General features: G+C 44.4%; 41 protein-coding genes and 1 tRNA gene (2 of these 42 only partly in view). 18 read left to right on the forward strand and 24 right to left on the reverse strand.

The annotated features are described in order from the left end of the window. Positions 1 to 53, reverse strand: the 5' portion of a protein-coding gene (locus L6475_RS05400; RefSeq protein WP_237823311.1) for a diacylglycerol kinase family protein. The gene continues 988 nt to the left of window position 1, outside the view; the window shows 53 of its 1,041 coding nt (coding positions 1–53); its start codon is at positions 51 to 53; its stop codon lies off the left edge, out of view. Positions 54 to 200: 147 nt separating this feature from the next. Here L6475_RS05400 and L6475_RS05405 point away from each other — a divergent pair, with 147 nt between their 5' ends. The 3 genes from L6475_RS05405 to L6475_RS05415 all read left to right on the forward strand — a co-directional run bounded on the left by L6475_RS05405 (position 201) and on the right by L6475_RS05415 (position 4,101). Continuing rightward, positions 201 to 1,388, forward strand: coding sequence for a pyridoxal phosphate-dependent aminotransferase family protein (locus L6475_RS05405; RefSeq protein WP_237823313.1), 1,188 nt, complete (start codon positions 201 to 203; stop codon positions 1,386 to 1,388). Between the two features lie 55 nt (positions 1,389 to 1,443). Further along, a tRNA-Pro gene (locus L6475_RS05410) sits at positions 1,444 to 1,516 on the forward strand. 131 nt (positions 1,517 to 1,647) lie between these two features. Then, positions 1,648 to 4,101, forward strand: a complete 2,454-nt coding sequence (locus L6475_RS05415; protein WP_237823315.1) for a two-component regulator propeller domain-containing protein — start codon at positions 1,648 to 1,650, stop codon at positions 4,099 to 4,101. 1 nt (position 4,102) lies between these two features. Here L6475_RS05415 and L6475_RS05420 read toward each other — a convergent pair whose 3' ends face one another. The 4 genes from L6475_RS05420 to L6475_RS05435 are packed head-to-tail and all read right to left on the reverse strand — an operon-like array spanning position 4,103 to position 8,614. Continuing rightward, complete coding sequence (locus L6475_RS05420; protein ID WP_237823321.1) at positions 4,103 to 5,347, reverse strand: DUF5103 domain-containing protein; 1,245 nt, start codon at positions 5,345 to 5,347, stop codon at positions 4,103 to 4,105. Positions 5,348 to 5,395: 48 nt separating this feature from the next. Continuing rightward, a complete protein-coding gene (tilS, locus tag L6475_RS05425; RefSeq protein ID WP_237823324.1) occupies positions 5,396 to 6,781 on the reverse strand; it encodes a tRNA lysidine(34) synthetase TilS in 1,386 nt (461 codons plus the stop codon). After that, positions 6,771 to 7,952, reverse strand: a complete 1,182-nt coding sequence (locus L6475_RS05430; RefSeq protein WP_237823328.1) for a class I SAM-dependent rRNA methyltransferase — start codon at positions 7,950 to 7,952, stop codon at positions 6,771 to 6,773. Before L6475_RS05430 ends, tilS begins: the two co-directional genes overlap by 11 nt. Positions 7,953 to 7,957: 5 nt before the next feature. After that, positions 7,958 to 8,614: a 3'-5' exonuclease gene (locus tag L6475_RS05435; protein ID WP_237824033.1), complete on the reverse strand. Its 657-nt coding sequence runs from the start codon at positions 8,612 to 8,614 to the stop codon at positions 7,958 to 7,960. 146 nt (positions 8,615 to 8,760) lie between these two features. Here L6475_RS05435 and L6475_RS05440 point away from each other — a divergent pair, with 146 nt between their 5' ends. From L6475_RS05440 to L6475_RS05450, 3 genes are all read left to right on the forward strand, one after another. Beyond that, positions 8,761 to 11,235, forward strand: coding sequence for a DNA translocase FtsK (locus L6475_RS05440; RefSeq protein ID WP_237823331.1), 2,475 nt, complete (start codon positions 8,761 to 8,763; stop codon positions 11,233 to 11,235). Between the two features lie 80 nt (positions 11,236 to 11,315). After that, positions 11,316 to 11,918, forward strand: coding sequence for a LolA-like putative outer membrane lipoprotein chaperone (locus L6475_RS05445; RefSeq protein WP_237823334.1), 603 nt, complete (start codon positions 11,316 to 11,318; stop codon positions 11,916 to 11,918). Positions 11,919 to 11,993: 75 nt separating this feature from the next. Beyond that, positions 11,994 to 13,430 carry a DUF5687 family protein gene (locus L6475_RS05450; protein WP_237823337.1) on the forward strand — a complete coding sequence of 479 codons (1,437 nt, stop codon included), beginning with the start codon at positions 11,994 to 11,996 and terminating at the stop codon, positions 13,428 to 13,430. Between the two features lie 102 nt (positions 13,431 to 13,532). Here the strand turns inward: L6475_RS05450 and L6475_RS05455 are convergent, their stop codons facing one another. The 5 genes from L6475_RS05455 to L6475_RS05475 are packed head-to-tail and all read right to left on the reverse strand — an operon-like array spanning position 13,533 to position 19,539. After that, positions 13,533 to 15,020, reverse strand: coding sequence for a glycoside hydrolase family 10 protein (locus L6475_RS05455; protein ID WP_237823340.1), 1,488 nt, complete (start codon positions 15,018 to 15,020; stop codon positions 13,533 to 13,535). Positions 15,021 to 15,075: 55 nt separating this feature from the next. Then, positions 15,076 to 15,729 (reverse strand): HAD family phosphatase, encoded by a 654-nt coding sequence (locus L6475_RS05460; protein WP_237823343.1) that lies wholly within the window; start codon positions 15,727 to 15,729, stop codon positions 15,076 to 15,078. Beyond that, entirely contained in the window at positions 15,708 to 18,500 is a 2,793-nt protein-coding gene (gene metH / locus L6475_RS05465) for a methionine synthase (protein ID WP_237824036.1), read from the reverse strand. The genes L6475_RS05460 and metH overlap by 22 nt, the downstream gene beginning before the upstream one ends. A gap of 29 nt (positions 18,501 to 18,529) precedes the next feature. Beyond that, positions 18,530 to 19,012 (reverse strand): SsrA-binding protein SmpB, encoded by a 483-nt coding sequence (smpB, locus tag L6475_RS05470; protein ID WP_237823346.1) that lies wholly within the window; start codon positions 19,010 to 19,012, stop codon positions 18,530 to 18,532. 20 nt (positions 19,013 to 19,032) lie between these two features. Further along, a complete protein-coding gene (locus L6475_RS05475) occupies positions 19,033 to 19,539 on the reverse strand; it encodes a DMP19 family protein (RefSeq protein ID WP_237823349.1) in 507 nt (168 codons plus the stop codon). Positions 19,540 to 20,040: 501 nt separating this feature from the next. Between L6475_RS05475 and ilvC the strand changes: the two genes are divergently transcribed. Further along, a complete protein-coding gene (gene ilvC, locus L6475_RS05480; protein ID WP_237823352.1) occupies positions 20,041 to 21,090 on the forward strand; it encodes a ketol-acid reductoisomerase in 1,050 nt (349 codons plus the stop codon). Positions 21,091 to 22,120: 1,030 nt separating this feature from the next. Here ilvC and radA read toward each other — a convergent pair. Next, positions 22,121 to 23,530 (reverse strand): DNA repair protein RadA, encoded by a 1,410-nt coding sequence (gene radA, locus L6475_RS05485; RefSeq protein ID WP_237823355.1) that lies wholly within the window; start codon positions 23,528 to 23,530, stop codon positions 22,121 to 22,123. A gap of 81 nt (positions 23,531 to 23,611) precedes the next feature. Between radA and L6475_RS05490 the strand changes: the two genes are divergently transcribed. From L6475_RS05490 to L6475_RS05510, 5 genes are read left to right on the forward strand one after another with little or no spacing between them, the layout of a single operon-like run. Then, entirely contained in the window at positions 23,612 to 24,511 is a 900-nt protein-coding gene (locus L6475_RS05490; protein ID WP_237823357.1) for an ABC transporter substrate-binding protein, read from the forward strand. Between the two features lie 19 nt (positions 24,512 to 24,530). Further along, positions 24,531 to 26,747, forward strand: coding sequence for a tetratricopeptide repeat protein (locus tag L6475_RS05495; protein ID WP_237823359.1), 2,217 nt, complete (start codon positions 24,531 to 24,533; stop codon positions 26,745 to 26,747). Between the two features lie 50 nt (positions 26,748 to 26,797). Then, positions 26,798 to 28,045: a DUF1015 domain-containing protein gene (locus L6475_RS05500; RefSeq protein WP_237823361.1), complete on the forward strand. Its 1,248-nt coding sequence runs from the start codon at positions 26,798 to 26,800 to the stop codon at positions 28,043 to 28,045. Next, positions 28,045 to 28,635 (forward strand): YigZ family protein, encoded by a 591-nt coding sequence (locus L6475_RS05505; protein ID WP_237823363.1) that lies wholly within the window; start codon positions 28,045 to 28,047, stop codon positions 28,633 to 28,635. The genes L6475_RS05500 and L6475_RS05505 overlap by 1 nt, the downstream gene beginning before the upstream one ends. Positions 28,636 to 28,678: 43 nt before the next feature. Then, entirely contained in the window at positions 28,679 to 29,440 is a 762-nt protein-coding gene (locus tag L6475_RS05510) for an acyl-[acyl-carrier-protein] thioesterase (protein WP_237824039.1), read from the forward strand. 46 nt (positions 29,441 to 29,486) lie between these two features. On the opposite strand, the gene ccsA is transcribed toward L6475_RS05510, so the two are convergent. The 4 genes from ccsA to L6475_RS05530 form a co-directional block, all read right to left on the reverse strand. Continuing rightward, positions 29,487 to 31,757, reverse strand: coding sequence for a cytochrome c biogenesis protein CcsA (ccsA, locus tag L6475_RS05515; protein ID WP_237823366.1), 2,271 nt, complete (start codon positions 31,755 to 31,757; stop codon positions 29,487 to 29,489). A 74-nt stretch (positions 31,758 to 31,831) separates the two neighbouring features. Continuing rightward, positions 31,832 to 33,610, reverse strand: coding sequence for a di-heme oxidoredictase family protein (locus L6475_RS05520; protein WP_237823369.1), 1,779 nt, complete (start codon positions 33,608 to 33,610; stop codon positions 31,832 to 31,834). A gap of 22 nt (positions 33,611 to 33,632) precedes the next feature. After that, positions 33,633 to 34,913: an imelysin family protein gene (locus L6475_RS05525; protein WP_237823372.1), complete on the reverse strand. Its 1,281-nt coding sequence runs from the start codon at positions 34,911 to 34,913 to the stop codon at positions 33,633 to 33,635. Positions 34,914 to 35,001: 88 nt separating this feature from the next. Further along, entirely contained in the window at positions 35,002 to 36,312 is a 1,311-nt protein-coding gene (locus L6475_RS05530) for a hypothetical protein (RefSeq protein WP_237823375.1), read from the reverse strand. A 210-nt stretch (positions 36,313 to 36,522) separates the two neighbouring features. On the opposite strand from L6475_RS05530, the gene L6475_RS05535 reads away from it, so the two are divergent. From L6475_RS05535 to L6475_RS05550, 4 genes are all read left to right on the forward strand, one after another. After that, on the forward strand, positions 36,523 to 39,672 hold the full coding sequence (locus L6475_RS05535; RefSeq protein ID WP_237823378.1) for a glycoside hydrolase family 2 TIM barrel-domain containing protein: 3,150 nt from the start codon (positions 36,523 to 36,525) through the stop codon (positions 39,670 to 39,672). Between the two features lie 111 nt (positions 39,673 to 39,783). Then, on the forward strand, positions 39,784 to 41,649 hold the full coding sequence (gene mutA / locus L6475_RS05540; RefSeq protein ID WP_237824041.1) for a methylmalonyl-CoA mutase small subunit: 1,866 nt from the start codon (positions 39,784 to 39,786) through the stop codon (positions 41,647 to 41,649). 19 nt (positions 41,650 to 41,668) lie between these two features. Then, positions 41,669 to 43,834 (forward strand): methylmalonyl-CoA mutase, encoded by a 2,166-nt coding sequence (gene scpA / locus L6475_RS05545; protein ID WP_237823381.1) that lies wholly within the window; start codon positions 41,669 to 41,671, stop codon positions 43,832 to 43,834. 313 nt (positions 43,835 to 44,147) lie between these two features. Then, on the forward strand, positions 44,148 to 44,840 hold the full coding sequence (locus L6475_RS05550) for an SIMPL domain-containing protein (RefSeq protein ID WP_237823383.1): 693 nt from the start codon (positions 44,148 to 44,150) through the stop codon (positions 44,838 to 44,840). A gap of 121 nt (positions 44,841 to 44,961) precedes the next feature. On the opposite strand, the gene L6475_RS05555 is transcribed toward L6475_RS05550, so the two are convergent. After that, positions 44,962 to 46,596, reverse strand: coding sequence for a nitrate/nitrite transporter (locus L6475_RS05555; protein ID WP_237823386.1), 1,635 nt, complete (start codon positions 46,594 to 46,596; stop codon positions 44,962 to 44,964). Positions 46,597 to 46,734: 138 nt separating this feature from the next. Between L6475_RS05555 and L6475_RS05560 the strand changes: the two genes are divergently transcribed. Next, positions 46,735 to 47,634, forward strand: a complete 900-nt coding sequence (locus L6475_RS05560) for an RluA family pseudouridine synthase (RefSeq protein ID WP_237823389.1) — start codon at positions 46,735 to 46,737, stop codon at positions 47,632 to 47,634. A 217-nt stretch (positions 47,635 to 47,851) separates the two neighbouring features. Here the strand turns inward: L6475_RS05560 and L6475_RS05565 are convergent, their stop codons facing one another. Then, positions 47,852 to 48,319 (reverse strand): nucleoside deaminase, encoded by a 468-nt coding sequence (locus L6475_RS05565; RefSeq protein ID WP_237823392.1) that lies wholly within the window; start codon positions 48,317 to 48,319, stop codon positions 47,852 to 47,854. Beyond that, positions 48,316 to 48,951, reverse strand: a complete 636-nt coding sequence (locus tag L6475_RS05570) for an HD domain-containing protein (protein WP_237823395.1) — start codon at positions 48,949 to 48,951, stop codon at positions 48,316 to 48,318. Before L6475_RS05570 ends, L6475_RS05565 begins: the two co-directional genes overlap by 4 nt. A gap of 79 nt (positions 48,952 to 49,030) precedes the next feature. On the opposite strand from L6475_RS05570, the gene menA reads away from it, so the two are divergent. After that, on the forward strand, positions 49,031 to 49,942 hold the full coding sequence (gene menA, locus L6475_RS05575; RefSeq protein WP_237823397.1) for a 1,4-dihydroxy-2-naphthoate octaprenyltransferase: 912 nt from the start codon (positions 49,031 to 49,033) through the stop codon (positions 49,940 to 49,942). Between the two features lie 17 nt (positions 49,943 to 49,959). On the opposite strand, the gene L6475_RS05580 is transcribed toward menA, so the two are convergent. The 6 genes in view from L6475_RS05580 to L6475_RS05605 are tightly spaced (at most 51 nt apart) and all read right to left on the reverse strand, a layout consistent with a single transcriptional unit that may run on beyond the window. Further along, entirely contained in the window at positions 49,960 to 50,472 is a 513-nt protein-coding gene (locus tag L6475_RS05580; RefSeq protein ID WP_237823399.1) for a hypothetical protein, read from the reverse strand. A gap of 51 nt (positions 50,473 to 50,523) precedes the next feature. After that, positions 50,524 to 51,822, reverse strand: a complete 1,299-nt coding sequence (locus L6475_RS05585; protein ID WP_237823401.1) for an ATP-binding cassette domain-containing protein — start codon at positions 51,820 to 51,822, stop codon at positions 50,524 to 50,526. Further along, positions 51,801 to 52,385 carry a crossover junction endodeoxyribonuclease RuvC gene (gene ruvC, locus L6475_RS05590; RefSeq protein WP_237823403.1) on the reverse strand — a complete coding sequence of 195 codons (585 nt, stop codon included), beginning with the start codon at positions 52,383 to 52,385 and terminating at the stop codon, positions 51,801 to 51,803. The genes L6475_RS05585 and ruvC overlap by 22 nt, the downstream gene beginning before the upstream one ends. A gap of 21 nt (positions 52,386 to 52,406) precedes the next feature. Next, positions 52,407 to 53,669 carry a phosphatidylserine/phosphatidylglycerophosphate/cardiolipin synthase family protein gene (locus L6475_RS05595; RefSeq protein ID WP_237824044.1) on the reverse strand — a complete coding sequence of 421 codons (1,263 nt, stop codon included), beginning with the start codon at positions 53,667 to 53,669 and terminating at the stop codon, positions 52,407 to 52,409. A 26-nt stretch (positions 53,670 to 53,695) separates the two neighbouring features. Beyond that, a complete protein-coding gene (locus L6475_RS05600) occupies positions 53,696 to 57,421 on the reverse strand; it encodes a two-component regulator propeller domain-containing protein (RefSeq protein ID WP_237823405.1) in 3,726 nt (1,241 codons plus the stop codon). A gap of 9 nt (positions 57,422 to 57,430) precedes the next feature. After that, positions 57,431 to 57,671 carry the 3' portion of an SIS domain-containing protein gene (locus L6475_RS05605; protein WP_237823407.1) on the reverse strand. It continues 704 nt past the right edge of the window, so only the last 241 of its 945 coding nucleotides appear in the window; its start codon lies off the right edge, out of view — the gene reads right to left on this strand; it ends in the stop codon at positions 57,431 to 57,433.

Here is a 57,671-nt window from a genome sequence, read left to right on the forward strand (position 1 = left end):
GTCCCTGATATAGGATTCACAATAAATGTGATGCGTTTTTTTCTTTCTTCCATAGATGCAAATATACAAAAATGTAATGAGAAAGTAATGAAAAGCAATAGATTTTTTACTTAAACTGACAAATATTGAGAAAAAAATGCACTGTTTGAATATTTTTGTGTAACTTTGCACCCTGTTTAAAAGATTTACCAAAGAAAATAATGGGACAGTTACAAGAAAGATACAAGTCGTACCGAATTCCTCAGGAATTTATGGCCAAGGGCGTTTACCCTTATTTCCGTGCTATTACTGGTAAGCAGGGTACTGAAGTTGAAATGGGAGGCCACAAGGTGTTGATGTTCGGTTCGAATGCTTATACCGGTTTGACTGGCGATCAGCGCATTATTGATAAGGCTAAGGAAGCCCTCGATAAGTACGGAACTGGTTGTGCTGGAAGCCGTTTCTTGAATGGAACGCTCGACCTGCATGTTCAGTTGGAAAAAGAAATTTCAAAGTTCATCGGCAAGGATGACTGTCTTTGTCTCTCTACAGGCTTTAGCGTTAACCAAGGCGTGATACCTGCATTGTTGAGCAAGGATGATTATGTGATTTGCGATGATCGTGACCATGCATCAATCGTTGACGGTCGCCGATTGGCTTTTGCTAAGCAATTGCACTACAAACACAACGACATGGAGGATTTGGAGCGAGTGTTACAGCGCCTGCCTCATGATGCTATCAAATTGATAGTTGTTGATGGCGTTTTCTCTATGGAAGGCGATTTAGCCAAGCTTCCCGAAATTATTGAATTAAAGCATAAGTATAATTGTTCAGTAATGGTTGATGAGGCTCATGGTATTGGCGTATTCGGAAAACAAGGCCGTGGAGTATGTGACCATTTCGGACTGACAGACGAAGTTGACCTTATCATGGGCACTTTCTCTAAGTCATTGGCAAGTATCGGTGGATTTATTGCTGCTGATTTTGATACAATCAATTTCCTTCGCCATAGTTGTCGTACTTATATTTTCTCAGCTTCAAACACACCAGCAGCTACTGCAGCAGCACTTGAGGCTCTGCATATCATTCAGCAGGAACCTGAGCGCATAGAGAAGTTGTGGAATGTTACACGTTATGCTTTAAAACGTTTCCGTGAAGAAGGTTTTGAGATTGGTGATACGGAAAGTCCAATTATTCCTCTTTATGTTCGCGATACTGAAAAAACGTTCTTGATTACTGCACTGGCTTTCAATGCCGGAGTATTTATTAATCCAGTAATTCCTCCTGCATGTGCTCCTCAGGATACATTGGTACGCTATGCTTTAATGGCAACGCATACCGAGGAACAGGTGGAACGTTCAGTAATAGCATTGAAAAAAATCTTTGTTGAACAAGGAATTATTAAATAATTAGCAAAAAATTTGTGTGGATGCAAAAAAAGTAGTACCTTTGCATCCGCAAAAACGAGGTGTAGCGCAGTTGGTAGCGTTCCTGGTTTGGGACCAGGCTGTCGCAGGTTCGAGTCCTGTCACCTCGACTCAATCGAAAGAGTGATTGATTATGACAATGAGAGTATGCTTTTCTAGCATACTCTCATTTTTATTACTTAAATATTTGGAAATTATAGTTTTTTTAACTATCTTTGCACCAACTATTTAGAAATTAACTATGAACAGACTTATACATCTATTATTTTTCCTTTTGGTTATAATGAGTAGCTTTAAGGTACAGGCTCGTTCCAGTATGGAGCAGGAACGTGTGTTTATGAATCTTAATGCTTCAAATGGACTAGCTGATAATAGTGTTCAAATTATAAAATGCACTCGAACAGGTCGCATGATTATTTCAACTCTTGGAAATTTAAATTTCTATGACGGGGTTACTTTTGCGCATATTGACATTAAGCAAGATTACCAATTACCACTTAAAGCTTATACAGGAAACTATCGTCTTTATTTTGATAATAACCACCATATATGGTTGAAAAACACTCATTCTGTGAGTTGTGTTGACCTTTTTATGGAACATTTTATTCCCAATCCAGAAAAGGTGGTAAAAGAATTAGGATGTAATGACCCTATCAATGATCTCTTTGTCGATTCAAATGGAGATGTGTGGATGCTGACAGATTTGGGACTTTTCGATGCTAAGTTTCATAAAACCTTACATGTTCTTCAGAATCGTATTCTTCATGATCTTGATGTCCGGGATGACAATGTCTTGTTATTTTACGATAATGGTGATGTGGTATGCCTTGATCGTGAGTCAGGAAAAATTCTTTACCAAAAATCACCTTATGATGAAGATAAAGCAGAGAAGTATTCGAAGTCTTGCTTTGTCATGGGAGACGATAGTGTCTTTTATGTTATAAGAAACGGTGAGAAAGAAGCTGTTCTTCTTAGCTTTAATTCCAAGACTCAAGAGTGGGCCACAATTGTTGAAATTCCATATCACATTAATAATATGGATATTTTGAATGATGAACTATATCTTGCTACAGAATATGGTTATTGTAGTTATAACCTTGAAACATCACAATTAACAAAGTATGAACAGTTAACGATGTTGGATGGTCGCATCCTTCAGACAGATTGTAATGCGATTTGTTTTGATAAACAAGGTGGAATGTGGATAGGTACCGAGGATCGTGGTATTCTATATGCTCGCCCTAGGCTTTCTCCCTTTCATACTTATAAAAATGATCATCCCCAAGCTCGCAAGTATCTGGCCATGATGAGTCACTTGAAACAGAATATCACAGAGTTTCAGGGACGTATGGCAAATTGTCGCTTTACGGATAGTAGAAATTGGACTTGGTATGGTACAACGACAGGTGTCTATGTCTATAGAACTCCCGATGATCCCCACCCAATGTTTTTTGATAAGTCGAAGGGATTGTTGAACAATGTGGTACATTCTGTTGTTGAGGATAAGGATCATAATATATGGCTAAGTACATCTTTTGGTATTAGTTGTATTATGATTAATGATAGTGAACCGGTTTTTGTAAATAGTTTCCTTGATTACGACAATGTGCCAAGTGAGTCGTTCCGTAATTGTAAGTCTATGTGTTTGGATAATGGAATGATTATCATGGAAAGTGTTGACCATGTAGTAGCTTTTGATCCGGAGCGTTTCACTACTGTCAATAAGCGGGAAACACTTACTCTTAATCCAAAGTTGACCAAGCTAATGGTAAATGGTAACTTTGTTAAGGCAGGTGAGGAAGTTGGTGGGCATATAATTATTGATCGAGCTATCACACGAGCTCGCGATATTTGGTTGAAGTCAGATCAGAATACTATTACAATGACCTTTTCAGGATTGAACTATTTCCGTCCTATGCAAACGTGTTATCGTGTGCGAGTAAAAAATATAGATAGTAATTGGCGCGTTTATTCATATTTTAGCAACACAGGTCATGTGGATTCTAGAGGACAACTACACCTGCCTCTTGTTGGTTTAAAACCTGGTACATATGACGTTGAGATTCAGACGTCGCTATATCCTGATTTATGGAATGACGATAAGCCATATACCTGGACGGTACATGTTGACCAGCCTTGGTGGCAGGCTACAATAGCGTATGTACTGTTGTCTGTGGTGATATTTGTGTTTATCGGTATTAATCTGTATGTCTATAGCCGAAACACCCGTATTCGTGCTAAGTTGAATGCTGGAGAAAGCTCAATTATAAAGAGGATAGAAGCCTTTTTAGAGCGTTGTAATATATATGATAATGAACAGCTTGCTCCTCTTGATGAAGAGTTGTTGGGACGTAAGTTTGAGATAGCGCCTTCTTCAGAGTTTATCGATATTATGGTGAAGTTAATGCCATATTTGAAATCACATTCCAATAAGTTGAGTATGCGGCGTCTGAGTGAGATAAGTGGAATTGATATAGTACAATTGCATAATATTTTTATGGCGAATCTTTATAAGAGTCCACGTAATCTAATTATGCTTCTACGTTTGCGTAAAGCTGCTGGCTTGCTAAAGACAACTAAGATGACAGTTGAGGAAATTTCTGTGGCCTGTCAATTCCATACTCCCAACTATTTCCTTGGAAATTTCTTCCATCTTTACAAAGTAACGCCTAACGAGTATAGGAAATCTGCATAGTTTATTTTATCTTGAATACGATGCTTTGATGACCGACAAGTCGCCAAGTGCGTTCGCTTATACCTCGATAATATACAAGAGCAGAATATCTGTTTTCGGTTTGAAAGAAATTGCCTTCTTCTGGTAAGTGATGAGCTGTACTATCTGCATCGAGCATAAGTAGTTGGTAGTTATAGTAACCCATTTTCTGGAGAATGGTAGCATTGTACGATTTATCTTTATCGTTGTATTCCATATAATAGGTTTCTGGCGCCTCTGTTGCCCATTGTCCGTCAATGATAATTCGTGAATATTCGTAGAAGGGGGCAGGGCATAGACGATAGTGAACATATACATAGTCGCTCAACCTGTCGTTCTCATAATTATCGCTATTGCGAATGTAGAATGCTCCATCTGCATCTTCTGTATAGAGGTAGTTGCGTTGAGGTTCACACACGAATGGATAAACATGATACTTCCGTTCCTCTTCATTCCATTCTACGTGGTCGAGTCCAAGTGTGATATGTGTCGGGTCCAATACTTCGAACTTATGATATTCGTTGCCAGCATCAAAAATAAGTGAACGATTGTGTTCCCAGCGAAGACTTGTTGGGGTAACATAGTTTGGACGTGGATTTTCTTTCATATTGTCTTCTCGTCCATTCTGAAACACAAATATCTGAAGCTGTTCACTTGGATTGGTGACTTTTAAAGAATTATAGTTTACGCTAAGATTCACCTGCTGGTATTTTTCATTAAAGTCGAGGTCTGTATTCGTGGTTACTGACAGTCCTACATCCATACGTTTTTCAACAACTCTGAATTCTGCCACTAAGACCTCTTCGTTGTTTTCGTCTTCATCCAATATATGGATACGGTAATTGCCACTCATTTTCAAGCGGCATTGCTCGTTAGGAATCTGAAGTTGATAGTGGGTGTAAAGAACTGTAGTATTTAGTGAATTCTCATATTCTTCAATTACCTGGTCGTTGAACCCCTCCAGCCAGTCACTCTCGAATAATTGATCTGACGTTGTCCAGTCTGCCTCGCATCGTTCAATATGAGCTACAAACCGATGGTAATTGTGTGACATTTCGTCAAACCCAATATTCAGTATGTCGTTTGAGTTTAGCTTCATGACGGGCATGTCGAGCCAGTTGTTGTTTACTACAACTTGCAGAGACTTGACATTGGACACCTTCACCTGATGTTTGGCAGAAGAAAGCATTGGTATGATTAGTAGAAGAAAAAGGAGGATTCGTTTCATGGGCATTAAGAGTAAACGTTGATACTTCAGTTTTTTTTCTTATTCAATTTATGAATGAACGATTGAGATTTTCAGCATACGTTCTGTGAACTCAGTTATGCAGCATTGGGCTGATGGGCGTTTGTTAACAACCCAGACTATAGTTCCATTGGCATCGCAAACCACTAATTGTTCTCGTTTTTCTATGACAGGCACTTTCAAATCGGTAAGAAAGTCGCTCAGTAACTTATTTCCTTTCATGCCAAAAGGAACAAAACGATCACCTTCCTGAATAGGACGGATGGTGAGAGGAAATACAACTTTTTGGGCATCGAGGCAGGCAACATTCGGTGAAGGGTCAACAACTATGTCCTCTTCAATATTGAAACGGAAACGCATGTTTTCTGTATATACGTATGTGCCAGTTTCCGGAATTCGCATTGTTGGCAGTTCAGCTGAAATAGGACTTAGCAATAGCCTGTTCCGGTCAATAGAAAGCTCATGAGTAGATGATTTCCACAATCGGCCAGAAGGTGAGTCAAGATGTTCGGCTATCTGTCGGATTGTTGCTGAGCTGAATCCATAGGGCGTAAGCCACTCGAACAGCATGCAGAGAGGTGAAGGTGAAAGTTTCAGTCTCTCAATATCAATATGCAGACGATTCTGACTGTTACTATTATTACTATCTGAATGATCGTTGTCTATCAGTTGAGTAAGTGCTTCTTTGGTATAGGCTTTATAGATCTTCTCCGCCTCGTTCATTTGTTCTATGGTGCGCTGCAGATTATCCATCACAGCCGGATTAATCTGTTGCAAAAGCGGAATTACATCCAACCGAATCTTATTGCGAAGAACATCGTCCACCATATTGCTGCTGTCGGTAACGAAATCCTGCTGAATGCTCTTCAGCCATTCCAAAATGTCTGCTCTACTCACACAGAGCATTGGTCGGATCACAGTACATGCGTCAGTATTATCTTCGCCAGATTCAATACTGTCTCTTCTTGGCTGTATCCCTGTAAGTCCATGAATTCCTGTTCCGCGTAATAGGTTGATGAGTAGTGTCTCAACATTATCATCGCGATGATGGGCCACACATACGGCTTCGGCATTCATATCTTTCCTTAATTGCTCAAAATACCGATAGCGTAATTGACGTGCTGCCATCTCAATGCTAACCTTGTGAAGTTGCGCATAGGTTGTAGTGTCAAAATGGGCACGATGTAATGGAACAGATAATTGTTCGCAAAGGTTAACAACGAATGCTTCGTCACGATCAGATTCTGCACCTCTAAGATTGAAATTGCAGTGAGCAGCCTCTACGCGATAGCCCAATAAGAGTAGTACACGTAGCAATGCTACGCTATCAGCGCCTCCACTCAAGGCCACTATATATAAGTGGCTCTTATCAAGCAAATGGCGCTTTTCAATATAATTCTTTACTTTATTCCACATACAGTACCAGTCCTTTCAGGTATTCGCCTTCAGGATGATAGATGTTGATTGGATGGTCGGCAGGCTGATGCAACTGGTGAAGGATGCGTACTTTTCTGTGTGCAAGAGCTGCTGCTGTGAATACTGCGTTGCGGAAATGATCCTTCGTTACTACCTGCGAACATGAGAAAGTAAAAAGAATGCCACCGGCAGGAATCTTCTCGAATGCTTTCTGATTCAATCGGGTATATCCTTTCAGAGCATTATGTAAGGCTCCGCGATGTTTGGCAAATGCGGGCGGATCTAGAATGATTAAGTCGTATGTACTGCTATTCTCACGTCCGATGCTATCCAGAAATTTGAAAGCATCTTCGCAGAATGCTTCGTGACGACTATCATTAGGAAAGTTCAATTCAATATTTGAACGGGTCAGTTCAATAGCTTTGGCTGAACTGTCAACCGAGTGAACCAATTGGGCTCCACCACGCATGGCATATACTGAGAAACCGCCTGTATAGCAGAACATGTTGAGAACTCGTTTACCTTTTGAAAATACTTCCAGCAGGGCACGATTCTCTCGTTGATCTACAAAAAAGCCAGTTTTCTGACCTCTCAGCCAGTCAACACGGAACTTTAGTCCATTCTCAGTACCAATATTTTCTTCACTACCTCCTACAAGGAATCCATTTTCAGGCTCCATAAAGGGTAGGGTAGTTTCGCTTTTATAATAGACGTTGTCTATAATTCCTTTAGCCACATCTACTAATGCTGTAGCTATCTCTTTTCTGCACAGATGCATACCGATACTATGAGCTTGCATCACGGCAGTATGTCCATATATATCAATAATGAGACCAGGGAGGTTGTCACCTTCTCCATGCACCAATCTGTAGGTGTCGCTTTCTTTGCTGTTGGCTAAACCGATAACCTTGCGCATTTGTAAGGCTGAAGCAAGTCTTGAGCGCCAGAAAGAGGTGTCAATCTCAACATCATTGAACGTGAGCACTCGAACAGCAATAGATCCCTGCTGGTAATGACCTACGGCAATAAAATCTCCAGTAGCCGATACCACCCTGACGGCTTCACCCTCGCTGATTCCTTCGTCTGCATGATGGATGGCTCCAGAAAATATCCATGGATGAAAGCGGAGAAGACTCTCTTCCTTACCTTTTTTCAGATATATTTGTTTCATTTTTTCTATTCTTTGTTTTTTACATCAGTTGATTGAAGTTGTTCCTCTTTCCGAACAATCAATTGATAGTTTTTAGTCTGTTCCAGCCGTTTAAGTTCTTTATAGAGTTGAAGGCAAGCCCAAGCATCAGTTGCCGCATAGCTTTTTTGCTTTTCATCGAGAATATCACGTTCCCAATTACTCAATTGTTGGCGCTTGCTAATTTTCTGTCCCATCATATTGGCATACAGCTTTTGAAGACTTAAATCTTCGATGCCGATTTCTTTCACATGGTCCTGAAGGTCAATGAAATATCCAGGTGTGAAAGTTCCCAGTCTGTGGAGTCCGTTTAGGTCGTCATGCCAGGAAAGTCCAATCTTTGGTGTGGTGGAATCTTCCAAAAATCTTATGATGGCTGGTGAAAGACCAGTATGGTTTAATCTGAACAGGAAGCAGATATCTTCGGTTGCAACTTGAAGAAGGGCTACTTTGTATTGCCATCCGCGTTTAAATGATGGGCGAGTTTCAGTATCAACCCCGAGCAGCGGTTGCGAAAGCAAAAAATCAACTGCTTTTTCGGCTTCAGCTGCGCTAACTACGACAATGATTCTTCCTTCGAACTTCACAGTGGGCAGCGATGGAATCAGACTTTTGTCGAATTTGTTGTATAGGATTTTTGTCATTATGAATATATTTCCGTGGTGCAAATTTACGAAAATATTCATAATTCTTGGCTATCTCTCCAAAAAATGTTTGTTTTGGTGTGGTTTAATCATAATAATTTTATACTTTTGCAGAAATTTGTGATAAAAACGACTATAAAAACGATATGGCGAAGAAAAAAAAGAATAATATAGAAACCAAACTAACTCTGGCAGAAACTTTAGGTATCTCAAATATATTTCACAACGAGAAGTTGTTTTTCTTTCTGGGCATGTTGATTTTTGCCTTGGCATTCTATTTTGTGCTCTCGTTTATCTCGTTCTTTACAACGGGGCAGGCAGATCAAAGCATGATTGAAAATCTTCGCGAAGGTGAAATGGCCAATGAGGCTCATAAGTTTGCCAATTATTGCGGATCTGTTGGTGCCTATACAGGTTATTTCTTTATTAAGAAATGTTTCGGTATTCCTGCATTCTTTATTCCCTTTTTTCTTTTTCTCGTGTCGTTGAACATGATGAAAGCCTATCGTGTGAATCTTCTGAAATGGTTCTTTGGAATATCTTTGCTGATGATTTGGCTGTCTGTGATGATGGCTAGATTCTTCTCGCCTTTCTTTGCCGATAGCCATTTCAATCCAGGCGGAGATCATGGTCTTGCCATATGCCAAATCATTGAAGGTTATGTCGGTACACCAGGACTGACGGCTATTCTCGCACTCATTGCCTTGGCCTTTTTAGTCTATGTGAGTGCCGAGACTATTATGATTATTCGCAAGGTTCTTAATCCTACCAAATTTCTCGATCGTATCAAATTCAAAGTGGTGGATACTTCTCAGGAAACAGTTGTTCCTGAAGATAGTTATGAGCGTCAATTGAACACCCTCGAAGATCCATCAGTCTTTGATGACCCTGAAGCCGAAGTTGTGGAATTTAAGCATGAACCTCAAGCTACGCCTGTTAATGTTGCTACTGATGATATTGATGATGCCCCCATAACGATTAATCGTCATAAAAGTGAGGCTGTCGATGATGTGGATATGGCCATCGAGGTAGCAGGCAATGAAGATGCTGCTAAAGGCAATGAGTTGGTTCAAGTGGATGATAAAGAGTTGGAGCCTTATGACCCCAAGCGTGATTTGGAAAATTATCATTATCCCACACTTGACTTACTGAAGACTTACGAGTCAGACGGTAAGCCTTATATCGATATGGAGGAGCAGACAGCCAATAAGAACAGAATCGTTGAAGTGCTCCGCAATTTTGGTATCGAAATATCAAGTATCAAGGCTACTGTAGGTCCTACTATTACCCTTTATGAGATTACGCCAGCACAGGGCGTTCGTATTTCAAAGATTCGTAATCTTGAGGATGATATAGCTCTGAGTCTCAAGGCTTTAGGAATCCGTATTATCGCTCCTATTCCAGGTAAGGGAACCATTGGTATCGAAGTTCCGAATGCCAAGCCCAATGTGGTTTCGATGGAGTCTGTTCTCAACTCAAAGAAGTTCCAGGAAACTACGATGGATTTGCCTTGTGCTATGGGTAAGACCATTACCAACGAAGTGTTTATGTTCGATTTGGCCAAAGCGCCTCACTTGTTGGTGGCAGGTGCTACCGGTCAAGGTAAGTCAGTTGGCTTGAATGCAATTCTTACATCTCTTCTCTATAAGAAGCATCCTGCTGAAATGAAGATTGTGCTGGTCGATCCTAAGATGGTTGAGTTCAGTGTATATCGCAATATCGATAAACACTTCCTGGCATCTTTGCCCGACGAGTTTGATAATCCTATCATTACCGATACGTCAAAAGTGGTTCGCACACTTCAGAGTCTTTGTGTTGAGATGGATGCCCGCTATGAACTGCTGATGGCTGCCGGAGTGAGAAATATCAAGGAATACAACAGCAAGTTCGTCGCCCGCCAGCTCAATCCCGAGAAGGGGCACAAGTTCATGCCTTACATTGTGGTGGTGATTGATGAGTATGGTGATTTGATTATGACGGCAGGCAAAGAGATAGAGTTGCCTATAGCCCGTATCGCTCAGAAAGCTCGTGCTGTGGGTATTCACATGATTATTGCTACCCAGCGTCCTACCACGAATATTATTACAGGTACCATCAAGGCTAACTTCCCTGCCCGTATAGCTTTCAAAGTGAGTCAGGGTATTGACTCCAAGACAATTCTCGACCGCATGGGCGCTCAGCAACTTATTGGTCGTGGCGATATGCTATACTTGTTGGGCAACGATCCTATTCGTGTGCAGTGTGCCTTTGTTGACACGCCAGAGGTTGTTGATATCAATAAGTTTATTGCCGATCAGCAAGGCTATCTGTCACCATTTGAACTTCCTGAACCTGTGATGGAAGGTGGTGGCGATGACTTTGGAGGCGGTGCTTCAGAAGTTGATTTGACTCATCTTGACCCCATGTTTGAGGATGCTGCTCGTCTTATTGTTCAGAGCGGAAGCGGATCAACGAGTCTTATTCAGCGTAAGTTCTCCATTGGTTACAACCGCGCAGGTCGTTTGATGGACCTTATGGAGAAAGCCGGTGTAGTAGGTGCTGCTCATGGTTCGAAACCACGTGAAGTGCTCATTCAGGACGAAATGAGCCTTGAGCAATTGCTTAGCACCCTGAGAAGATAATAGGGGTATAATATCTCTTACTGGATTGTAGTTAATCAATAATAATTGCCATTACAGGATAAATACTATATTTTATTGTTATGAAAAAGATTCTGATATTATTTTCGATACTCATGAGCTGTCTTACCATTGCACAGGCTCAGAATGCTAAAGACGTGCTTGATAAGTGTGCAGCCGTAGTCAGCAACAAAGATGGCGTGAAGGCTTCGTTTCGAATGGAAAGTGCCCGTTATGGAACGTCCAGCGGAACAATTGCTATTAAGGGACGTAAGTTCTGTGTCACTACCGATATAGCCAGTATATGGTTTGACGGAAAGACTCAATGGACCTATTTGAAAAAGAACGATGAGGTGAGTGTTACGACTCCAACCGAAGTCCAGTTGCAAACTCTCAATCCCTATAATTTTATTACTATGTATAAGAAGGGATTCAAGCATACGATGACCACTAATGCGTCCAGTTATAATGTTCATCTTACTGCAGACAACAGTTCTAAGAAGATGTCTGAGATGTTTATCACTATCGATAAGAAGTCATTTACTCCTACTGAAGTGAAAGTGCTGCAAGGCAACAAATGGACTACCTTTAAAATAAGTAATCTTCAGAAATCGAAATTGGACGATGCCATGTTCCGTTTCAGTTCAAAGGATTTCCCCTCTGCTGAGGTTATTGATTTACGATAAAGGAAAACAGCCGTGACCGCTCTATCTTTTTTGAAATTATATAGTGTCCTTAGCCGTAACAACCGGTTAGGCTTTATGCGCTCTCCTTCTTTCGAGCAAAGTCTTATTGCCAAAGTCCTCATGTTTTTTGGCGGATGCTTCTTTGTATTCTATCTGGTGTTCTATGGCATCATGTTAGGGTCAATAGCCGCTTCAGATACCTTCCATACATTTCTTCTGGCTCTGATGCCCATCATGGTGGTGATAGATTTTGGCATTCGCTTTCTTGTTCAGCAAACTCCCGCTATGCTGATGAAGCCATATATGCTGTTGCCGTTGCCTCGTCGTAGTGTGGTCGATACTTTCCTCATCACATCCCAGCTCAGCATATATAATTTTCTTTGGCTCGCTCTTTTCTTGCCCTATATCATTATTGTATTGGCAGGAGGGTGTGAGTTCTGGGTTGCGTTCCAAGTTCTTCTGGCTTGCCAGCTGATCATCATCACCAATAGTCAGTTCTACCTGCTTGTACGCATGCTCACAGGGCGGAATCTCTTGTGGTGGGTATTGCCAGTTCTGGTATATGGCATTTATTTCCTTCCTCTTGCTATCGACACGAAAGGCGATCTCTTTGCCGATATGCTTGAAAGTTTGGGCGATTTTGGAGAGACACTCTGGTTGTTGCCTGCGGTATTTGTTCTACATGGTATTGTTTATTGGGTGAATCGTTCCTTACAATATGCTTTTGTGTATGAAGAGATACAAGGAGCTGAGACAAAGGCAGTAGCTTTGAAAAGCGTGTCTCGTATGACATTCCTTGAGCGTTTCGGACAGACAGGCGAGTATTTGAAGCTTGAGTTGAAATCCATATTCCGCAACAAAGCTATTCGTTCGCGGGTTATCTCCAGCATGACATTCATCATTATACTTTCTGTCCTTATCGCTTATACCGATATATACGATGGACGTATGATGTTAAATTTCTGGTGCTTCTACTGTTTTGCCCTCTATGGTGCTATGACCTTGGTTAAGGTGATGTGTCCTGAAGGCAATTATATGGACCTTCTGATGGTTCATCGTGAGAATATCCTTACCCTGATGCGTGCCAAGTACTATTTTCATGTAGCTGTGCTTGTAGTTCCTTTGGTGATTATGATGCCTGCTGTTATAGAGGGCAAGTTCTCATGGCTGATGATGCTGGCCTATTTCTTTATTAGTAGCGGATTGCTTTATTTCCTCATGTTCCAGTTGGCTGTCTATAACAAGCAGACGCTTCCGCTTGACCAGAAACTTACCGGAAAGGGAAATGTGGAGAGTGGCCTTCAGTTGATTATTGAATCGGCAGCTTTTCTGCTCCCTGTCGTATTGGTATCTATATTACTTGTCTTTTTTGAGGAATCAACGGCTTATATTGTTCTTGCTGTCATTGGTTTGGGCTTCACCTTAACTCATCCATTGTGGCTGCGAAATGTGTATAGCCGTATGATGAAACGAAAATATGAGAATCTGGAGGGATTCCATTCCTCTCGATAAAAGAAAATAGCGTCAAGAACATCTTGGCGCTATTTTTCTGTTTATATTCTTTTTCTTGAGTGCTACAGATTCGGCTTTTCCGAATCAACCATACTCGTATCGTTAAAGCTTAATCTTTTTCGAAGCCGCTTTACTCTCATTCTGAATACGGTTCAAGGAAGTTACCACGTAAGTATATTTGGTCTTTCCGTTCTCGTAAGGCAGTTTACAGAAAGTATTCGGAGTAATGGCAACTATCTTTGACGCATCGTTGATGTTTACTTTCTCTCCTTTGTTGAAACGGTAAACTACATACTTCGTGGCCTCATCGTTCCATGCCTTGCTCTTTGGAGCAGTCCAAAACAGAATATATCCGTCTTCAGTCCAAATAGGCTTTAGCTTGCGTGCCTTTCCTGGTGCCTTTTTGTCTATGAATGCCATCTCTGGCTGTAGGGCAGGTGTGCGCCAATAGTTACGGCGCAACTGAGTGGCATAGTCACCAGGGTTATCGACGGCGGCTTTGGCATACCACAGCACTATGCCGTCAACATTTTTCATCTGCTGGTGCAGTTTAAATTTAGCGGCCTGTTGATGGCGGTTTGGATTCTTCGGATCTGCATTTTTTACAGTTCGTTCAATATCCTCACCGATAAATAGCGGACGACCGGCGGCATAATGGTCCCACCAGTGAATGAGTGTGTCGTAGTCGGCAGCTTTATTACCTATTTCCCAATATATTTGAGGTACACAATAATCCAGCCATCCGTTGTTCACCCAAAGCAAAACGTCGGCATACAGGTCATCGTAGTTTTGAAGTCCGTTGGTGTTACTGCCTATGCTGGGAGCACTCTTCTTGTTGCGATAGATACCAAAAGGCGAAATACCGACCTTCACCCAAGGCTTCAGCTGGTGAACGGTTTCATAGAGTTGCTTGATGAACATGCTCACATTATAACGGCGCCAGTCGCCACGGTCCTTGATACCATTGTTGTAGCGTTGGTATTGAGCGTCGTCAGGAATAGTCTGTCCTGCGGCAGGATAAGGGTAGAAATAGTCGTCCATGTGAAGACCGTCGATGTCGTAGCGTGTAACGATGTCGCTCACAACTTTACAGATATAGTCGCGGTTCTCAGGAATACCAGGATTCAGAATCTTCAGTCCGTCGTAGTCAAAACAGCGTGAAGGCTGAGCAACTGCAACGTGATTCATGGCCAGTTCATGAGTGAACTTTGTCTTAGCCCGATAGGGATTAATCCATGCATGAAGTTCCATCCCGCGTCGATGGCATTGGTCAATCATCCATTGAAGTGGATCCCAATAGGGTGATGGAGCCTTGCCCTGCTGTCCTGTAAGAAAACGGCTCCAAGGTTCCAGTTTGCTGGGATAAAGAGCGTCACATTCAGCACGAACTTGAAAGATGATGGCATTTACGCCGTCTTTCTTTAACTCATCAAGTTGATAGCTTAGCGTCTGCTGCATTTTCTCTGTGCCAAGTCCCTGGAACTGCCCGTTTACGCATTGAATCCAAGCACCGCGGAATTCACGTTTCTTTTGTGCATCGGCCGACACGAATGCGAGGCATGCCAGCAATAGTATTAGTATTTTTTTCATAGTTATTTGTTTAAACATAGTGTCACTCTTGTTTTCTTTATTTTATTGCTATTCCTTACAGGTATTTGCGAATAGTTTCTGTCCAGTCTTCTCCATTCTCAGGACAATAGGTACGCATGCCCACCTGACTTGCTGCTGCTACATTACGGGGACCATCGTCTATGAAAAGGCACGAGTACGGGGCTTTCCTTTCACTCATAAGTACTTTGCGGAAGAATGTCTCATCAGGCTTCATCAGTTTCATTTGATAGCTCAGATAACAGGCGTCAAAGAACTCTGAGATGGCTTTTCCCTGTGGATGAGGCTCATTAGCAGCTTGAGGTCCCAGTGAGAATGCAGGGCTCATAGCCCAAGACATCATATAAGGATTAGTGTTTGAGAGTAGTACTATGCGATAGCCTTCACTACGCAATTGGCGCAGTATGTCAAGATTGCGTTGAGGAAGATCCTCTGCATATCCCAGCCAACCATAGCGACACTCTTCGAATGTAAGCTCTCGTCCTACCATTTTACTCAATTCCATACGGAAAGTCTCAGCGCTGATGCGTCCTTCTTCCAGTTCGCCAAAGATACCTTCCTGACAGTAAGGGTCCAGCATTTGAGCTGCGTTTTTTAATCCCAAGGATTCAAAGCGGCGAACGGCTTCAGGTTGATTGAGCGTGATGATGACACCACCCAAATCGAAAATTATAGTGTCTGTTTTTTCCATAAGTCAAGTTTGTTCTTTCTGGCTTCTTCCAGCGATAGAAGCTGCTGTTGCTCCTCGGCATATTCTTGTCGCATGTGGGCGTAGGTGGCATCCAGTTCTTTGGCCATTTGCTCCTTCTCATTCATCAGCCTTGCAGCAGTATAGGCGTTAAGGGAGGCGTCCTTCATCCATACCACAGGCCCTTCATAGACAGGGGCTATCTTTAGCGCCACGTGTAGTTCGCTTGTGGTAGCACCGCCTATCATGATAGGAATCTGAAGGCCGGCCTTACGGAGTTCTTTTGCCACATTAACCATTTCTTCCAGGCTGGGCGTGATAAGACCAGACAGTCCGATTATATCAACCTTTTCTTCAATGGCCTTTTTTACAATCTGTTCGGCCGGAACCATTACACCAAGGTCAACCACGTCATAATTGTTGCAGGCCATTACTACTGCAACGATATTTTTGCCTATGTCGTGCACATCACCCTTAACAGTGGCCAGTAGCACTTTTCCTGCTTTTGTAGCGCCCTCCTGTTTCTGTGCCTCAATATATGGTTGTAGAATAGCCACCGCCTGTTTCATGGTTCGGGCAGTCTTCACCACCTGTGGTAGAAACATTTGTCCCGCACCAAACCGTTTGCCCACTTCGTTCATGCCGTCCATCAGCGGTCCTTCGATGATGTCCACAGCCCTTCCATATTTTGTTATAGCTTCTTCCAAATCAGTTTGAAGGGTGTCGCCTATACCTTTGATAAGTGCCTGCTGCAGTCGCTCTTCCACTGGGATGGAAAGTCTGTTTTGTAGGTCATCGTTGGCATTCTCAGTTGGATTGGCTGTTGCCGATTCCTTTTCCTTGTTTTGTTCTTCCAGAATGGCAACGCTCAGTTCTGTAAGCCGTTCGGCTGCGTCAGTTCTACGGTATAGAATGGCGTCTTCTATGATTTCAAGTTGATGCTGTGGAATGTCTGCATACTGGACCTTTGTGGCAGGATTGACAATACCGAAGTCCATGCCAGCTTGAATTGCATGATAGAGAAATACGGCATGCATGGCCTCACGGATATAGTTGTTACCGCGGAACGAGAACGATAGATTGCTTACACCACCGCTTACGTGTGCACCTTTCAGGTTTTGTCTGATCCAGTTTGTTGCACGTATAAATTCCAATGCGTAGGCATCGTGTTCCTCCATACCTGTTGCAATGGCCAGTATGTTGGGGTCGAAAATGATGTTTTGCGGTTGCATGCCCACCTCCTGAGTCAGTATGCGGTAGGCTCGTGAGGCTATCTCTATACGGCGTTCGTAGGTAGTGGCCTGTCCCTGTTCGTCGAAACACATCACTACAACGGCGGCACCGTATCGCATCACGTCGCGGGCATGACTTTTGAACACTTCTTCACCTTCTTTCAGCGAGATACTGTTCACAATACATTTTCCCTGTACGCATTTCAGTCCGGCAGTAATCACGTTCCAGTCGCTGGAGTCAATCATTACAGGTACGCGGGCTATGTCGGGTTCCGAGGCGATGAGGTTCAGGAAAGTAACCATTTCCTCTTTAGCTTCCAGCAGTCCGTCGTCCATATTGATGTCGATGACCAGTGCTCCGTCACTCACTTGCTTTCGGGCAATGCTCACAGCCTCATCATAGTTTTTCTCTTTGATGAGGCGTAGAAACTTGCGCGATCCAGCCACGTTGCAGCGCTCACCCACATTGACAAAGGGAATGGATGGCGTCAGTTCCAAAAGGTCAAGACCGCTTAGCCACAAATTCTCGGGACGGGCAACAGGCACGTGGCGTTTCTTGGCATCCTTTGCCAGAGGTACGTATTGCGCTATGAAATCGGGCGTTGTACCGCAGCATCCGCCAACGATGTTTACCAACTCTTCGTCTATGAATTCACCAATCTGGGGTGCCATCGTTTCGGGCGTCTCATCATAGAGTCCCATAGAATTGGGCAGTCCGGCGTTGGGATAAGCACTTATATAGTATGGTGCGCGACGGGCCAGTTCCTTGAGGAATGGTTTCATCTGTCGTGCTCCAAACGAACAGTTCAGTCCGATAGAGAAAATAGGGTAGGAGTCTATCGATGCAAGGAACGCGTCGAGTGTTTGTCCGCTGAGGGTGCGCCCAGCCAGGTCGCTCACGGTGACGCTGAGCATGATGGGCAGTTCTTTTCCCTTTCGCTTCATTGAGCTAAGTGCAGCGTCAATGGCCACTTTCGCATTCAGCGAGTCAAAAATGGTCTCTATGAGAATAGCGTCAACACCGCCTTCTATAAGCCCGTTTATCTGTTCGGTATAGGCTTCAAACAACTGGTCGTAGGTCAGTTCTCGGGCAGCAGGGTTGCTTACGTCGGGCGACATCGAACAAGTCTTGTTCGTCGGACCAACCGATCCTGCTACGAATCTGGGCTTCTCTTCTGTTGAGAATCGTAGAGCCGCCTCATGGGCCAGTCGGGCTCCTTCAAGGTTTATCTTGTAAGCATATTCCTCCAGCAGGTAGTCACTCTGTGATATGCGTTGTGCATTAAAGGTGTTGGTAGTAATGATGTCTGCACCAGCCTTGAGGTATCGTTCATGAATATCGGTGATAATGTCAGGGCGTGAAAGGCAGAGCATGTCATTGTTGCCCTTCATCATGACGGGTGCATTACTGCCATTACGATATTTTAGGGGAATCGAGCCTTGAAAGTCGGCTTCAGTAAGTCCGTATTGCTGAATCACGGTACCCATAGCACCATCGAGAATCAGAATACGCTCTTTGATTATTTCTTTTAGTGTTGGCATCATATTAATGGGTATATGGCTGAATAGCGTCACTTATAAATTTTCATTGCGCGATCCATTTCGCGACGGTCTTCTTTCTCCTTCAGGGTCTGTCGCTTGTCGTAGGCTTTCTTACCTTTACAAAGTGCGAGGTCCATCTTGGCGCGTCCGTTCTCGTCAATGAATACCAGTGTGGGCACTATTGTATATCCTGTTTGTTTGGTTGCGCTGGCCAGTCGGTTTATTTCCCTGCGTGTGAGAAGCAGTTTGCGGTCGCGCTTCATCTCGTGGTTGTTGTACGAGCCATAAAAATAAGGGCTGATACTCATTCCTTTCACCCACAGTTCATTGTTGATGATGGTGCAATACGTGTCAACCAGGCTGGCTTTGCCGGCGCGAATAGATTTTATCTCTGTGCCTGTGAGAACGATGCCCGCTGTAAACTCTTCTATGAAGAAATATTCAAACGAGGCCTTTTTGTTCTTTATCTGTACGGGGCTCTTTTTGCGGAGCTGTTCCTGTTCCTTATTCATTTATCCTTTTAGTCCTTTATTTATTGGACTTGTGCAAAATTTGAAATGTGTTCGTCTATGTATCGTGCTATCTGTTCGGTCCAGTCCTCTTCACATTCCACGAACTTGTCGTCGAAATCGTCGAATTCCGGATATTTCTCAAACATGGCCATAAACTCTTCGTCTGTGCAGTCCTTCTCAATCTCTGAACCGTATTTGTTGTACAGCGTATGGGCGTCATACAGCATTTTGGAAAGTTCGCGCATGCCCCATAGTTTGTTCAGGGCCTTAGCGAATGGATTCTTGAAGATGAAGGGACCGTAGCCGTTGTGAATCAACTGAACAAAACCGCCGTCCATCACTTCTTCGTGCAGGATGTCCCAAGCCAAAAGTGTTATTTGGTCGTTGTTCAACTCAGTCATTGATTCAGCTGTCAACTCGCCGCCTATGGCTTCATGGATAGCGTTTACAAAAATACGGATAAAGGCATCCATGCCTTCAGAGGCAGCCTGGCGAAGTGCGTCATCGCTCACGAAAACATCTTTCATTACTCTATACAATATTATATATGTTTGCAAAAGTACTACATTTTCTCCGTATGGCAAAAAGTTTAGAACTTTTTTTAGCGTAGAGTGTAGAGTGGAGGGTCGGAAGTGTATAGTGTAGAGTGTAGGGTGTAGAGTTTGCTACCGCTCCGCAGGACCATCAACTATGAATTATCAACTATGAATTATCAACTATGAATTATCAATTATCAATTGTCAATTACGAACCTTGTAATTTGTCCTGCGGAGCGGTAGCAAACTCTACACCCTACACTCTACACTATACACTTCCGACCCTCCACTCTACACTTTTTGTAACAAAAGTGTTGGAAAATTTTGTTATTTCGTAACAATTTGATAATTTTGCGGTCTGAAACTTGAAAAAATCAAAGCCCCTCGACCTGTTTTCGTGTAAAACTGGTGTGGACTCATAAGACGACGGCTCTCGTGTTCAGGGCTGGCAGGGCCAAAGGGGAAATTATTAATTCAAAACAAAAAACAATTATGGCAGAAATGAATTTCGGTGGCGTTGTAGAAACTGTTGTCACCAGCAAGGAGTTCTCACTTGAGAAAGCACGTGAAGTATTGAAGAATGAGACCATCGCCGTTATCGGTTATGGCATTCAGGGCCCCGGACAGGCTTGTAACCTGCGCGACAATGGCTTTAACGTGATTGTGGGACAGCGCGAGGGAAAAACTTTCGATAAGGCTGTAGCCGACGGATGGGTACCTGGCAAAACACTTTTCTCTATTGAAGAGGCTGCTCAGAAGGGTACAATCCTTTGTATGCTCCTCTCAGATGCTGGTCAGATTCAGGTATGGCCCACTATCAAGCAATATCTTACTCCGGGCAAAACCCTTTACTACTCTCACGGCTTTGCCATCAACTGGAGTGATCGCACTGGCGTTGTTCCTCCAAAGGATGTCGATGTGATCATGGTAGCTCCCAAAGGCTCAGGCACCTCTCTTCGCACCATGTTCTGCGAGGGTCGCGGTCTGAACTGCTCGTATGCCGTTTATCAGGATGCTTCGGGCAAGGCAGAAGAAAAGACCATCGCATTTGGTATCGGTATCGGTGCCGGCTATCTGTTCAAGACAACCTTCCAGCGTGAGGCTACCAGCGACCTTACTGGTGAGCGTGGTTCGCTGATGGGTGCCATCCAGGGTCTGTTGCTGGCTCAGTATGAAGTGCTGCGCGAGCATGGACACTCTCCTTCAGAAGCATTCAACGAGACCGTTGAGGAACTCACTCAGAGCCTTGGCCCGTTGTTTGGTGAAAAGGGTATGGACTGGATGTATGCCAACTGTTCGACAACCGCTCAGCGTGGTGCTCTCGACTGGGCTCCCCGTTTCCACGATGCCATCAAGCCTGTGATGGAATGGCTGTACTATTCTGTGCTTACAGGCAATGAGGCTCAGATATCTATAGATTCTAACTCTAAACCCGACTACCGTGCCGGATTGGAGAAGGAGCTCGAGGCTATGCGTAATCAGGAAATGTGGCGTGCAGGTGCCGTTGTGCGTCAGTTGCGCCCTGAGAATAGTCAGGACTAATCACCTACTATAATTCTAAGTGAAGACTTTGCTTCCTCACCTACATCCATGTAGCGGAAGTAAAGTCTTCACTTTTTTCTGCTTACAAATCTGACTAAAAAACAGCCTGTTCTTGCATATCTATACGTTTCTATTTTCGAAAATCAAGACAAATAAAAATCGCAAACTAGAACGGCGGAGGTGCGAAAAATCATCTGAATTGAAATAAATATTCCGCTATATCGCAACTACATTCATCCTATACTGCAACTGTTTAACTCCTATACCACAGTTTAAGTTCTATTGTATCATAACAGAAATTCAGTTGTAGTATAGGATGAATGTGGTTACGGTATAATAGAAGTTCTATTGCGACCTATATTTAGTAGTTATTTTCAGAAAAATAATGCATTTTTAAGTATAAAAATTGTAATTGTTTAGTTTTCAATGGGTTGCGAAAAATTCGCAACGTACTCATAATTCGCGTGTAGAAGTCCAAAGATGGAGTTAATGATTTCCGTGCGATTCTCGCGCGCTTTAGTGTTATAAATATGCACTCCAAAAGAGCATAAATATGCATTTTTGGCCCCGTTTGATTCATTGTGATTTTGCTCCACATGGCTTTATACAGGTAGCCAAGGTTTGATGAATTTGCCTTACGAAGATACAAAATTAGCTTTTTGGGGGTTGTTGTAAAAGAACTCGCCGTTAAAGATACAAAAAGTTGTGAGAAATGCAAAAAGAAACTACTTTTTTCTACATTCCCGAGACACTGTATCTTTGCCGACCTTGTGTTTGAGACATCAAACGTTCTCCTGACATCGTGAGTGAGGATTAGCAGTTTCCGAGAATGGGAAAGAGGACCTTCCTTGTCGTCCATGTCTATCTGTCATGATAAAACATAATCAGACATGTTACAGGGGCTGGTGAGTGGCATTATCGATGTCTGATGGAAGACGACTGAGGTCGGTGAAAATAAGTATATAGAAACGATTCCACCTCAGGATATAAAAATAGTAAGTCGTATTAAAGGTGGCGTCTCAATAAATATTTATCCGAATAGTGCCCTGAGAGCTTCTTCGACTTTGCGTACAGGATGGAGTTCGATGGAGAATTTCTTGCGGTCGAAACCTTGTAGATTATAACGGGGTACAATGATGTGGTTGAAACCTAATTTCTGGGCTTCGGCAACTCGTTGCTCGATTCTGTTTACAGGACGCACTTCGCCACTCAATCCTACCTCGCCACACATGCACCAACCAGGTTCGATCGGGGTGTCAACATTGCTGGACAATATTGCGGCAATTACTGAAAGGTCCATAGCCATATCCGTGACTCGCAAGCCGCCGGCAATGTTCAGGAAAACATCTTTCTGCATCAGCTTGAAACCTACTCTTTTTTCGAGTACAGCAAGGAGCATGTTCAGTCGGCGCTGATCGAAACCTGTGGCTGAACGCTGGGGAGTGCCATAGGCTGCAGATGATACCAATGCTTGTGTCTCCAATAAGAAAGGACGCACACCTTCAATGGCACTCGAGATGGCTATGCCGGAGAGTGTTTCCTCGCGTTCGGTAAGCAATAATTCGGAAGGATTACTAACTTGACGTAATCCTGATTGTTGCATTTCATAAATACCTAATTCCGAGGTACTTCCAAATCTATTCTTAATGCTTCGCAATAATCTGTATAAGTGATGCTGGTCGCCCTCGAACTGGATGACGGTATCTACGATATGTTCTAAGATTTTGGGACCTGCCAAGGTGCCTTCTTTCGTGATGTGGCCAATAAGGATGACAGGCACACCACTGGTCTTGGCAAACCGCAAAAGTGAAGAAGCACATTCGCGCACTTGGGCAATGCTTCCTGCCGAAGATTCTACGTCTTCGGTTGCGATAGTTTGTATGGAGTCTATTACCACAAGTTCGGGCTTCTCTTCCTTGATATGTTCGAAAATTTGTTCTAAAGAGTTTTCGCAAAGAATCAGAAAATTGTCCATTACATCCTCAGCACTCTTGCGCTGGGCTGAAAGGATACGTTCGGCTCGCATTTTTAGTTGGTGGGCACTCTCCTCACCACTCACGTAGAGTATGCGCTTTTCGGGAAGGTTGAGCATGGTTTGCAGGGATAGTGTTGATTTGCCGATGCCAGGTTCGCCTCCTAGTAGAACGATACTGCCAGGTACCAATCCTCCACCCAACACACGGTTCAACTCTTCATCGTGCATGTCTATTCGTTTCTCGTCCTGATGTGTTATCTCGTTGAGTCGGAGTGCCCGTCCTACGCGACTAGCATTAATGCTTGCACCGCCAGATGATTTTGAAGAGAACGATACTGAAGGAGTTGCTGCAACTTTGATTTCCTTGAAAGTGTTCCATTGACCACAAGAAGGACATTTGCCTATCCACTTTGCAGACTCCTGTCCGCAGTTGGAGCACACGTATGCTATTTTGTCTTTTGCCATTGCGAAAACCGATTCAAATTTGAGCCACAAAATTACGAATTATTTTCTTTGTTCCAAAACTTTTTAGTACTTTTGCACCTCATGAAACAGATAATAGCATTTCTATTTGCCCTTTCGCTAATATGGGCTTGTGACAATGCAGAGGGCTTGAAATACGTTTCCGATGTGTTGCCCGATGATTCGGCACAGTTGCGTATTGCTGTGATGCCCACCTTGGACTGTCTGCCTATATTTGTGGCAGATGAGAGTGGGTTCTTTGAAGATGAGGGTATTGATGTCAGCATATTTCCCTATAATGCCCAGATGGACTGCGACACGGCCATAGAGCGGGGCAGGGTGAATGCTGTGGTGAGTGATCTGGTAAGGATAGAGAATCTACGTCAGCGCGGATTGGCATTGAAAGATGTTACTTCGACCGACTTGTCCTGGCAGCTGCTTTCTGGGCGTCAGGCTCGTATAAAGCATTTAAAGCAGTTGGACGACAAGATGGTGGCAATGACCCGATTCTCGGCTACTCACTTGCTGAGTGATAAGGTGGTGGATAGCGTGAAGTTGCAGACTGAGCGCGTGTTCCGCATTCAGGTGAACAGTATTCCTGTTCGTATGGGTATGCTGGAGGCAGGTATTATGGATGCCCTGTTTCTTCCCGAGCCATGGGCCTCGGCAGCACGCAACAAACAGGCTGAAGTGCTGATGGATACCCGAACGATGGACTTGAGACTTGGAGTCGTGGCTTTTAAGGAACGTGCGGCAACCAGTCATCAACTGACTGCTTTCTGCAAAGCCTACAATCAAGCTTGTGATTCTATCAATGAACGTGGTCTTCAGTACTATTCAAAGCTGATAGAGAAACGCTGTGGCGTGAATGAGGAAACGGTTGACTCATTGCCTGATTGTCAATTTTCGCATACCGAGGCCCCAAGAGAAACAGATAAGGCAGTGGCCATTGAGTGGCTGAAGGCGAAAGGTAAATTGAACTAATTATTACAAGGTGTGACAAATGTGGCAGAATCCCCATTTTAACGATATATTCAGGTATCTGCGAGAGCGTAATTTCTCAAAAGCCATTAACTTGGCTGTTAACTATTTCCTTACGCATAGTTCGCATGATATGGAGACTTTCATGCACATCCGTCAGGACTACGAGTTGATGGTGGATTATTGGCGGAAAGGTTTTCCCGACTCGCAACGTGAGGCTCTTTATGATCGGCTGTTGCGTAGGCTATATGTTTTTATGGCCAACGAGGCTATCATTGACCGTATCAGGAAATCTTCGCAGTTGTCTGAGTTGAGCGCTGCTTCTGATGATGAGCTGATGAATGATGGATTTCAGCAATTGCGCTCACGGCTGGAAGATGACGTGACCAGTATGGCGATGCTTGAACTGGAGCCAGAACATCTTCGTAAGGTGAAATCTGAGGAGATTTATCGCAAGCATCAGCAGTTCATGTCTCGCGTTTTTAACACACTCTTCACTTCATACTCTTTACGCGATTCTGCCGTTCAGCCGCTGAAGGAACTGCTGCTGTCGCCAACTGTTGACAGTATCGACCAGCAACTCATGGTCAGTGCCCTGACACTTTCGAATATGATGACGTTCTGCATTAACAAATTCCAGTTGTTAGTAGATGTCAGTCAGATGTCAACCGTGGAAAACGTTCGTCAGCGGGCATTAGTGGGATGGGTGCTCAGTACCGATTCTTCGTTTGCGCAACTCTATCCGGAAATTCGTTCTACCATTGACAGTCTTTGTTTGAATGAACAGACGAGGCGTGAATTGACCGAACTGCAGATGCAGATAGTGTATTGTATGCAGGCTGATGATGATTCTCAGATGATCAAGAACGAGATTATGCCTGAACTGATAAAAGGCAATAACGCTCAGATGAATCGTCTGAATATGATGGATATGGGGGAGAATTCTTTGGAAGACATCCTTCATCCTGACGGCGAAGAGGATAGTGTGGAGCGAATGGAGGCCAGCATGAAGAAAATGGCCGAGATGGGGCGTAAGGGCTCTGATATCTATTTTGCAGGTTTCTCTCAGATGAAGCGCTATCCGTTCTTTTATGATATCTCCAACTGGTTTGTGCCTTTCTATCCGCATCATCCCCTCATTTCAAATATATGGTTTAATACAAAAGGTGGAAAGTTCTTGCAGACTGTGACACAAGGAGGTGCCTTTTGCGACAGCGACCGCTATTCTTTTGTGCTGGCCTTCAGTCAGGTGATGGAGCATATGCCCAAGCAAATGTTCGAAATCGTAGAGAAAGGCGAGGCAACCCCAATGGCATTGGGGGGAGAAGTGCCGCTGGAAGACCAGCAACAACCGGCGTTTATTCGTCGTTTCTATTTGCAGAACCTATATCGTTTCTTCCGTCTCTTTCCACATCGTAGTGAGTTTGTGAATCCTTTCGAACAGCAACGTGCCATATTCATGAACTCCCCATTGTTCCTTCTGCCCTCCATGAGCGAATGCATTACACGTGTGGCATCGTTCCTTGTGAAGCGTGGCATGGGTAAACAGGCACTGGAACTATTAGAAAAGCAGCCTGCCAATGGTTATACACTGGCGTATCATCTGTTGATTGGCCAACTGTGGCAAGGCCAGGCATTGACCGCCGGCACATTGAGCGATGCAGAGCGTAAGGAGGCACAGATGAAGGCTATCAGCCACTATCATGATGCCTTGCTGTTGGATGCCAATCACCAGCGAGCTTTGATAGGTTATGCCCGTGCATTGTTCAATAACCAACAGTATGATGAGGCACTTGACATATTCAGAAAATTATATGCATCGGGCAATTCCGGCGTAGGCGTAGAACTGAATATCTCGGTTTGCCTCATTCAGCTGAACCGTGTTGACGAAGCATTGAAGATTCTGTATCGACTGAACTATAACGACCCAGACAACGACAACGTGAACAGGGTGTTGGCATGGGCACAGACCTTGGCAGGATCATACGAGCAGGCAGAGAAATTCTATGGGCGACTAACAAGTGTTGAATGTCCACACGCTGACGATTTGCTGAATTACGGCTATTGCCTGTGGTTTCAGCAGCAGGTTGAGAAAGCCATTGGCTATTTTCAGCAGTATATGAAACACGAACATACAGACTTGGAGAAAGAATTTCTTCATACTGAGTATGATATTCTGAAAGAAAAAGGTATTACCGATATCGATATCCAACTCATGCTCGAGGCCGTTCGTCAATAGATGTAATTAAATAGATTCTCAATCATTATTAATAATAAACAACCGAAACTATGGCAACAATTAAACCGTTTCGTGGAATTCGTCCACCGAAAGAATTGGTAGAACAAGTGGAGAGCCGTCCCTATGATGTGCTTGATAGTGATGAGGCACGTGCCGAAGCTGGCGACAATGAGAAAAGCCTCTACCACATCATCAAACCAGAGATAGACTTCCCTGTGGGTACTAGCGAGTACGATCCTAAAGTCTATGAGAAGGCTGCTGAGAATTTCCAAAAGTTCCAGGACAAAGGCTGGCTGGTACAGGATGAACAGGAACATTACTATATCTATGCCCAGACTATGCAGGGAAAAACTCAGTATGGACTGGTGGTTGGCGCTTATGTTGATGACTATATGCAGGGACGCATCAAGAAACATGAGCTTACTCGTCGTGACAAGGAAGAGGACCGTATGAAACACGTACGTGTGAACAATGCTAATATTGAACCGGTATTCTTCGCTTATCCCGACAATAAAGTGCTTGATACGCTCATTATGCGCTATGCTGCCACCAAGCCTGAATACGATTTCATAGCTCCTATCGATGGATTCCGTCATCAGTTCTGGGTGATCAGCGACCAGCAGGATATTGATACCATTACCAAAGAATTTGGAAAGATGCCCACCATGTATATTGCTGATGGTCACCACCGTTCGGCTGCTGCCGCTCTGGTAGGAGCCGAAAAGCAGAAACAGAACCCTCATCACACGGGCAATGAAGAGTACAACTACTTTATGGCTGTTTGTTTCCAGGCTTCTCAGCTTACTATTCTCGATTACAACCGTGTGGTGAAAGACCTCAATGGCCTCTCTTCAGAAGAGTTCCTTGCTGCCTTGCAGGTGAATTTCATCGTAGAAGATAAGGGTACCGAAATATATAAGCCACAGCAGTTGCATGAGTTCTCACTCTATCTCGACCAGCACTGGTTTAGTTTGAAAGCTAAGGAAGGAACATACGACAATAGTGATCCTATCGGAGTACTCGATGTAGATATCAGTAGCCGACTCATTCTCGACGAGATTCTTGGTATTAAAGACCTGCGTTCCGACAAGCGTATAGACTTTGTTGGCGGACTCCGCGGACTTGGAGAACTGAAGCGCCGTGTTGACAATGGAGAGATGCGTATGGCGCTGGCTCTCTATCCTGTGAGCATGCAGCAGATTATGGATATTGCCGACAGCGGCAAGATTATGCCTCCAAAGGCTACATGGTTTGAACCTAAACTGCGTTCTGGTCTGGTGATTCATAAATTGGATTAATGACCGACGAATTTAAGACAATAAAAGGAATAAGCGAAGGATTTTACTCTGAAAAACGGAGTAAATTCCTCGCTTTTGCACATCATGTAGAAACACTTGATGAGATAAAAGCCTTGTTGGCTGATTATCGGAAAAAGTACTATGATGCACGTCATGTGTGCTATGCCTATATGCTGGGACCTGAGCGCACAGACTTCCGTGCCAATGATGACGGTGAACCTTCCTCTACTGCAGGCAAACCAATATTAGGTCAAATAAATAGTAACGAACTGACTGATATTCTGATAGTTGTGGTTCGATATTACGGAGGTGTGAACCTTGGAACGAGTGGACTGATTGTGGCCTATCGTGAGGCTTCTGCTGATGCTCTATCCCATGCAGAAATGGAAGTGAGACAGGTGGAGGAAACCATCGTTTTCGACTTCCCATACGTGATGATGAATGATGTAATGCGTATTGTAAAAGAGATGCAGCCACGCATCGTCAGTCAGACCTATGACAATACTTGTCAGATTACACTCAGTATCCGGAAGTCGGAAGCTGAAATTTTACGGTCAAAATTGGCGAAACTGTCGTTTGGTAACTCTTAATTTTCAAATTTATTTTTAATAACTTTTACCTCCCAATTTTTCAATTCTCAAGATGGATAAAGTAGGAAAATACGAATTTTTAGCTGAACCTTTTCATTGTGATTTCTCTGGAAAACTGTTTATGGGCCATCTGGGAAATCATATGTTGAATGCTGCCGATTTCCATTCTACTGACCGTGGATTCGGTATGAAATATCTGATGACCATTCAGCGTTCATGGGTTCTTTCTCGTTTGGCTATCGAGATGGACGAGATGCCGTCGCAATATACAAAGTTCAATGTTGAGACCTGGGTTGAAGGAGCAATGCGTTTCTTCACCAACCGTAACTTCCGGGTAGTTGGCACAACTCCTGAAGGAAATGAGAAAGTATATGGTTACGGTCGCAGTGTTTGGGCAATGATCGACACAGAGAGTCGCCAGCCTACTGATATTCTCTCCATTCACGATGGCGCTATCAATCAATGGATTGAAAAGGAAAAAGAATGTCCTATTGAAAAGGGTGGACGGGTAAAAATGTCGGATGATGCAGAGTTTGTCAGCACTATTGATACCCACTATAATGATGTAGATATCAACGGTCACATCAACTCTGTGAAATATATCGAGCACGTTCTCGACCTGTGGTCTCTCTCATGGTATAAGGAACATCGGCTGAAACGTTTTGAAATTGCCTATGTGGCTGAAGCTCATGAAGGTGATCAGCTTTCGTTCTATCGTGAACAGACAGGTGAGGGCGAATACTGCGTTCGCATCGTTAGAAGCGATGGTACTGAGACCTGCCGCAGTAAACTCCTCTTTGTCTGAATCTGTTATGATTGCCTGAGTCTATGATATTCCTCTCTTTCTGAGTCTATGCATAGGAGTGCATGCCTCCCAGGATATAGTTCACTCCGAAATAGGTCATCAGAATGGTGAGGAAGGCCAGCGTAACGTAAATGTGGTAGGCCAGAGGCTTACGGAATACAGGCAGCGACTGCGTGTGTACGACTACTGCATAGACCATAAAGGTGATGAGTGCCCATACTTCTTTCGGGTCCCACGACCAATAGGTGCCCCATGATATGTTGGCCCAAATAGCTCCAATGAATATTCCCAGTCCTAATGTGGTGAGGGCAGGGTAGAGGAACACTCTGCTAAGCATGCCAAGAGCAGCAATAGTTTCATCACCACCTTTTTTGAACAATCGAAGACCGAGGGCTGTAAGACCACAGAAGAAGGTTAAGCTCAATAAAGCGAACGACATCATGATAATACTTACATGAATGGTCAGGAGGGGCGAATTCAGTACTGGCATCAGTCGGCCTATTTGCGGATCCATCTGTGAGATGTGACTCACCAATAGGAAGAACCCTGATAATAGGAATCCGAACGTGAGCAAAATTCTGAAACGATGATAAAGTAACAATGTAATCAACTGAATGAACCATGCCATCAGCAACATCGTTTCATAGCCATTCGACATGGGAATAGTGCCGCTTACAATCCATCGGAGCGTCTCGCAATATGTTAACGCTATGAAGGAACACATCAACAGTCCATATAATGGCAGAAGAAACCAGTCTGTTCTTTTTGAGCTTTCTTGTTGTCTGTCAGTTTCCTTTTCCTGTCTTGCCATTCTGAAGATGAAAATACCCAGCGATATGAATCCGAGGGTAAGGTTTATCATGAAAAGAATGGTGGCAAAAGGAATCGCATTGTATAAATGCTCTACCTTCGTTACTGTAGATGAAGGAAGTGTGAGTCCGCCATTTTTCTGTTGGTGACGTTCCATCAGGTCAATATAGTTGTCAACCTCTTCGAAATTTCCTTCTCTCACTTCACTGTATATCAGTGTGAATATCTCATTAATGTACTTGCGTTCATCTTCCGATACACTTACCGTATCAATATTGTCAATGGGTGAATACCAAGTTGTTTCTCCTTGTTGGTCGGTACAGGGAAATAATTTCAAAGGCTTACCTTGTCGAAGGTCCATCACCATCATCAACTGATCATCTACCTTGGCCACCTGTTTATGGAAACCATCGTGCTGACCGCCGCGATAGTACTCTTGCACATAGGGGCCCAGCACATAGCCGACCCCTGGAGTGAAGAACTGATTCACAGAACAATAGTCGGGTAACTGACGGGCATCTTTCAGTTCACCGCTTTTGATACGTACAATTGGTTCCTGACTCCATTCATCTCCATAGAAGATAAAGCCTGTGAGTACTTGGAGGGCTGTATATTTGCCGTAGTGACGCTTACCATAGAGTTTCTTGGTAAAGTCAAGTGCATAGGTCTCTACAGGACAAATACGATTGTTGTAGAGCATCTGTAATTGTCCGAAGTGTTCAGCTGTTTCTTTCGGCAATACGTGAAGCTCTTCTGTTATTTCATTCTTTGTTTGTGTTGTGTCGTTTATCGCCTGCATGTTTCCATTCATTCCAAAAAGCATGATGAGAATGAAGGCCCCTTTCTTTAGCAGGGGTGAGCGAAGCACTTGGTGATACTGACCTTTGGGATCGATGAGCATCCATACCAGTGCAAGGAACAGCAAGGCATAGCCCGTATAGGTGACGGGAATCCCCCACGGGTCGCTGTTCACGCTGAGCACAGTACCACGTCCGTCATCATCGTACGAAGCCTGATAAAGACGTACGCCGTTTTGTGAACAGATATTGTTCATGGATACAGTTACACTCCGATTCAGCCCTTCGGCGTTGGTTAATAGTAGGTGCGACTCATAGTCGGCAGCTGCTGTTGTTCCCTTGTGATAGATAACATTAAAACTATCCAGCGTAAGTGTGAAGGGTAATTTGTGCAGGTGTCCGTCTTGTGTCATGTACTGTGAGGTCTGTTCACCTACTCGCACATGTAGGGCACCTTGTCGTGCAGATACATGGGTGAGAAAAGCACCAAACAGAATGAACACAAATGAAAGGTGGAGTACAACAACAAACAGTTTGCTCACCTTTTGTTTTAGAAAATAAACGATGGCAACTGCCGTCAGCAGCGCCCATAATACAGTGAACCACCATTCGTCGTACAGACGGAAACCATTAGCATGTTCAACGAATGTGGCGATGGCCATCACGACCACCACCACACAGTATAAGATAATTGTTGCTTTCTTTAGCATTTTTTATTCAGAAACTCAAGAGTTCATATTTTGGAATTCTTGACTATAGTAACGATCTTTTTTGCTCATTATTGTTAGATAGCCCGGAGGAACTTCACAATGGCGTCTCTATCAGCCTTGGGCAGATTGTAGAACTTCTCTGTTGGACGATAGGCATGTGAGTCTTTAGAATAGCCATGCCACATGATTGCCTCAATCTCATTACGAGCACGACAGTCGTGCAGACGGTCTTCTGCTCCTGTCAGTACCTGTGACAAACCGCGGCCCCAGAGTGGGGTAGTACGGCACCATCCTGTACGAATGTCGTTCTTCATGTACAGTTTGTGCTGAACCATGTCGGTATAAGGCCAGATGGTCTGGTTAGGATATTGAGGCAGCAATTTTGAGTAGTTGCCATCTTTGGCCAGACCCTTGCTGTCGGCATAGGCTTTGATGCAGGCATCCACCCACATCTTGTCGTCGCCAGTCTTCCATGAAGGACGGTGACAGTTTGTGCATCCGATCTGTGCGAACAGTTCCTTACCGCGCATCACATCCTTATCGTTCAGGTTACGAGCTGCTGGTACAGCTAAACCGCGATGCCAAACCATAAAGTCGTAATAATCTTCATCACCCATTTCTTCCTTTCCGTTATAAGGCATTCCCTTGAACAGGTATTTGTCGAATGTCTCTTTCTTGGCAATTGATGAGATGCTCAGAATATCATTCACGCGTTCTGAAATGTTCTCTTTCTTGCCATCAGCATAGAAGGGGTGCAGCAAACTGTTCTCGTCGGCACCGTGTTCCTGAATATAGCTGATCACTTCTTCATCTTCGCTCTGTGCCTTTGCCCATGCAGTCGTTGTATAGAGGAAGTGACGGTCGCTACGGGTTACGTTAGTGATGTTCCATATAGCGTTAGCACCAGGACCGTCCTGCAGTGAACCACGAGTCATGGCATAGGTGAACTTCTTCACAGGACCATGGTCACCGTGGAATGTTCCTAAATCGTTGTAGTTTGCTTTGTAGTAGGCAGATGCAGCGAAGTCATCAGCTTCCTTGTCCCACATAGCAGGGTTCAGTTCGGCGTGTTTTGCCTCCTTGCGATACTGCTCGCGCATATCATCATCGGTAATAGCGTCAAGCAAACCAGTTCCGTAGATGCCTATGGTCGATTCAAGACGTACTTCGTAATCCTCTGGTTTAGGATTGGTATTGAACGCAGTCTGTGGAATCACTACCTCAGGATAGATCAGCTCGTATTCCTCACCATCGGGGAATTGAAGGGCTAATCCACTTTCCATCTCAGTAACCTTCTTCCACTGAATATCGATAAGACTTTCATCGATAGGAGCTTTGAAAGGTGACATGGCCTGTGTTTGAGGCATACCTGTTACCTCGGTGATATAGCCATTGGTTGCAGGATGATAGATAACAAGAAGGTAGCCATTGCCAATGTCGTTGGCACGATAACGGTCCTGACGTTTGCCATGACCATAGCCTGGATGACAATGGAAGCAGCTTGAACGTACCCATGCAGGTCCAAGTCCCTTACGAGGTTCGGTGTTCAGCGTGTACATGTGCTCGAAGAAATCCTCACCGTGAGTGAAGTGGGCCTCACCATCGTTGAGTACTTCAACAGCAGGCGAGAAGGCTGAGTAACTACGATTTCTCGTTGTACCCAGCTGTCCGCCTGGATACCACTCGTCGGCTGAGAATACATCGTTTGCCTTACCGAAGGCTTCCTCTTTCTCTGCCAAATTATAAGGATATTCCTTTTCTGTTGTCTGTCCTTCATCGTCGTCCTGACATGATGTCAAGAGGGGCGCAGTGATTGCTAAAAGAGCAAAGAGATTAATTTTTAATTCTTTCATATAGTATTCGTTTTGAGTAATTTTATTCTGGGATTTCGCTTACAGGAGTGTCCTCGAAGCTGACCTTCCAAAGAGTGCTCACGTACTTCACGAATGGAGCTGGCATAGCACCAATCTTCTCAATACCGTTTCTGATTGCATTCTCAACAGCCTCACCGGTTTTTGCATCGTTTTTGGCAAACCAGCTGTGCAGACTGTAGTTGGCATTGCCACTTGCACCGTTAACATTGCCATACCATACATTTTCGATAGAGCGGATATTGTTCTGGAAGTCTGTGATAGAATTATAGCTATAAGGAGACTCTACGTAGAAGATGAGACCCGACTTGAAGGGGTGTCCAATCTTACCGCCGCCTACCTCATTGGCAATTGCTGCAGCACTACCTTCATCGCTGTTCAACACCTGATCGATAGCTTCCTCCAGTTCGCTGAAAGTGCTACGTGTATTGCCGGCATTCTTCATGTTCCAACCGTAGCTCTGTCCTTTGTTGGTCTGGTATGCCAATTCTGCATTTTTTACAGCAGCCAAGCGCTGGGCATTGGGGTCCTCGCTCCAGGCTACTTCCAGGTTGTAACAATACAACACCAACTTTTCGGCCACGTCGTTAGCATATTTCAGCTCCTCGGCACCCTTAACATCCGTAAATCCTTTGTAGGTGTCAAGACCTTTGAACTCTTCCACTTTACGCGGTTCGCCGTTGCGGAACAACACAAACTCAAGAGCGTGGAATCCGAGAATACTGCAATCTTCAAGTGCTTCCTCGCTATAGCTGCCAGTAGCAAAATAGCTGTGCAGCAAATCACGGTTCAGAGGCCATGAGTCAATTGCCGGGTCGATGGAGAAATCCTGAGCGGCACCTCCTAAGAAAGCCTCACTCTTCTCCCACCATGCGCGAGCTTCCTTGAAAGCCTCGCAGGCATCGTTGATGTTCTGTTGCTGAATCTGATCAACCGACAAGTCGCCAAGTGCCTTTTGCAGTTTCTCAGCAGCATTGGCAAGATTAGTATAGGTAGGCACAATCACATTGTCAACATTGTTGGCTAATGCCTTGTTCAACTCATCTTTTTGCTCGTTGGTCAAAGCACTCTTCTCAATAGCCTTCATGGCAACTCCCAACTGTGCAATGATATCATCGCAGGCCTTCATTGCTTCGGTGCCGTATGAGGCATCACTAAACTTTGAAGTCTGGTCTACTTTGCCGTTGTTGTCGTTGTTGTCATCATCGTTGCTGCACGATGTAAAACCAAAGCTTAATGCGCCTGTTACGGCAAACATCATAGCGAATTTGAAAATTTTCTTCATAAACCAAATTTTGTTTTTTTTATTAGGGTATTAAATTAAACAATGATTTCTATTATTCAGTTTCGTTCATTTTTTCGAAGAGGATTACTTAAAGAAAGAATCCTTCGTAAGCCACACCGATATTGATGCTTGGCTCATCGTTGTACGGGGTCTTCATAAATCGTTTCGAGAACTCACCTTTCACCACAACCTGCTTTAGAGGGTAGTAGTTCAAACCTACGGCCATTCGCTGTACTTTTGTGTAGTCGTAGCTGTTAGCGCCCATCTGGGATGCATATGGATCGTACTGCTCGTAGCGTCCGAAAATAAACAGTTTCTGATTCTGTTTTCTGGTTGCTTCAATCTGTGAGAAGATGTCGTAACCTGCCTCAATACCAATGGCATAGGCATTACTGCTTACGTTACGCATTGAACTGCTGTGATGGAAAGGTGAACCTTTCGTCTTGCGGTTGTACATATCAGCCAGTTGGGCTGCATCGCCTAAATGACCATAGTCTGCCTGTCCGCGAACAATCCAGTTGAACCGCTTGAAAGTAAAGTCGAGTGAACCAATAGCAACTGCTCCTTTATAAGTGGCGGTAGCTCCTTCGGCTTCATTGGGACTTGAGTTGCCGATGCTATGACCATAATAGCCACTCATACCGATGCGCAGTCCTGGAATGGAATAGTTGTCCAATCGGCCTGCTACTGCATATTTGTTGGCCACCTCGTATTCTGTAGGCGATGCTGAACCTTTCTTAATCCAATTAGAACGGGTAAACTGGTCGCTGTTCAGTCCTGCCAGCATTTGTACCTCATAGCGGAAGTTCTTGGTACGTCCCCAGAAAGAAACACCTGTTTGATGCCAGGTGCAGGGCATAATGGTATTTTCTCCTTCAGGACGATAAACGGTAAAGAACTGAAGAGGTTCGTGGTGGGCGTTTGTCAGACCCACAGGTACAACAATATGACCAGCCTTAATATTTGCCCAATTGGCAAAAGATTTCTGAATCCAGAACTGCTCCAGTTCTACTTCTCCGCCTTTTTCCGTTTCCTGTTCCCATTCGCCAAACTCGTCGGCTTCCAGTTCGGCTGCACCACCGCTGCCTCCGTGTTCGAACTCTATTTCTGTTCCCATTTTCCATCCTTTACCAAAATCATAGCTCAGATAAATAACAGCATGGGGAATATCGAAACGACCGTGTGCGGGATCGTTCTTGTGCTTTTCTGGCTGACTGTAACGGAACTCGTTGTCGCTATAGAAATTGCGTGAGAGTGCAACCTCACCATATCCACCCACACTAAGGCGGTTTCCCATGGCGTGATTCATCACGCTATCACCTGCATTCTCTTGCGCTGTAGTGGTTATGGTGCCCATCATCAGGGCAGGAATAATTAGCCCAAAAACAGTATTCTTCATCTTTTTTATTTGATAAATTGTTATGTTGTTCCTTTTTCGAGTGCAAAAGTAGTTAAAATATGAAAAGTCCACAATACCTACATTTTATGAAATATTCCATATGTTTCTAAGTTTTTATCACAAAAGATTGTTAATTTAGGGCGATAGGCATATAGTAGTAGTAGTTTTTTACTATCTTTGTAGCAAAATTGAATATAATTACTAATAACTATGTTGAAATTACTTTTGCTAACATTTGCATGCATGGCTTCCGTTGAAGCGATGTCTGCGCCCAAAGAAAAAACTCCTGTTTGGAAAGACCCTTACGTTAATCAAGTTAATCGCGAATCGCGCCGGGCTAATTTCTTCGCTTTTGAGAATGCTGAGCTGACTAAGGCAAACGATAAATCAAAATCAAGCCGCTTTATGTCGATGGAAGGCAAGTGGCGTTTCAATTTTGTAAAAGACCACAATTTGGCTCCCAAAGATTTCTTTTCGTTGAAGTTTGATGACAAGGACTGGGTGGACTTCCCAGTACCCGGACTCTTCGAGATTGAAGGATATGGTGATAAGATATATAAGAATGTAGGCTATTCGTGGGCTACTACTTTTGAGAGTGATCCACCTTACATTGGCGAAATTAATAACTACACAGGTTCATATCGTCGTACGTTCACGCTGCCACAGGACTGGAACGGACAAGATGTTTTCTTTCACGTAGGCTCTGCTACCAGCAATCTGTCGGTATGGGTCAATGGCAAGTTCGTTGGCTATTCTGAAGATTCGAAGGTTGCTGCTGAGTTTAATATCACTAAGTTCTTAAAGAAAGGTGAGAACCTTATTGCAATGCAGGTGATGCGCTGGTGTGATGGCTCTTATTTGGAGGATCAGGACTTCTGGCGCTTTACTGGTATTGCTCGTGAGGTTTATCTCTATGCTCGTCCGAAAGTTCATATCAAGGATATTACCGTATCTGGGGACTGGGATAGCGAGAAGAAACTGGGTGCCATAGATTATACAATAGATGTAGCAAATCCATCAGGTATTAATCTGGAGGTGTCGCTAATGAAACCTAATGGGGAAATAATCTTCCAACATGACGGTCATAAATGGCCTTATTATAAGCACGAGAATTTCATCCTGAACTATAATGATGTGGAACCTTGGTCGGCAGAAACGCCGCGACTGTATGATTTCTGTGTGACGCTGAAGAAGAACGGTAAGGTATTGGAAGTAGTGAAGCAGCGCATCGGTTTCCGTCGTGTCGAAATCAAGAACTCTCAGTTGCTCGTCAATGGCCAGCCTATATTAATAAAAGGTGCCGACCGTCACGAACTTGATCCTGATGGTGGTTATATCGTTTCGATGGACCGTATGATTCAGGACATCAAAATTATGAAGCAACTGAACATTAACGCTGTCCGTACTTGCCATTATCCGGACGATCCCCGCTGGTATGACCTCTGCGATGAGTATGGTCTATATGTTACCGCTGAAGCTAACCTTGAAAGTCATGGAATGGGCTATGGCGAAAAGACCCTTGCCAAGAACAAAGACTTCGAGAAGATGCATCTGGAGCGTAATCAAGGCAACGTGCTCACCTTGCGCAATCATCCATCAATCATCGTTTGGTCATTAGGCAACGAGGCTGGCTATGGTCCTAATTTCGAGAAAGCTTACGACTGGGTGAAAGCTACTGATGCCACCCGTCCCTGTCAGTATGAACAGGCCGGACAGAATGGTAAGACAGACATTTTCTGTCCTATGTATTATGATTACAATGGTTGCGAGAAATATTCTCAGAACGATAATCCCCGTCCTCTTATTCAGTGTGAATATGCACATGCAATGGGCAACTCAATGGGTGGTTTCAAAGAATATTGGGACCTCATTCGTAAGTTCCCCAAGTATCAGGGCGGCTATATCTGGGATTTTGTTGATCAGGGCATGCGCGACAAGAGTCCTATCACTGGCCGCACAATCTTTACTTACGGTGGTGACTATGGTAAGTATCCTGCTTCCGACTATAACTTCAACTGTAATGGTATCATCGCTCCCGACCGTCGTCTGAATCCCCATGCTTATGAAGTGGGCTATTACTATCAGAATGTATGGCTGAAGGATGTTGACTTGAAGAACGGTAAGTTGGAAGTTTATAATGAGAACTTCTTCAAGACACTCGACGACCTTGAAATGATGTGTATGTTGGTTCTTGGTGGCGAGAAGAACAATGTCTATGTAGTGAAGGAATTTAATGATTTCAATAATATAGCACCTCAGAGCCGAAAACTAATTGAGTCGCCCTCTTTGAAAAAGGCGATTGCCGAATACACAGCCAAATATCCTGATCGCGAAATTGTAGCTAATTTCTTCTTCCGTGCACATAATGCCCAGCCTCTTATTGAAAAAGGGCAGATTATGGCCAAGCAGCAGTTCATCATTCAGGGCTATAAGTATCCTGATTTGAATGCAACAGCTAACGCTCAATCTACATCTCTCAATTCTCAAATACAGAAAGAAGAGACCAACAGCTATGTGAAACTCTCGGCTGCTGGTACCGACCTCTATATAGGTAAGTGGACGGGTTGGATTGACTATATCACTGTTGATGGCAAGGAGATGTTGCAGAACCGTGCAAGCGTTCTGCCAGAATTCTGGCGTGCACCTACCGATAATGACTATGGTGCAAGTCTGCAGCGTAATTTCCGTACTTGGCACAATCCTAATATGAAGCTTCAGGAAGTTACCTGCGTAAGCAATAATTCCGTAGTCGCTAAGTTCGATATGAAAGACCAGCATGCCCAGCTCACCATGACCTATACCCTTACTCCTGAGGGTGAGGTGATTGTTCGTGAACAACTTTCTACTGAGAAAGATGCCAATGTGGCAGAATTGTTCCGCTTCGGTATGCAGTTGCAGATGCCTAAACAATATAATAAGGTGCGCTACTATGGTCGTGGACCTGCCGAAAACTATATTGACCGCAACAACTCTGAGTTTATCGGCCGTTACGAGAACAAGGTTCGCAAGGAGTATTTCGATTATATTCGTCCGCAGGAGTCTGGCAACCATACTGATGTACGTTGGTTCCAGGTTATCGATAAGTCGGGCACGGGCCTCTGCTTCTACTCAAACGCTCCGATGGAAGCATCTGCTCTGCCTTATAGTACAGATATGCTCGATGATGGACCTCATAAAGACAAAGCGTGGGGACGCCATTCTGGTGATCTCGTTGCTCCAGGACAGACTTTCGTTCACATTCAGAAGCGTCAAATCGGACTGGCTTGCGTTAACTCATGGGGCGCTTGGCCTCGCAAGGAATATCGTATGCCTTATCAGGACTACGACTTTACCTTTGCTATCAAGCCCTTGCGCAAATAATTCCTTTCCATTTTTACCGCAGAGTGCCATGCGTACTCTGTGGTAAGAATTATACTATGCTATGTTTGACAATACCTTTATACTAACATAATAATAACATTTTATTTGATAATTATGGCAAACAGAGAAAAACTCTTTACCGAGTTCGCGTCGCCTTCCACCCAGGAGTGGTTGGATAAGATTGAGGTTGACTTGAAAGGGGCCGACTTCCAGAAGCGCTTGGTATGGAGAACAAACGAAGGCTTTAATGTACAGCCTTTCTATCGCCGTGAAGATTTGGCGAATTTAAAAACACCTGATTCTCTTCCTGGAGAGTTCCCCTTTGTTCGAGGAAATAATAAAGATTCTAACCAATGGTATATTCGTCAGAATATTGAAGCTAGTGATCCGAAGGCTGCTAATGCTAAGGCTCTCGATATTCTGAACAAAGGTGTAGATTCGCTTGGATTCCATATTCCCGGAAAGTTGGTGTCGATGGATACTGTTGAGACTTTGCTCAACGGCATCTATTGTGACTGTGTAGAGGTGAACTTCTCTACATGCCAGCGTCACTCACTCGAACTTGCTGAGATTCTTAAGACCTACTGGCAGAAGAAAGGCTACGATAAAGAGAGAATCGTAGGCTCTATTGAGTGGGACCCAATGAAAAAAATGGTGCTCAAAGGTAAGGATGTTACTGGTGTATTGGCCTTTGCTCCAAAGTTGGCCGAGTCGTTTAAAGACTATCCCAACTTCCGTGGTATCACTGTACACAGTGATGCATTGAACAATGCAGGTGCCTATATTGTGCAGGAATTAGGGTATGCGTTGGCCTGGGGTAATGAATATTTACAGTCGCTTACCGATGCAGGCGTTGATGCTTCTTTGGCAGCCAAGAGTCTCAAATTCAATATGGGCATTTCCGAGAACTACTTCATGGAGATTGCCAAGTTCCGTGCTGCCCGTCTTCTCTGGGCTCAGATTGTGAAGCAGTATGAGCCTAAGTGCGACTGTGCTTGTAAGATGATAATCAATGCTACTACCTCTACTTATAATCAGACACTCTTTGATAGCTATGTAAACTTGTTGCGTTCACAGACTGAGGCTATGAGTGCAGCTTTAGGAAGTGTTCATTCAATGGTGGTCACTCCGTTTGATGCCCCATACGAACAGGCTACTGAATTCTCTGAGCGTATAGCCCGAAATCAGCAGTTGTTGCTGAAGGAAGAGAGTCATTTCGGTCAGGTTGTTGATCCAGGTGCCGGTTCTTACTATATTGAGCACCTTACTGATGCTTTGGCTCAAGAGGCCTGGAAGCTATTCTTGAAGGTAGAAGAAGAGGGCGGTTTCTTGGCAGCTATCAAGGCAGGTACCGTTCAGGATGATATCAATGCAACCAATGTTAAACGTCATGGCGATGCTGCAAAACGCAAGGAGTTCATTCTGGGTACCAATCAGTTCCCTAACTTCACTGAGAAAAGTGAGGGTAAAAAGCCCTGCAAGCAGCATTGTGGTTGTGGTGGCGTACACCATAATGGGGAAGAAACCATAGCTTTCAAGTCTATCGAGAGTACTCGACTTGCCGCTGATTTCGAGGATTTACGCATCCATACTGAGGAAACTAAGGTGCCTACAGCTTTCATGCTGACCATTGGTAATCTGGCCATGCGTCAGGCTCGTGCACAATTCTCATGCAACTTCTTGGCCTGTGCTGGTTATAAGGTAATTGATAACCTTGGATTCAAGACTGTTGAAGAGGGTGTTGATGCTGCTTTGGAGGCTAAGGCCGATATCGTAGTTATCTGTTCTTCTGATGATGAGTATGCTGAGTATGCTATCCCTGCATTTAAGTACTTGAATGGTCGCGCCATGTTCGTTGTAGCTGGTGCCCCTGCTTGCATGGAGGATCTTAAAGCCGCTGGCATCGAGAACTTTGTTCACGTGAAGTGCAACGTACTTGAGACTTTGAAAGAATATAATCAGAAACTTGGTATTTAAAGAATAGGAGACTTGAATTATGCGTAAACAGTTTAAAGATATTGATATCTATGCAGGCATCAAGGCTCAAGATGGTGCCAAGTGGATTAAAGATAATGGAATCGTAGAAAACTGGAAGACTCCAGAGCATATCGAGGTTCGCCCAGTTTATACTAAGGAAGACCTCGAAGGAATGGAACACCTCGACTTTACAGCTGGTATTCCTCCTTATCTGCGTGGTCCTTATTCAATGATGTACCCCTTCAAGCCTTGGACTATCCGTCAGTATGCCGGATTCTCTACAGCTGAAGAATCAAATGCATTCTATCGCCGTAATCTGGCATCTGGTCAGAAAGGTCTTTCTGTAGCTTTTGATCTGCCTACACACCGTGGTTACGACCCTGATAACGCTCGTGTTGTGGGCGATGTGGGTAAGGCCGGCGTGTCTATCTGCAACGAAGAGAACATGAAGGTGCTCTTCTCTGGTATTCCTTTGAACAAGATGTCTGTGTCTATGACCATGAATGGTGCCGTGCTTCCTATTCTTGCTTTCTATATTGTGGCAGGTTTGGAGCAGGGCGCTCAGTTGGAAGAGATGGCAGGAACCATTCAGAACGATATTCTGAAGGAATTCATGGTGCGTAACACGTATATCTATCCTCCTGCATTCTCGATGAAGATTATTGCCGATATCTTCGAATACACCTCTCAGAAGATGCCTAAGTTCAATTCTATCTCTATCTCAGGCTATCACATGCAGGAGGCTGGTGCTACCGCTGATATTGAGTTGGCTTACACCCTGGCCGATGGAATGGACTACCTTCGTACGGGTGTCAATGCTGGTATTGATGTGGATGCTTTTGCACCTCGTCTCTCATTCTTCTGGGCTATCGGTATGAACCACTTTATGGAGATTGCCAAGATGCGTGCAGGTCGACTACTGTGGGCAAAGATTGTAAAGAGCTTCGGCGCTAAGAATCCTAAGTCGCTTGCTCTGCGTACCCACTCTCAGACTTCTGGTTGGTCGCTTACCGAGCAGGATCCATTCAACAACGTTGGTCGTACCTGTATCGAGGCTATGGCTGCTGTATTGGGTCATACCCAGTCACTCCATACCAACGCCCTTGATGAGGCTATTGCTCTGCCTACCGACTTCTCGGCTCGTATCGCTCGTAACACGCAGATTTACATCCAGAACGAGACCAAGGTGTGCAAGCAGATTGACCCGTGGGCAGGTTCTTACTATGTGGAGACACTTACCAACGAACTTGTTCATAAAGCTTGGGAACACATTCAGGAGATTGAAAAACTGGGTGGTATGGCAAAGGCTATTGAGACCGGTCTGCCAAAGATGCGTATTGAGGAGGCTGCTGCCCGTACTCAGGCACGTATCGATAGTGGTGTTCAGACTATCGTTGGTACCAACAAGTACCGTTTGGAACACGAGGATCCTATCGACATTCTTGAGGTTGACAACACCGCTGTACGCAAGCAGCAGGAGGAGAACTTGAAGGAGGTGAAGGCCCATCGTGATGAAGCTGCTTGTAAGGCAGCGTTGAAGGCAATCACTGAATGCGTACGTGATTTCAAAGAAGGTCGTAAATCAGAGAACAATCTGCTCGACCTTGCAGTAAAGGCTGCTCAGTTGCGTTGTACACTGGGCGAGATTTCAGATGCCTGCGAGGAAATTGTAGGTCGTTACAAAGCAGTAATCAGAACCATTTCAGGCGTGTATAGTTCAGAATCAAAGAATGACGATCAGTTTGCCGAGGCTTGCCGACTGACCGATGAGTTTGCTAAGAAAGAGGGTCGTCGTCCGCGTATCTTTGTTGCTAAGATGGGACAGGACGGTCACGACCGTGGTGCGAAAGTAGTGGCTACGGGCTATGCCGATTGTGGCTTCGATGTGGATATGGGACCATTGTTCCAAACTCCAGAGGAAGCTGCACGCGAAGCTGTTGAGAACGATGTCCATATCGTTGGCGCTTCGTCGTTGGCTGCCGGTCATAAAACACTTATTCCACAGCTTATCGAGGAACTTCACAAATTAGGCCGCGATGATATCATGGTCATTGCTGGTGGCGTTATTCCTGCTCAGGACTATGATTTCCTCTATAAAGCTGGTGTAGCTGCTATCTTCGGTCCTGGTACTCCAGTGCCTTATTCAGCTGTTACCATGATGAAGATTCTCATGGATAAGGAATAACAAGCGTGCTGATTATTAGGCTCTGCACTCATTGCCGAACCTCCTTACATAAAGGAACGCCACTTCATTATGTGGCGTTCTTTTTTGCTTGTAGTCTTCTATTGTATGGAAAGGTACCGCCTATCATATGGAAAGGTGCCTCCTATCGTATGGATTGGTACTGCCTATCGTATGGATGTCTTTAAATAGTTAATTTAGGGGAATGCCCCTTCAATTGTAGGGCTTTTCCTATCTCAAAAATAAAAGGATTGTCTATCTTTGCAGTCGAAAGTATAATAAAATATTGTATTAACATTTAAAACATTTGTAGAATATGAAAGAAGATCGTTTGATTGCAGCAGCATTAATTGCTTTGGGCATCATCTGCCTGGGGTGGTTCGTAAAAAGTGGTATTGACAATTTTGCCAATAAGGACCGCCACGTAACTGTGAAAGGACTTGCTGAACGTGAGGTGCCAGCCGATAAGGTTACATGGAGTATTGGCACAAAGGTGACTGGCAATGACCTGCCTATGCTCTATGAAAGTATAAACGTACAGACTGCAAAAATCAAGAGGTTCTTGAAAGATAACGGATTGGATGAGAAGGAAATTACCATTAACCCGCCAACCATCAGTGATCTGGAAGCAAGAGAGTGGGGCGATAACAATAAGAATTTCAGATATATCGTTTCTACAACCATCACTGTGGCTACAGGTAAGGTGGAACAGGTGAACAAGGCGATTTTTGAACAGGCTGTACTACTGAAGCAGGGTGTCGCAATCGAAAACAGTAATGCGCAGTATGAATATGCTTCGTTCCAACAAATGAAGCCTGAAATGATGGCAGAGGCAATTAAGAATGCTCAGAAGACTGCCGAGCAGTTTGCAGAAGCAAGCAATGCTGAACTCGGTGGAATACAAACAGCCGGACAGGGACAATTCGAAATTGACGACCGTGATCAGAATACACCATACATCAAGAAACTTCGCGTGGTGACTACGATTACCTATTCATTGAAGAATTAATGGCTTCTCCAACCACGCATTAAACGTGCCTTTTGCAAATATTACAAATATTAAAACGGATTCTTGCTATTTTGTTTAGCAGGAATCCGTTTATCGTTAGGTACTTATTGTACCGTAGTATTTATTCAGCTGAGTCTTCTTTGATATTGGGCAGTTCCAAACCTAGTCCCTTCTTCCGGTCGATGGCTTTCAGAATGAAGCCCAGTACCAATGCGGCAACACCCAAACAGGCCAGCATAACTAGCGGAGCTGTGTAGTCAAGATCGGTAGCGCTGACTGTGCCGGGATTGGTCTTGTCAAGTACCTTGCCAATGAGCAGAGGGAACAACCACAGACCGATGTTCTGAATCCAGAAAATAAGGGCATAGGCAGAACCAATTACTTTAGCATCAACCAGCTTGGGTACTGAAGGCCACAATGAAGCGGGAACCAGTGAGAAGGATGCACCTAACACCAAAATTGTAGTATAAGCAATAATCACACCACCAACTGCACTACCCTTGAACAATGGCAGGATGAACGCAAAGGTGAGATGACAGCCAATGAGCAGCAGCGAACCTAACATCAGCATGCTGACAGCCTTGCCCTTATGGTCAAGATAACTGCCCAGGATGGGAGTTATGAGTACAGCCAGCAAGGGGAACACTGCAAAGATGCTCTCAGCTGTCTGACGCATAAAGCCCATGTAGCAATAGAATACAAGTGAAAGGATTGACAAGCAGAGAAGACCATAGCGGCGTGACTTCACTTTCTGGAAGTTGCTAGCGAATCCGGCAGCAGCTACTACGAGCATGATGACATACTGGAAATAAGTGATATTGTCGCTTGCCCAGAACGAAGTGGGTTCTGGCTGCACCAGTGTGAGGTTGCACTGCAACATGTTCACAGCATACTTCTGGAAGGGGAAGATAGCTGAATAGTAGAGAACGCAAAGCAAAGCAACAATCCAGAAACCACTGTCTGTAAGAATTTTGCCCAAATCGCTGATTTTGAAAGGATCATCCTTCTCTTCAGCTTCACCTGTCTGAGCGTCCAATTTCTGGTCCATTACGAAATATACAATGGTCATAATCAGTGCGATGCACATCAGCACAACGCCGAAGGCCACAGAACGGCTTACAGATATCTCACCACCTAAGCGAGCAAAGAATGGCGAGAAAATCATACAGGTGGCTACACCCAGGCGGGCTAATGCCATCTCTGAACCCATGGCCAGTGCCATTTCGCGGCCTTTGAACCACTTCACGATACCACGACTGACGGTGATACCAGCCATTTCGCAGCCACAACCGAAGATCATGAAACCGCAGGCGGCAAACTTAGCCGAGGCTGGCATGCCCTCATAGAAAGGAGAAACGCCTAGTTCGTCGAATAGAGGAATATAGTTCAGATTGTTGTTGAACCATGTTTCCAAACCGCTTCCAATGAATCCGTCACTTACTGCATACCATTTTACGCAGGCGCCTACAAGCATTACTACAGTTGAAAGGACGGCAGTGAAACGTACGCCCATCTTGTCGAGAATGATACCGGCAAAGATGAGGAAGAAAGCAAAGACGTTGAGGAACACCTCAGACCCCTGCATCGTACCGAATGCAGTAGAATCCCATCCACGGGTCTCCTGCATCAAGTCTTTGATGGGCGAGAGGATATCCATGAAAATGTAGCTGCAAAACATGGCCATAGCCAACAGCAGCAGTGCGGTCCACCGCATAGCGGCAGAGTCACGCAGTGTCTTCTGAATTGTTTGTGACATTTTGTGTATGAATGTTTAATATTTTGATATCGGTTACAAAATTGAATGCAAAGGTACGATTAACTATGCAAAATGCCAAATAAATAAAATAAAAATCGTAACTTTGCACCCATTAAAAAATGTAATATTACACCCATTATGAGATTCAATACGGGATATAATCGTGAAGGCGATTACGACCATTTCAAGGTTACTAAGTCGCAGCCCTTGCTGGAGTTCCTTCTTGAGAACGTGAAGCAAAGCCGTACAAAAATAAAGGCTACTCTCCAAGGACGTGGCATCAAGGTAAATGGAAAGACTGTCTCTCAGTTTGACTTTATGTTGGAACCTGGCATGAAAGTGGCCGTGAGCAAGACTAAGCGCAACCAGCAAGGATTCAAAAGCCGCTATGTGAAGATTGTCTATGAAGACCGTTGGCTGATTGTGGTTGAGAAGAATATTGGTATCTTGTCGATGGCTGCTGGTCATAGCTCGCTGAACGTGAAGAGCGTATTGGACGATTATTTCAAGAAGAGTCGTCAGAAATGTACTGCCCACGTGGTTCACAGATTGGACCGTGATACCAGTGGACTGATGGTCTATGCCAAGGATATTGAGACCGAACAGATTCTGGAACATAACTGGCACGATATCGTTTACGACCGTCGCTATGTGGCAGTGGTAAGCGGAGAGATGGAGCAGGACGAAGGTACTATTCAGAACTGGCTGAAAGACAATAAAGCTTATGTGACCTATTCATCGCCTGTTGACAACGGAGGCAAACTGGCCATCACTCATTTCCATGTGATGGATCGCACCACTGAACATTCGCTGGTAGAGTATAAACTGGAAACTGGACGTAAAAACCAGATTCGTGTTCATTCAGCCGATATGGGGCATCCTGTGTGTGGTGATACCAAGTATGGAAATGGTGACGATCCGCTTCACCGTCTTTGTCTGCATGCCTGGCTGTTGTGTTTTACTCATCCTGTAACAGGCGAACCAATGGAGTTTGAAACACCTGTGCCCACTGCTTTCCGCCAATTGTTTAAGAAGTAGTAATACTCTGTAAGCGTAAGTATGGACAATGTCCAATATTATATTTTTCTGCTTGTAGTCATCATTGTTGGTGCCTACATCATAAAAAAAGTGACCAGCTGTATGATAAAGACTTGTGTTCTTGTCATACTACTGGCCATTTTGGCTTACGCCTATCTGTTCTTGTTGTAGGCTCCTGTCAATCGTTTTTTCAGGATTTGTTCTGATTCATTCCCAATCAGTATTCTGTTTTATCCTCTTTCTCCTGCCACATACGGAAAGCTTCTATGGCTTCCTCGCGTAAGAGAATCTCACTCGGTTTCTGTCTGTCCTGCGGTTTGAGGGGCAGTTCTTCGTAAATGAAATCATCGGCAAAGCCTATGTCGGCTGCATCCTTACGGTCGTTGGCATAATAGATTTTATCGAGTTTGGCCCAATAAATGGCTCCCAAGCACATTGGACAAGGTTCGCACGAAGTGAATATCTCACAACCGGAGAGATCAAAAGTATTCAGTTTTTTGCAAGCTTTTCGTATAGTAGCCACCTCAGCATGGGCTGTCGGGTCGTTATCAATAGTAACACAGTTGGAACCTTCAGCAATGATTTCGCCATTCTTGGCAATCACTGCTCCGAAAGGACCTCCTCCATGACGCACACTGTCCTTAGACAGTTCAATGGCACGTCGCATTAATTCTTTGTTTGTCATAGTGTTTCTTCTTTATAGTAGATTTCAAATTGTTCCTTCAATTTTGGGGTGTCGGCAATAATGTTGCGCAACAGTTGAAGGTTCTTTTCATTTTGAGAACCGGGAATCCATAAGCGTATATAGCCGTTGACAGAATATTTCTGGTCCATGTGTTCCTTGAAACGCTGCCATTGCTGTTCTTGGGTGAGTTCAGGATAGTTGGATAAACCGAACTGAACGGTACGGCGAAGTACAACCTCGGGTGATAGATCTCGGTCTGCCTCGGCAACAATCTTTCCATATATACTGCGTGGAGCATGCGAGGCAGAAGCACGATGATCCTCGATAGCTTCCTTCATCACCTTTAGCTGGTCGGCACTGAACCATCGTTTCAGGCGGGCATCGGCCATGAGAATCTTTCCACCTGTGATATGGTGAATGGCGCGTGGTCCCGACAATCCTAAATCGTGATAGGCTGCAATGGCGTAAGCCATGTTAATATCAGCGCCTGTGGATTTGACTAGGTCGAGCGAACGGCGAATAACACGGGTCACGTGTTCCATATTGTGGGCTTTGTCGAATTGGGCATATTGAGGGAGAATCTGCGTCTCGACAAACTCTACCAAATCCAGACTGGGGGTATTTTTGAGCATATTATTTTTCAGAGTAGATTTTTGCAAATATACGAAGAATTATCTACTTTTGCAAACGATTTTATGAAAATTGAATAAAATGGACAATAAAACAATAGAGAAGAACTCTATAAAAGCCTGGATACTGGCTGCTCGCCCCAAAACATTGACAGGGGCGGCAGTGCCTGTAATGATAGGATTGGCATTGGCTTTTGCTGATTCACAACAAGATGGAAACAAGCCTTTTAGTTGGATCGCTGCCACTCTGTGTATGCTCTTTGCCTTTATCATGCAGATTGATGCCAACTTCGTAAACGATTTGTTTGATTTTACGAAGGGTACTGACGATCGTGAAACCCGCTTGGGCCCTGAACGTGCATGTGCACAGGGGTGGGTGAGTGTTGATGCCATGAAACATGCCATTGCCATTACCACAGTGTTGGCTTGTATTGTTGGCCTGCCACTAGTGCTCTATGGTGGAATGGAGATGATTCTTGTTGGTTTCTTCTGCGTGCTGTTCTGTTTCCTTTATACCACTCATCTGTCGTATATGGGATTGGGCGATTTGCTTGTACTGGTATTCTTTGGAGTTGTTCCCGTGACGGTGACTTACTATCTGCAGATGCACAACATTACAGCTGAAGTAGTAGTGGCATCAATAGCTTGTGGTGTTGTGATTGATGCACTGCTATTGGTAAACAACTTCCGTGATCGTGATACCGATCGTGTGGCTGGAAAAAATACACTCGTAGTACATATTGGTGCCGAAGCTACTTTGGGCGTTTATCTTGGCGTGGGTATTGGTGCCACATTGCTCGGACTCCTATTCTGGATGAATGGTCATTTGTTGGCTTTTGTCCTTCCTTTTGTATATCTTGCACTACATTTCTTTACTTATTTGAAAATGAAGAAGATATGGCAAGGAAAAGCCTTGAACGAATGTCTTGGAGAGACTGCTCGCAACATCTTTGTCTATGGACTGACAGTAGCCTTGGGTGTACTACTATCATAGTAGGCAGCACACTTTTTCTATTTTGTTACAGCCTTACCGTTTTCTTTCCATTTCTTCAGTTCGAACGAGGCTGCCACATAAGCTCGTTGCCAGTCGGTGTCGAGTGAAAAACGAGTCATGGAATCACCATTTGAATAGTAGGTCATCACGAGGTCTTTATCGGCATCGTTGAACAACGGATTAGAATAGCTGGCATCCATGAAAATCTTCACCACCTCAATCATATATACTTTTGGCTCATTGCGCAACTGAAGAATGTTTGAAGTATAGAGATTCATGAAATTGTTCAGGGCCAAGGCTTGCTTGTCAAGGAAGCTAACCGTAGAGTCGGGCATCTGTTCACGCATCTTGATGAGTAAATAGTCAAGAGCATCTACCTTAAACTGGTTGAAATCTCTAAGTACGGAAGCTGTGTTGGGGTTTTCTACAGTTTCCTTAGCCTTAGTGTGAATGGTGTTATACACTTCCTGGGCATTAAGACTCAAACTTGCTATACATGAAAAGATAATACTAATGATAAGTGCTTTCATATTCTGCTTCTTTATTTGTTTTTATCCGTTCTATATAATTATAATAAGGTGTCAGTGACGTTGTAACAATAGCCGTTTGTTGACACAGGATGGAAGTTCTTCTTCGTAGTGACTCACCATGATGAGTGTATTCTCGGAATTGTTACAATATAGCTCGATGATATTACGAACTCTCTCGCGATGATTGTCGTCAAGGCCATGAAGAGGCTCATCAAGAATAAGTAACTCTGGCGTCTTGACAAAAGCACGGGCCACCAAAGCCAATCGTTGCTCCCCACTTGAAAGCGTGACGAACGACCGTTGAGCCAAATGGTCAATACCGAATATTTTCATCCATTGCAAACAACGTTCTTTTTCGCTTTCGTTGGGACGTACATAGAGACCGACAGTATCTTTCAGTCCGCTTGCCACCACATTGATAGTCGGCATATTGCGCTGATAGGAACGGTGCATCTCAGGAGACACATAACCTATGCGCTGTTTGATTTCCCAGATACTCTCCCCACTGCCACGAGGATGACCGAAAAGGGCAATATCGCAGGCATAGCTTTGAGGATTGTCGGCACAAACGAGCGAGAGAAGAGTGGATTTGCCACTTCCGTTCTGTCCTGATACCGCCCAATGTTCGCCTTTCTTTACACACCAATCAAGATCTTTCAGGATGGTACGCTCGCCATAACGAATACTCACTTTATGCATGTCAATGACGGTGGAGCTGGATGACGATACTTTTAAAGAAGGTGGAAAGCATACTGGCGGTACAAATGAATCCTTTGTAATACCTGACCCTTCTGATTCAATATTCAGCACCTTTGTTGCATAGTTGGGAATGTCGCTTCGGCGTGATACCACAAGATAGAGATGAATATTCTGACTCTCGGCAAGCTGAGGCAGCAAATCGTTAAGTTGTTCTCTAGCCTGTGCGTCCAGACCGATAAAAGGATTATCGAGAATCAGCGTTTTCGGATTGGCTAAAAGGGTTTTGATGAGCTGGAACTTTCGCAGTTCGCCACTGGAGAGTAAAATGACGTACTTGTCGAGTAGTGGCTGGAGATTGAAAACCTGACATAAATGATCGAGAAGCTGTTGACGCTCTGGAGTATCATCCCCCGTGAGCGCATAGGCCCGCATCAACTGACTGCCTACGGTTGGCGTTTCCTCGTCAATGTCGTGCTGGTTCCAACGCAGTTGCAGATAATAGGCGCGGTCTGTAGCAGCTCCATACGCATCGCTGAAAGCCAGATAGCGTACGCTGTCACTGGCCAACTGTCTGCGCAACCGCTCCACATACTGTGTCTTGCCGCTGGCGTTAGGACCAAAGATAACGGTTATTTCTGCTTGTTGTTCCATACTTTTTCCTGATTCTTGTTGACAAAGTCTTTCCAACCTTTATAATGAGTGGCACCCGTCTCAGGGCGTCCCATCTGCAGATAGTGACAATAGGCAGCAGCAAGTGCATCTGTAGCATCCATGAACTTACCCATTTCATCGTCCTGAATCTTTAGCAGCCGTTGAAGCATGCCGGCTACCTGTTCTTTCGATGCGGAGCCATTGCCAGTAAGGGCCATCTTGATTTTCATAGGGGCATATTCATGAATAGGCACACTATGGCGGATAGCTGCGGCAATAGCTACTCCCTGAGCTCTTCCCAATTTCAACATCGACTGTACATTCTTACCGAAGAAAGGCGCCTCGATAGCCAGTTCGTCGGGAAGAAAAGAATCAATGATACCTGTTACACGCTCATAGATATGGCCCAGTTTCAGATAGGCATCGCCGAACTTTCGCAGATCGATGACGCCCATGGTCACCATCTGTGCCTTGTTGTCAACAACGCGCAGAACACCATAGCCCATGATATTGGTACCAGGGTCGATACCTAAAATTATCTTTTCGCCTTTTACTTTCATCATTTTTACTGTAAAATCTCTTCACTAAAGGAATGGTACAAGCAGATGGGCAAACCATCCGCGGAACCGTTGCCAGGGAGTACGGAATTTTTTCCAGTATTCCGGGGTGAGACGGATACTTTCCTCTTTGTCGTGACTGAACATGAGGTCGAGTTCATGAGTGGTGTTCTTGTCGATAATCACAGCATTTTCCTCATAGTCATAACGCAGACTGCGCGAGTCGAGATTTGTAGAACCTACGGTACAGAATTTTCCATCCACCATCATAATCTTGGAATGATGGAATCCTGGTTGGTAGAGCCAAACCTCAGCGCCTTGTTTCATCATCTTATGTGCCTGGTAGAAGGCACAGTCGGGGGTTAAAGGAATATCGCTTTTGGCTGAGAGCATCAATTCAACTTTCACTCCACGCTTGATAGCATTGCGCAATGCCTTGGTGACACTGGGGATAAGGGTGAAGTATGGGTTAATGATATGGATGGAATCGCGCGCTTCATTGATGGCTTTAATATAGAACTCTCGCATAATCTTATTGGTCTTATGGGGCTCGCGATTGATGATTCCCACCAACTTATGGCCGGCAGTTGCTGTGGTGTCCGGTTTTAGGTTCTCAAAGGGCTCAGGGGAATAGGCGCGAAAATATTCTGGTTTCCAGATGTCTTCACCAGTTGTCTTTTCCCAAATGCGTGAGAAGATAAGCTGTAGTTCGTTGACAGCTCCGCCCTCTATTCGACAATGCATATCGCGCCAGGCGCCTACCTGTTCCGTACCTTTTATATAATAGTCGGCCACATTCATCCCACCAGTATAGGCAATAGAGCCGTCTATAACCACAATTTTGCGATGGTCGCGCGGCCAGATGTGATTCACCCAGGGGAAACGTATCGGGTCGAATTCCCAGATGTCAATGCTATCTACCCTTAATGCTTCGACATGGCGTTTCAGAAGTGGCTGATTGTTAGAGTCATTGCCAAAACCATCAAACAAGGCACGTACCTCTACGCCTTCTCTGCGTTTTTCGCGTAGAAGGTCAAACAATAGTGAGGCAATGGAATCATTACGAAAATTGAAATATTCGAGATGGATGCTGTGACGTGCTTGTCGGATAGCAGCAAACATGTCATCAAATTTCTGCTGACCGGACATGAGTAGCGTCACTCGGTTGTTGTGGGAGAAGTTCACTCCCATATTTTCCAACTGATGGCGGATGATGGAGTCAGAACCTTCCTCGGCTATCTGCTCTGCCTTGCCTGTTTGGTAAGATGAAGCGAGGACGATACTCATCATCCCCGCTTTGATATATCCTGAAAAATTCATTTACGATATTTCTGTCTGTATTCAGAAGGTGAAATGCCAAATCTCTCCTTGAACGTGTTGATAAAATGTTCGCCTGTAGTGAAACCAACATTAGTGGCCAACTCGCTCATATTGATATTGGTGCGCTTCAGTAGCATGCAGGCATGTTTCAGGCGCAGATCTTTAACTACTTCTGAAGGCGTCTTTCCTGTTATGTCGCGAACTTTTATAAAGAACGGGCGCATACCCATACCCATTGCACTGGCCATCTCTTCAAGATTAATCTGACCGCGACTCATATTCTGCTGAACATACTGTTCGATGTTTGTGATGAGTCGGTGGTCAACGGCATTCAGCGTAGAATAGTCGATGGTTTCTGAACCATCTTCTTCTTGAGCGTGTTCGTCTCTGATAAACTGCACTTCGACCGACTGGATTTCCTCGTCATTCTGATCATTGTTGTTCATCGGATTGAATGAACCGTAGTCTATTGTCTCAGTAGCAGTGGTCATACTTGAATTATGTCCTTCCAACATACGGGTTTCAGCACCTTCAATCAGGTTGTTGGTCATCTCGAATGCACCAATGCCCAATAGTTTATTGAAATGCATGGCTGCTTCCTGAAGGTTGAACGGCTTCTCCAAATAGTCGTCGGCAGATAGGGTGATAATCTGCTCGGCCAAATCCTGTTCGCTAATTTTGTTTTCGAGCATGAGCACGAACTTTATCTTGTCGAGTGCTGGATTCTTCTTTATCTGATTGCAGAGCTCACTACCCGATAGTGGGCGCATAGCGTGCTTACAGATAATGAGGTCGGGCATGGTAGTCTCTATCTCAGCTTCAGCTTTGACGATGTCGTTGTAGGAATGGAAGTCATAGACATAACGCAGACGTGCATCGATGTATTTGATAAAGTCGTCATTATCGTCAATAAACATCACACGGAATTTCGATGTTGGAGATTCACGATATTGTGAACGTATTTCAGAGGTGAGTTCCTCGCTGACGATATCGGGCAGTTTCATCTCACCGTGACTGTCTAATTCGAAATGCTTGTTCACCTGCTGGCGAGCATTCTCTTCAGGATGCTCCAGTGCCATTTGCATATCGCTCACACGGGTGATAATCTGTAGCATCTGTGAGTGCAGGTTGTTCAATTGCTCACGCTCCTCAAGTGTAGAATCACGTTCGGCCAGGTTCATGATGATGGAGGTCATGCGGGCCATTGGCTGACGCAAGTCGTCGCTGGCCGATTTGATTTCCTCACGCTGGATGGCTAATTCTGTCAACAGTTCATGCTTCTTTCTCCATACAATGCGAATCTTCTGAATACCGATTCTCCACAGATAGAGAATAATAATGATGATGGCGATATAGAAGGCAATCATCCACATTTGCAAATACCAGGGACGTGAGATGGTAATCTCAAGAACCCGTTCCTGTTGGCTGACAGCTCCTTCAGCGCTGATAGCCTTTACATGAAGTCGATAGGTCTTACTACTCAAGTCGGTGAAGGTAACACCATGCTTCATGGCATCACCATTATGCCAGTCATAGTCCAGTCCTTCCATCCAGTATTGGAATTGTAGGCGCTCGCTCTGGTTATAGTTGCCTGCAGCAAATTTTATGGTGAAATTGTTCTGATCGCTATTCAGCACAATTTTGTTACTCTCATTGAGTGCTTGGGTAAGAATGACATTGTCGTCATACGAGTGTCCCGGAAGGATCTCTTCTTCGCCGATGAACAGTTGGGTCAGCATTACGCGTGGAAGAGCTGTACTGGAACTTGCTGTCTCAGGACGTGCTGAGTTTACACCATACAGACCACCCATGATGACGGTACTGTCTCGCTTGAAGGTATAGATAGCTCCAGGATTGAACTCATTGCTCTGCAGTCCATCGTTGTGCGAATAGTTGTATAGTCCGTAGTCGTAGGTGCCATTGTCGTGGTTGCGTTGAACAACAATTCGACTGACGCCGTTGCTGGTGCTTACCCAGATGTTATGATTCTTTCCTTCTGCAATACCACAGATGTTGTTATTGCAAAGTTGTTGCTTTTCGGTAAGCACGTCCAACTGGTCGTCCTGCAGATTCAGAATGTTCAGTCCTTCTCGTGTACCTATCCATATCAGTCCGTATGAATCTCTGAACAGATAGGTGATATAGTTGTTGGAGAATTTCTTCAGGTTTGTCGAGTTACCGGTATAGTGGCGTACCTCGGCATTTGAAAGACTCAGAATTGTGAGGCCTTCAGAAGTACCAATGAGCATGGTGTTGTCATCACAATAGAACAGGGATGTGACGGTGTTTACTTTCAGCTTTCTATTTTCCTTTGTATAGTTCGAGAAAGTCTCCATACGGATGTTGAACATCTGCAGTCCGCCATCGGTAGCTATCCATAGGTTTCCACTCTTATCAGTACACAACGCATTGATGTGATTGTCAATCAGCGTTTTCTTTTCTGTATCCAATGCTGAATAGATGGTTGTCTTTCCGCCTTTTATGCGAGTCAGACCGTTTTGCTTAGAGCCTACCCATAGACTTCCATCGCTGGTGTAGGCCAATGCACTCACTTTCAAACTGGCTAATGGACCATCATAGTTCAGAAGACCATGATCGCTGGTTCCATAAATAGGATTTCCCTCATTGTCTTCGCAGATAGCACTGATGTCGCCATTCAGCGTGGCAGTGAACTTGTAGATGTTCTCACCCCAATAGGCTACACCCGATTTTGATGTGCCTACCCAAAGCAAATCGGTATCGTCAACATAAACACTCTGAATGGCCGGCGAACTCTGCAAACGGCTTGGAATCATCGTGCTCAGTTGGGTGGGTTCCATAATCTGGGTTTGAGCTGAGGACTTTATCAAACCGTTACGGCTTGTGGCTATCCAGATGTTTCCATTCTTGCTGCCCGACATTCCGTTCACGCTAAAATCGGCTCCAACACCTATTAAACCCAGTTGGTTGCCAATATCGGTGTTCCAGGTCTTCTTTTTCTTTTCATAGACGAAAAGGGTTCCTTGTCCGTAGAGCCAAATATTATCGAGCTTATCGGCAAATACTTTCAGTGTCTTGCTGTTGCGCAGTTGTCGCTGGGCTACATCGGGAGTTGTCCATACGATGTTGGGCTGTTTCATCACATCGCAGCAAACCAGCATACCGTTGCTATAGACAATGACGGCGCCATCCTTGCATTCGCCAATAGAGCAGATGTCGCCTTGGGGAATACCGTTGCTGCTCTGCGTGGTACCGGCAAAAGCAAATTCATGAATCATCTGCTTCTGCATGTTGTAGCAAATAATGCCTATATTTGGCAGGTAGCACCATACATTGCGATAATGGTCTATAAAGATAATCTTCGGAACGGAATTGATGCCCATGTTTGTGAACACCTGGCGCATGTCTCGCTCAAAGTTCTCATTCTGCGGATGATAGACACAGTAGCCTGAAGGCGTCTGTATCCAAAGGGTACCGTCGATAGCTTCCTGAATATTCAGGATATAACTGTCGGGTAGGGAAGAACCATCCTGCGAATCGCTTTGGAAATGCTTGAAGATATAACCGTCATAGCGATAGAGACCCGCTGGGGTTCCAAACCACATGAATCCACGTGAGTCTTTAAGGATACACGTTACCTGACTTGATGTCAATCCGTCACGAGCATCCAGTGTCTTAAAGTAGTAGTCTCCTCTGGCAGTCAACGACACCAGTAGGATAAGTAGTGTCAGAATTTTTTTCATTAGTTATGTCTATATCATGCAAGAGTAGCTATCAACAACACCTACCAGTCGGTCCTTGTCGATGACAAGCACGGAGTGTATCTTATGTTGTTGCATGATCTGTTGTATTTCGGTGATTTTTGTTTCGGGCTTCACAATCTTAGGCGTGCGCGTCATGATGTCGCTTACAGTACGGTCGAAGAATTTCTCTTGCCATTTCTCCATCGCCCGTCTGATGTCTCCGTCGGTGATGATACCCACGATACGCCCG

The sequence above is a fragment of the Prevotella sp. E9-3 genome (assembly GCF_022024015.1).
GTDB lineage: Bacteria > Bacteroidota > Bacteroidia > Bacteroidales > Bacteroidaceae > Prevotella.

Coding starts and splice junctions, on each gene's coding strand:
- L6475_RS05405 (WP_237823313.1), top strand. CDS start 201: ATGGGACAGTTACAAGAAAGATACAAGTCGTACCGAATTCCTCAGGAA.
- L6475_RS05415 (WP_237823315.1), top strand. CDS start 1,648: ATGAACAGACTTATACATCTATTATTTTTCCTTTTGGTTATAATGAGT.
- L6475_RS05420 (WP_237823321.1), bottom strand. CDS start 5,347: ATGAAACGAATCCTCCTTTTTCTTCTACTAATCATACCAATGCTTTCT.
- tilS (WP_237823324.1), bottom strand. CDS start 6,781: ATGTGGAATAAAGTAAAGAATTATATTGAAAAGCGCCATTTGCTTGAT.
- L6475_RS05430 (WP_237823328.1), bottom strand. CDS start 7,952: ATGAAACAAATATATCTGAAAAAAGGTAAGGAAGAGAGTCTTCTCCGC.
- L6475_RS05435 (WP_237824033.1), bottom strand. CDS start 8,614: ATGACAAAAATCCTATACAACAAATTCGACAAAAGTCTGATTCCATCG.
- L6475_RS05440 (WP_237823331.1), top strand. CDS start 8,761: ATGGCGAAGAAAAAAAAGAATAATATAGAAACCAAACTAACTCTGGCA.
- L6475_RS05445 (WP_237823334.1), top strand. CDS start 11,316: ATGAAAAAGATTCTGATATTATTTTCGATACTCATGAGCTGTCTTACC.
- L6475_RS05450 (WP_237823337.1), top strand. CDS start 11,994: ATGCGCTCTCCTTCTTTCGAGCAAAGTCTTATTGCCAAAGTCCTCATG.
- L6475_RS05455 (WP_237823340.1), bottom strand. CDS start 15,020: ATGAAAAAAATACTAATACTATTGCTGGCATGCCTCGCATTCGTGTCG.
- L6475_RS05460 (WP_237823343.1), bottom strand. CDS start 15,729: ATGGAAAAAACAGACACTATAATTTTCGATTTGGGTGGTGTCATCATC.
- metH (WP_237824036.1), bottom strand. CDS start 18,500: ATGCCAACACTAAAAGAAATAATCAAAGAGCGTATTCTGATTCTCGAT.
- smpB (WP_237823346.1), bottom strand. CDS start 19,012: ATGAATAAGGAACAGGAACAGCTCCGCAAAAAGAGCCCCGTACAGATA.
- L6475_RS05475 (WP_237823349.1), bottom strand. CDS start 19,539: ATGAAAGATGTTTTCGTGAGCGATGACGCACTTCGCCAGGCTGCCTCT.
- ilvC (WP_237823352.1), top strand. CDS start 20,041: ATGGCAGAAATGAATTTCGGTGGCGTTGTAGAAACTGTTGTCACCAGC.
- radA (WP_237823355.1), bottom strand. CDS start 23,530: ATGGCAAAAGACAAAATAGCATACGTGTGCTCCAACTGCGGACAGGAG.
- L6475_RS05490 (WP_237823357.1), top strand. CDS start 23,612: ATGAAACAGATAATAGCATTTCTATTTGCCCTTTCGCTAATATGGGCT.
- L6475_RS05495 (WP_237823359.1), top strand. CDS start 24,531: ATGTGGCAGAATCCCCATTTTAACGATATATTCAGGTATCTGCGAGAG.
- L6475_RS05500 (WP_237823361.1), top strand. CDS start 26,798: ATGGCAACAATTAAACCGTTTCGTGGAATTCGTCCACCGAAAGAATTG.
- L6475_RS05505 (WP_237823363.1), top strand. CDS start 28,045: ATGACCGACGAATTTAAGACAATAAAAGGAATAAGCGAAGGATTTTAC.
- ccsA (WP_237823366.1), bottom strand. CDS start 31,757: ATGCTAAAGAAAGCAACAATTATCTTATACTGTGTGGTGGTGGTCGTG.
- L6475_RS05520 (WP_237823369.1), bottom strand. CDS start 33,610: ATGAAAGAATTAAAAATTAATCTCTTTGCTCTTTTAGCAATCACTGCG.
- L6475_RS05525 (WP_237823372.1), bottom strand. CDS start 34,913: ATGAAGAAAATTTTCAAATTCGCTATGATGTTTGCCGTAACAGGCGCA.
- L6475_RS05530 (WP_237823375.1), bottom strand. CDS start 36,312: ATGAAGAATACTGTTTTTGGGCTAATTATTCCTGCCCTGATGATGGGC.
- L6475_RS05535 (WP_237823378.1), top strand. CDS start 36,523: ATGTTGAAATTACTTTTGCTAACATTTGCATGCATGGCTTCCGTTGAA.
- scpA (WP_237823381.1), top strand. CDS start 41,669: ATGCGTAAACAGTTTAAAGATATTGATATCTATGCAGGCATCAAGGCT.
- L6475_RS05550 (WP_237823383.1), top strand. CDS start 44,148: ATGAAAGAAGATCGTTTGATTGCAGCAGCATTAATTGCTTTGGGCATC.
- L6475_RS05555 (WP_237823386.1), bottom strand. CDS start 46,596: ATGTCACAAACAATTCAGAAGACACTGCGTGACTCTGCCGCTATGCGG.
- L6475_RS05560 (WP_237823389.1), top strand. CDS start 46,735: ATGAGATTCAATACGGGATATAATCGTGAAGGCGATTACGACCATTTC.
- L6475_RS05565 (WP_237823392.1), bottom strand. CDS start 48,319: ATGACAAACAAAGAATTAATGCGACGTGCCATTGAACTGTCTAAGGAC.
- L6475_RS05570 (WP_237823395.1), bottom strand. CDS start 48,951: ATGCTCAAAAATACCCCCAGTCTGGATTTGGTAGAGTTTGTCGAGACG.
- menA (WP_237823397.1), top strand. CDS start 49,031: ATGGACAATAAAACAATAGAGAAGAACTCTATAAAAGCCTGGATACTG.
- L6475_RS05580 (WP_237823399.1), bottom strand. CDS start 50,472: ATGAAAGCACTTATCATTAGTATTATCTTTTCATGTATAGCAAGTTTG.
- L6475_RS05585 (WP_237823401.1), bottom strand. CDS start 51,822: ATGGAACAACAAGCAGAAATAACCGTTATCTTTGGTCCTAACGCCAGC.
- ruvC (WP_237823403.1), bottom strand. CDS start 52,385: ATGATGAAAGTAAAAGGCGAAAAGATAATTTTAGGTATCGACCCTGGT.
- L6475_RS05595 (WP_237824044.1), bottom strand. CDS start 53,669: ATGATGAGTATCGTCCTCGCTTCATCTTACCAAACAGGCAAGGCAGAG.
- L6475_RS05600 (WP_237823405.1), bottom strand. CDS start 57,421: ATGAAAAAAATTCTGACACTACTTATCCTACTGGTGTCGTTGACTGCC.